Genomic DNA, 55738 nt, shown 5'->3' on the forward strand with positions numbered 1-55738 from the left:
TCGGCGGCGCACCGAACATGGGCCACGACCCGCGCGGGCGCCGGCACGGCACGCCAGCCTGGCTGGATATGCGCCACGGCGACGGGCCAGAAGCCTTGCTTGAGCGCGGCAAGAAACTTGTGGTGCAAATGGTCGAAACTTTCCAGGAGGGCGGCAAACCGACCTTCGTCAACACGCTGGATGCGGTGGAAGTAGCGCGCAAAAGCGGCATGCCCCTGGCGCCGATCATGATCTACGGCGACGACGTGACTCACCTGCTCACCGAGGAAGGCATCGCCTACCTGTATAAGGCGCGTTCCCTGGAGGAGCGCCAGGCGATGATCGCCGCTGTCGCCGGGGTGACCGCCATCGGACTGCGCCACAACCCCAAGGACACCGCGCGCATGCGCCGCGAAGGCCTGATCGCCCTGCCCGAAGACTTGGGCATCCGCCGCACCGACGCCACCCGCGAGCTGTTGGCCGCCAAGAGCGTGGCCGATCTGGTGGAGTGGTCCGGTGGCCTGTACAACCCGCCCGCCAAATTCAGGAGCTGGTAAATGCGCGCCCTTAAACTGCATGAACTCACCCTCGCTGAGCGCCTGGCCGATAGGGCCGTCGATGCGCTGATCGATGAAGCGGACCTGTCGCCCAAACCTGCGCTGGTCGACCGGCGTGGCAACGGCGCCCATGACGATTTGCACCTGGGCCTGATGCACGCCTCGGCATTGTCGCTGTGGCCGATGTTCAAGGAAATGGCCGAGGCGGCGCTGGAATTCGGCGAAGTCGGCTTGCCCCTGCGCGAAGCCCTCGGCCGTCTCGGGCGTGAAGGTGAGCAGGCCATGCTCGCCACCACCGGCGGCGTAAACACCCATCGCGGCGCCATCTGGGCCCTCGGCCTGCTCACTGCCGCCGCCGCCCTGGACTCACGCAACGTCACGCTGAACGCAGCCCGCCTGGCCCTGCTCGATGACCGTTTTGCACCACGGCCGATGAGCCATGGCGCTCAGGTTGCCCGACGCTATGGCGCACGCGGTGCCCGTGAAGAAGCTCAGCTTGGCTTCCCGTCGGTGGTGCAGCGCGGCTTGCCGCAACTGCGCAAAAGCCGCCTGCAAAATGCCGGCGAACAGAACGCGCGCCTGGATGCCCTGCTCGCGATCATGACCGAGTTGGCCGACACCTGCGTGCTTTACCGCGCAGGCCCTGAAGGCTTACGGACGATGCAGCGCGGCGCCCAGGCGGTGCTGAATGCCGGCGGCAGTGCGACCCTTGCCGGTCGCCGCCAATTGCACGCACTCGACACCCAACTACTGGCCTTGAATGCCTCCCCTGGCGGCGCCGCCGACCTGTTGGCCGCCTGCCTGTTTATCGACCGCCTCGACGGAGCGTTTTGATGGAAACCCTATCCTTTGAATTCCCCGCAGGGCAGCCGCCAAAAGGCCGGGCGCTGGTGGGTTGCGTCGGCTCGGGCGACCTGGAAGTGCTGCTGGAGCCGGGCACGCCAGGCACGCTGACGATTCAGGTGCAGACCTCGGTCAATGGCGCCGAACAACGCTGGCAGCATCTGTTTCAACGCATCTTCCAGGAACAGACGCCACCGGCCTTGAACATTGATATCCACGATTTCGGCGCCACGCCCGGCGTGGTGCGCCTGCGCCTGGAGCAGGGTTTTGAGGAGATCGGCCATGACTGACTTGCTCGCCAAACACAGCTTCGTTGAGCTCGGCGCGCGGCAACGGGCCAAGGCCTTGCTGGATGCCGGTTCCTACCGGGAACTGATCGACCCGTTCCAGCGCGTCATGTCGCCGTGGCTCAGCCGCCAAGGCGTGGTGCCGCAGGCCGATGACGGCGTGGTGATCGTCAAGGGCAGCATCGACGGAAAACCTGTCGTCGTTGCCGCCATCGAAGGCAACTTCCAGGGCGGCAGCCTTGGCGAAGTGGGCGGCGCGAAAATCGCCGGCGCTTTGGAGCTGGCCGCCGAAGATAACCGCAAGGGCATCCCGACCCGCGCCGTGCTGCTGCTGGAAACCGGCGGCGTGCGCCTGCAGGAAGCCAACCTCGGCCTGGCCGCCATCGCGGATATCCACGCAGCGATTGTCGACTTGCGCCAGTACCAGCCGGTGATCGGCGTGGTGGCCGGCAGCGTCGGCTGCTTTGGTGGCATGTCCATCGCGGCGGGGTTGTGCAGTTACCTTGTGGTCACCCGCGAAGCACGCCTGGGCCTGAATGGCCCGCAAGTGATCGAGCAGGAAGCCGGCCTGGAAGAATACGATTCGCGCGACCGGCCGTTCATCTGGAGCCTTACTGGTGGTGAGCAGCGCTTCAACAGCGGCCTGGCCGATCGTTATGTGGCGGACGATGTGGCCGAGATTCAGCAGACCGTCAGCGCGCTGTTGCAGCAAGACGTGCCCGCCGAGCAGCGCAGCCGCCGAGTTGATTATTACCTGGCGCGCCTGGCCGAACTGGACGCTGCGCCACAGATCGACCCGGCGACCGTGCGCGCGTTGTATCAAGGAGAACGTCCATGAGAGGTTTGCACTGGTTCAACGCCTTGAGCGCCGGCGCGCCGCCCGTTGCGGGTTTGCCCAACTCATTAAAAGTGGCCGATGGCGCGCTGGGCGAACACGCCGTGCGCTTTATCGCCGTGGTCACCGACACACACAACCGTTTCCCCCGGGCCCGCAACGGCGAAGTCGGCTTGCTGGAAGGCTGGGGCCTGGCCAAGGCCGTCGATGAGGCCATCGCCCGAGGCGACAAACGCCCGATCATCGCCATCGTCGACGTGCCCAGCCAAGCCTACGGCCGTCGCGAAGAAGCCCTCGGTATTCACCAGGCCCTGGCGGCCGCCGCCGACAGCTACGCCCGCGCCCGACTGGCCGGGCACCCGGTGATCGGGCTGCTGGTGGGCAAGGCGATGTCCGGGGCGTTTCTCGCCCATGGCTACCAGGCCAACCGCCTGATTGCCCTGCGCGACCCCGGCGTGATGGTGCACGCCATGGGCAAAGCGTCGGCGGCGCGGGTGACCCTGCGTAGCGTCGAAGAGCTGGAAGCGCTGGCCGCCAGCGTGCCGCCAATGGCCTATGACATCGAGAGCTATGCCAGCCTTGGCTTGTTGTGGGAAACGCTGTCGGTTAGCCAGATCGAACAGCCCACGCCGCAGGATCTGGCGCGCGTCAGCGATTGCCTGGTGGGCGCGATCAAGGACATCGACACCCCCGATTTGAGCGGCCGCCTCGGCGCAACCCATCGCGCCGCTTCCAGCCATGTGCGCCAACTGCTGCGGGAACAATGGTGAACGCCCACGACCTGCTCTGGGGCATGAGCCCGGCGCATTTGCCCGCTGATGCGCCGGGGTGGGCACAGCGTGCGATTGGCACGGTGGTGGTGCGTCGCGCCGTGGTCGCGCCGGGTTTTGTCGCGGTGGGAGTGCGCGGGCGTTTGCGTGAGCAGCGCTTTGCAGCCGTGATGCCGATTGACGCCGTGCAGCGGCGAGTCGCACCGGAAGCGTTGTGCGAGGTTGTCTCGACACGGGATCTACCGGCATTGCACGCCCTCGATCAGCTGCGACCGGTGTTGGCGCCCTTGAGCTGGGGTGTCACGGGCAGCGCGGGTTTCGAGTTGGCCACGGGCATTGAAGCGCTGCATGCCCAAAGCGATCTGGATTTGATTCTGCGGATGCCCAAGCCGCTTGATCGCAGTGATGCCCGCGACCTCCTGGCCACCCTGGACAAGGCGGTGTGCGTGGTGGATATGCAACTGCAAACACCGTTGGGCGCCGTTGCCTTGCGTGAATGGGCCGGCCCATCGCGCCAGGTGCTGTTGAAAACCGCCAGCGGTGCCCGCCTGGTCCTTGATCCTTGGCAGGCGGTGGCATGAGCAGCCTTTTGGTGTTCCCGGGGCAGGGCGCGCAACGGCCGGGCATGCTCAAGGCCTTGCCCGCCGAGGTGCTGGAGCAGGCCAGTGATGCGCTGGGTGAAGACGTTCGCGCATTGGATTCGGTTGAAGCGCTCGCGAGCACCCGTGCGGTCCAGCTCTGCCTGTTGATCGTCGGCGTGGCCCACGCGCGCCTGCTGCAACACACCCCGGATTACGTCGCGGGCCTGTCCATCGGGGCTTACCCGGCGGCGGTGATCGCCGGTGCGCTGGACTTCACTGATGCGCTCAGGCTGGTCAGCCTGCGCGGTGAGCTGATGCAGAACGCTTATCCACAGGGCTACGGCATGACCGCCCTGATCGGCCCGGCGTTATCCACCGTCGAAACGCTGCTGGCCGAAATCCACAGCCCCGAGACGCCGGTGTACCTGGCCAATATCAACGCCGATAACCAGACCGTCATCGCCGGCAGCGATGAAGCCATGCAGCGCGTCGCCAGCCGAGTGAAAGGCAACGGCGTTGCCAAGCGCCTGGCCGTCAGCGTGCCGTCCCATTGCGCGCTGCTGGAGCAACCGGCCCAGGCGCTGGCGCGGGCCTTCGTGCCGCTCAAGGCGCCACGTATCACCTACCTGAGCAGCACCCGCGCGCGGCCGATCCACAACCCCGAGCAACTGCGCGACGACCTGGCCTTCAACATGTGCCGCGTTGTCGATTGGCGCGGCACCGTGCAAAGCGCCGTTGAACGCGGCGTGCGCCTGCAAATCGAACTGCCTCCGGGCGCCGTGCTCACCGGCCTGTCACGGCGCGTCTTTGAACAAGGCACGGTGATCGCCTGCGAAGGCGCGCGCCTGGACACCTTGCAGGCCCTGCTGCAAGAGGAGGAGCGCCGCCACCGATAAAGCACCACCCAAGGCTTTCGAAGCACAAAAACAACAATTTCGATCGAGCACTTTGAGGACAACGACAATGATTATTTACGGTGTGGCGTTTCTGGCGTTCTGTACCCTGGCCGGCTTGTTTGTCGGTGAATTGCTGGGCAGGTGGATGGACATCCCGGCCAACGTCGGCGGGGTGGGCATTGCCATGTTGCTGTTGATCGGCCTGGGCAGCTACCTCAGCAAGCGCGGTTGGTTTACCAGCAAGTCCGAGCCGGGCGTGAGCTTCTGGGCGGCGATTTATATCCCGATCGTGGTGGCGATGGCGGCGCAGCAAAACGTCTACGGCGCCATCAGTGGCGGCCCCATGGCGATTCTGGCGGGCACTTTGGCGGTGGTCCTGGGCTTTGCCCTGGTACCGGTGCTGGTGCGCATCGGCAATGCTGAGCCAAGCGCTGTCGTTCCCACCAAAGAAGCCGGGTGATCTCCATGTACGAATCGATGATGAAAGTGATCACCGGCTACGGCCTGATCAGCGGCTTTGCAGTGATCGGGCTGACGATGTGGGTCTCCTATTGGATTTCCAACACCTTTACCAAAGGCCGCCTGCACGGCTCGGCCATCGCCATCTTGCTGGGGTTGGTGCTGTCTTACGTCGGCGGTGCGTTTACCGGTGGCTCCAAAGGTGTAGTGGATATTCCCTTGTTGTCGGGTATCGGCCTGCTGGGCGGGGCGATGCTGCGAGACTTTGCCATTGTGGCCACGGCGTTTGGCGTGAGTGTCGATGAGCTGAAACGGGCAGGCTACGTTGGCGTATTGGCGTTGTTTGTGGGCGTGGGTTCGTCGTTCATCGCAGGGGTGGGGGTCGCCATGGCGTTCGGCTACACCGATGCCGTGAGCCTGACCACCATCGGCGCCGGCGCGGTGACTTACATCGTCGGCCCGGTGACCGGTGCGGCCATTGGTGCTAGTTCCGAAGTGATGGCGCTGTCGATTGCCGCCGGGTTGATCAAGGCCATTCTGGTGATGGTGATGACGCCGTTCGTGGCGCCGCTGATCGGCCTGAACAACCCGCGCAGTGCGGTGATTTTCGGTGGGCTGATGGGCACATCCAGCGGTGTGGCGGGAGGGCTGGCGGCGACTGATCCGAAGCTGGTGCCTTATGGGTGCCTGACGGCGGCGTTCTATACCGCGCTGGGGTGTTTGTTGGGGCCGTCGTTGTTGTTTTTGATCATGCGCGGGTTGGTGGGCTGATCTCAAATAAGCGCCGACCGATCTGGCCTCTTCGCAGGCAAGCCAGCTCCCACACTGAATGTATTCACAAATCAAAAATGTGGGAGCTGGCTTGCCTGCGATAGCGGTCTCAAGCCTGGCGATTGGCATACATCCGACACTCCGCCAGCAACGCCAGCAAATTCGGGTCGCGCTCCTTGGCTTTCAAGAACACCACGCCAATCTGCTGCTGCAACCGGTACCTGGGTTGCAGCGGTATCAGCTTCACGCGGTTCTCATACACCGCCGCAATCCGCCCCGGCAGCAGCGCATAACCCACGCCTGAACTGACCATGCTCAGCAGCGTGAAGATGTCGTTCACCTGCATCGCCACTTTGGGTTCAAAGCCCGCCTGCTTGAATACACGGTTGCCGTCCTGATGCGTGGCGAAGCCCTGGGTGAGGGTGATGAAGGTTGCATCACGCACGTCCGCCAGGTCGATTTGCTGTTCGCGGTCAAAGGGTGAGTCGGCCGGGGTGGCGAGGAAGATGTCGTCGCTGAACAGCGCGATCTGTTCGCAGTCGGGGTCATTGGCGTGTTCATCCAGGGAGATGAGGATCGCGTCCACCTCCATGTTCTTGAGCTTGTAGAGCAGGTCGAAGTTGGAGCCCAAGATCAGGTCGATGTTGAGTTCGCTGCGGCGGATTTTCAGGCCCATGATCAATTGAGGCACGGTCTTGACCGTCAGCGAGTACAGCGATCCGAGCTTGAAACGTTCGGCGGAGAAGCCGGCGGCTTCGCGGGTGAGGCGCACGCTGTCGACCACGTCGGCCACCAGTTTCTGCGCGTGCTCTTCCAATACATAGGCGCTTTCCAGCGGCGTGAGGTTGCGCCCTTCGTGCTTGAACAGCGGGCAGCGCAGCGCGTTTTCCAGGGAGTGGATGGCGCGGTGCACGCTGACGTTGCTGGTTTGCAGCTCAGCGGCGGCGCGCGCCAGGTTGCCAGTGCGCATGAACGCCAGGAAGATTTCCAGCTTCTTGAGGGTGAATTCTTCGTCGATCAGCATGGCCGTGGGCTCTTGTTCGAATGCGTTCGATTGTGCCCGTAAAACCTGCGGGCGTCCTCGGAACGTCATAAGCCGCTTGCACTCTTATGGCGAAGGCTGGAGGCTTGCCAGCCAACCCATATTGGTCACAGGAGGTCGGTTGCAGATGTACCACGGGGAACGATTCAACGCCTGGAGCCATTTGCTCGGTGCTGTCGCGGCGTGTATTGGCGTCGTGTGGATGTTGGTGGTGGCGAGCCTGGACGGCAGCCCCTGGAAGATAGTCAGCGTGGCGATTTATGGCGTTACGTTGATGGCGTTGTACAGCGCGTCGACCGTTTACCACAGCGTGCAGGGCCGGCGTAAAGCGATCATGCAGAAGGTCGATCATTTTTCGATCTACCTGCTGATCGCCGGCAGCTACACGCCGTTCTGCCTGGTGACGCTACGCGGCCCCTGGGGCTGGACGCTGTTCGGCATTGTGTGGGGGCTGGCGGTGATCGGCATCCTGCAAGAAATCAAGCCGCGCTCCGAGGCGCGCATCCTGTCGATCGTGATCTACGCGGTGATGGGCTGGATCGTGCTGGTGGCGGTCAAGCCGCTGCTGGCCGCGCTGGGCACTGCGGGGTTTACCTGGCTGGCGGCGGGTGGGGTGTTGTACACCGTCGGCATTATCTTCTTTGCCCTGGAGGATCGCCTGCGGCATTCCCATGGGATCTGGCACTTGTTCGTGATCGGCGGCAGCCTACTGCATTTCGTGGCGATCATGCATTACGTGCTCTGACCCTGTGGGAGCAGGCTTGCCTGCGATTGCGGTGTTTCAGTCAATAACCTTGTGACTGACACTCCCTCATCGCAGCATAGGTATTTACACAACTTTGGCTCGACGCTGAAAACCCAGCGAACGGGCTGTTGTGGCGAGCGGGCTTGTCCCGCGTTGGGCTGCGAAGCAGCCCTAGATCAGGCTCTGCGGAATGCCTGATACACCGCATTCTGCTTACTGGGGCTGCTACGCAGCCCAACGCGGGACAAGCCCGCTCGCCACAGGGGAACTCGCCAGCCTTTGAAAGTTGTGTAGATACCTATGCTCATCGCAGGCAAGCCAGCTCCCACATTTGCTCATCGGTATGCTGTTAGAGGCGCTCCAGCAGTTCGCGGGCGCGGGTGCCGAAAATCTCCAGCAAATTGGCCAGCATATGCGGCGGTGGCTCGTCGGCGCGGGTCAGGGCATACAGGGTGATCGGCAGCGGCGGCGTTAGGGGACGGATGCAGGTGGTGGCGGTCGAGGCGCCGAGGGCGGTGAAGGGATCGATCACGGTCAGGCCCGCGCCGGATTCCACCATCGCGCGGGCCAGGGAATAGGTTTGCACTGAAATGGTCACGCGGGGCGCAGGGTCGACGTTTTGCAGGTAGCTGTCGAGTTTCGCCGCCAGCGGATCCGCACTGGAAAGGCCGATCAATGGCGCGCCCGCCAGGTCGGCCAGAGGCAATGGCCGGCTCATCTCGGCCTCGCTCCAGTAGCCCTTTGAGGCCAATGCCACCAGTACACCGTCCGCCAGCACTTGCGTGGTCAATCCCGGGTGGCCGGAGACGTTGAGCGTCAGCGCCACATCAATCTCGCGCATCAACAGCTTGTGCACCAGTTCACGGCTATGGTCGCTGGACAGCTCGCAGGCGATGTCCGGGTAATTGCGCGTCCATTCCAGAATCACCGGGGGCAGCAGCGAGAGCGCCAGTGCCGGGGTCGCAGCGATCCGCACGCTTTGTCCTGGCGCACGACGCAGACTCTTGGCCAGGCGCCTCACGCCCTGCAGGCTCTCGGTGACTTTCTCGACTTCGCGCTCCAGCGCCAGGGCTTCCGGCGTGGGCTGCAATTTGCCGCGTACCCGCAGGAACAGCGGGAAGCCCAGTTGCAGTTCGGCGTGCTGCAATACCTTGGTGACCGCCGGTTGCGAGACGTGCAGCAACTGCGCGGCGGCGCTGACCGAGCCGGTCTGGCGGATGGCCTGGAAGATTTCGATATGACGCAAGCGCATGGCAGGTCCATAACCTTTGTTTATAGGTGCCCCATCTTTATTCATTGTCGGCGGCCTGTCACCTGGCCCTACGCTGGGCGCCTCTTAATCAACGGCTGGGGGCTGGGATGGCCAGGCAGGTTTGCATCATCGGTGGTGGGGTTATCGGCCTGGCGAGCGCTTATGCATTGGTGCGTGCCGGCCATGAAGTGACGCTGATCGAGGCGCGCGACAGCCTGGGCACTGAAACCAGTTACGCCAATGGCGGGCAGTTGTCCTACCGCTATGTTGCGCCGTTGGCCGACGCCGGGGTGCCGCTGCAAGCGATTGGCTGGTTGCTGCGCGGTGACTCGCCGTTGAAGCTGCGCCCGCGCCTCGATCCCCAGCAATGGCGCTGGATGGCCGCCTTTATCGGCGCCTGCCGTGGTTCGGTGAACAAGCGCAATGCCGCTCACCTGTTGCGCCTGGCCTCCCTGAGCCAGGACACCTTGCAGCAATGGCGCGAGGAAGATCGCCTGGGCGACTTCGACTGGCGCCGCAATGGCAAGCTGGTGACGTTTCGCAAAGCCACTACCTTCGAGCATGCGCGCGGCAAAGTGACCGATGTCCTGCAACAGCAGGTGTTGTCCGCTACCGATTGCGCACGCCTGGAGCCGGCGCTGGCCGGTGATGATTTTGTCGGCGGGATCTACACGCCCAACGAGGAAGTAGCCGATTGTCATGCCTTTTGCCGGCAATTGGCGGCGCGGCTTGAAGCATCGGGGCGTTGCACGTTTTTGTTGGGGCGCAGGGTCACCGGGATTCATCACACCGACGGGGTGGTGCACGCCCTCCAATTGGGTGATGAGGTGATGCCGGTCGAGCAACTGGTGCTGGCGGCAGGGCATCGCAGCGCGCAATTGGGCCTGCCGGGGTTATCACTGCCGTTGTATCCGCTCAAGGGCTACAGCCTGAGCGTGCCGATTGGCGCGCAGCACCAGGCGCCGAATGTGAGCATCACCGACTATGACCGCAAGATCGTCTACGCGCGCATCGGTGAGCAACTGCGCATCGCGGCCATGGTGGATATCGTCGGTTTTGATGCCGGCCTTGAGCCCAAACGGCTGGCCCTGATGAAGCGCCAGGCCCTGGAGACTTTTCCGCTGGCCGGCGACTACGCCCACGCGGTCGAATGGGCCGGCATGCGCCCGGCCACGCCGACTGGGGTACCGCTGATTGGGGCCAGTGTTTATCGCAACCTGTGGCTGAACCTCGGTCACGGCGCCCTCGGTTTTACCTTGGCCAGCGGCAGCGCCCGACTGTTGGCTGAACTGATCGACCAACAGGTTCCTTCCATTGACATGCAGGGCCTGACGCCCCGCGCCGCTTGAGAATGCCCCATGACCATCAACCGAATCAGCAGCAACGAGCGTCTCAGTGGCGCAGTCACCTTCAAGGACCTGGTGTTCCTGTCGGGCCAGGTGCCGGGCGAAGGGCAGGACGTGATGACGCAAACCGGCGAAGTGCTGGCCAAAATCGATGCACTGTTGGCCGCGGCGGGCAGTGATAAGGATCACCTGCTGAACGCGACGATTTACCTGAAGGACATCGGCAGCGGTTTTGCGCCGATGAACGAAGTGTGGTCCGCGTGGCTGTCGCCGGGGATGGCGCCTACACGCACCGCCCTGCAAGCGGAGCTGGCGCGGCCGAATGTGCTGGTGGAAATCAGCGTGATTGCTGTACGTAAATAAACTCAAAGACCAACGGAGCATAACAATGAAAAGAATCCTGTTGACCGGCTGCACCCTGGGGCTTTTGTTCGGCGCGCAGGCTTATGCGGCGCAAACCCCTTTGGACGGCACGCTAAGCAAGATCGCCAACGCCAAGTCCATCACCCTGGGCTATCGCGATGCGTCGGTGCCGTTTTCCTACGTGGGGGATAACAGTGGCAAACCCATGGGCTATTCAGTGGACCTGGCAAGCAAGATCGTCGAGCGTATCCAGCAGAAAATCGGGGTGGCCAACCTCAGCGTCAAATACAACCTGGTGACCTCGCAAACCCGCATTCCGCTGGTGCAGAACGGCACCGTCGACCTGGAGTGCGGCTCCACCGGAGTGACGGCCGACCGGCAGAAGCAGGTGGCGTTTTCCTACGGGTTTATTTATGTGAAAGGCCAGTTGCTGACCGCCAAGGATAGCGGCATCAAGGGGTTCGCCGACCTCGAGGGCAAGAATGTGGTAACGACCGCCGGTACCACCAACGAACGTTTTTTAAAGAGCTATAACGCCGAACACAAGAGCAATATGTTTGTGATCAGCGCCAAGGACCACGGCGAGGCATTCAAGATGCTCGAGACCGGCCGTGCGGTAGCGTTCTACATGGATGATGCGTTGCTCTACGGCGAGCGTGCCAAGGCCAGGGACCCGCATAAGTGGGTTGTGGTCGGGGAGGAGCAGTCGCGGGAGATCTATAGCTGCATGGTGCGCAAGGACGACCCGCAGTTTCTCGCGGTGGTCAACGAGACGCTCGGTGACCTGTACCGCAGTGGCGAAATCAACGGGATTTACCAGCGCTGGTTCGAACAGCCAATCCCGCCGAAGGGCTTGAACCTGGAATTCCCGATGACCAGCGAGCTGAAGGCGATTATTGCCAAGCCGATTAGCGACCCGGTGGAGTAATGACTTGATAACCCGATAAAACTGTGGGAGCTGGCTTGCCTGCGATCGCGGTGGGCCAGGCAGTGAAGCTTTGACTGATTTACCGCTATCGCAGGCAAGCCAGCTCCCACATTTTTGATCGGGTTTGCAAGGCGAGGTTAGAAGTCGCCCCAGAGTTGCTGGGCCACCGCCAGCGCTACCACTGGCGCGGTTTCGGTGCGCAACACCCTCGGGCCAAGGCGGGCGGCATGGAAGCCGGCGCCTTGCGCGGTTTCAACTTCATTGTCCGTCAGCCCACCCTCAGGCCCGATCAGGAAGGCCAGGCTCGCGGGCCTGGCGTGGCTGACCATCGGCTCGGCCACCGGGTGCAGCACCAGCTTCAAATCCGCCTCGGTCTGCTTCAACCAGTCCGCCAGCAACAGCGGCGGGTGAATCACTGGCACTGTCGAACGCCCGCATTGCTCGCACGCACTGATCGCCACCTGACGCCAGTGCTGCAGGCGTTTGTCGGCGCGCTCGTCCTTGAGGCGCACTTCGCAGCGCTCGCTGAAAATCGGCGTGATTGCGTTGACCCCCAGCTCCGTGGCTTTCTGGATCGCCCAATCCATGCGCTCGCCCCGCGACAAACCCTGCCCCAAGTGGATCTGCAGCGGTGATTCGGCCTGGCCTTTGAGGCTTTCCGTGAGTTGCACGCTGACGCGTTTTTTACCGACCTCCAGTAATGCGCCACGAAACTCCTGGCCGGAGCCGTCGAACAATTGCACGGCGTCGCCTTCGGTCATGCGCAGCACGCGGCTGATGTAATGCGCCTGGGCTTCGGGCAACTCATGGTCGCCAAGGCTCAGCGGGGTGTCGGTGAAAAAGCGGGACAGTCTCATGTCTGTTCTCTGAAAATGTGCAGGGCGGACGCGGAGCGTCCAGGGCTGCATGCCCACGCAGAGCGTGGGAACGATCATATAAAACCTGTGGGAGCCGGGCTTGCCCGCGATAGCGGTGGGCCAGGCCCCCGATCAGTCGAGTGAACCTGATCAGCCCGGATCGCGAAACCCTGGGTGAAAGTCCTTCGGTACCGCAACACTGACGTTGCTGTTGGTCGCGATATCGATCCCCTCGCTGGCGACTTCGGCAAGAAAGTCGATCTGCTCCGGGGTAATCACGTACGGCGGCAGGAAGTACACCACGCTGCCCAACGGGCGCAACAGCGCGCCGCGTTCCAGGGCGTGCTCGAACACCTTCAGGCCGCGCCGCTCCTGCCACGGATAGGCGGTCTTGGTGGCTTTGTCCTGCACCATCTCGATGGCCAGCACCATGCCGGTCTGGCGCACTTCCGCGACGTGGGGGTGGTCCACCAGGTGCGCGGTGGCCGTGGCCATGCGCTGGGCCAGGGCCTTGTTGTTTTCGATCACGTTGTCTTCTTCGAAGATATCCAGGGTCGCCAGGGCCGCCGCGCACGCCAGCGGGTTGCCGGTGTAGCTGTGGGAATGCAGGAAGGCGCGCAGCGTCGGGTAGTCGTCGTAGAAGGCGTCGTACACGTCATCGGTGGTGACCACGGCCGCCAGGGGCAGGTAACCGCCGGTGAGGGCCTTGGACAAGCACAGGAAGTCCGGGCGGATGCCGGCCTGTTCACAGGCGAACATGGTTCCGGTGCGGCCGAAACCCACGGCGATTTCATCGTGGATCAGGTGCACGCCATAGCGGTCGCAGGCCTCGCGCAGCAGCTTGAGGTACACCGGGTGGTACATGCGCATGCCGCCGGCGCCCTGGATCAGCGGCTCGACAATCACCGCGGCGACGCTGTCGTGGTTGTCCGCCAGGGTCTGCTCCATGGCCAGGAACATCGTGCGCGAGTGCTCTTCCCAGCTCATGCCCTCGGGGCGCAGGTAGCAATCCGGGCTGGGCACCTTGATAGTGTCCAGCAGCAGCGCCTTGTAGGTTTCGGTAAACAGCGGCACATCGCCCACCGACATCGCGGCGATGGTTTCGCCGTGGTAGCTGTTGGTCAGGGTGACGAAGCGCTTTTTGTTCGGCAGGCCGCGGTTGAGCCAATAGTGGAAGCTCATCTTCAGCGCGACTTCAATGCACGACGAACCATTGTCGGCATAGAAGCAGCGGGTCAGGCCTGCGGGCGTCATGGCCACCAGGCGCTCCGACAGCTCGATCACCGGCTGGTGGCTGAAACCGGCGAGAATCACGTGCTCCAACTGGTCGACCTGGTCCTTGATGCGCTGGTTGATACGCGGGTTGGCGTGGCCGAACACGTTGACCCACCAGGAACTGACGGCATCGAGGTAACGCTTGCCTTCGAAGTCTTCCAGCCATACGCCTTCACCGCGCTTGATCGGGATCAGTGGCAGTTGCTGGTGGTCTTTCATCTGGGTGCAGGGATGCCATAGCACCGCAAGGTCGCGTTGCATCCACTGGTCGTTCAAGCCCATCGGTGATCTCCTCGAAGCGGTCCTGCGGCCTGCGCAGGTAAAACAATCGCGCAAGCCTATGCAATGGACGCGCGTGTCACAAGCCATTACCTGTGAATTGGCGGTAAACACAGGACGGTCTGTCACGTTTCTCCTGGATAGTCCTTAATCCGATGTTAATTTACGCTTCATACCCTCAAGATCGTATTTCTCGATATTTCAAAGCGAAATTTTTCGCTTTAATTCGATAGGTAAATCGCTAGTCTTGGGCGCAGCTCTCACGGGATTTAAGTACATGCAGTTACGCAATTCACCGGCCCGCTATGGTTGGGTCAGTATTGTCTTGCACTGGGGTGTGGCCCTGGTGGTGTTTGGCTTGTTCGCCCTGGGCTTGTGGATGGTCGGTCTTGACTACTACAGCGCCTGGCGCAAAGAGGCACCGGACCTGCACAAGAGCATCGGCATTACGCTGTTCGCCATCATGCTCGTGCGTATCGTCTGGCGCCTGCTCAGTCCGCCGCCTGCGCCGCTGGCCAGTTACAGCCGCATGACCCGCATTGGCGCTGCCTTTGGCCATGTGTTCCTGTATTTCGGGCTGTTTGCCGTGATGATCGCCGGTTACCTGATTTCCACCGCAGACGGTGTCGGTATCCCGGTGTTTGGCCTGTTTGAAATTCCTGCCCTGGTGTCCGGGCTACCGGACCAGGCAGACACCGCCGGCGTGGTGCACCTGTACCTCGCCTGGGTGTTGGTGGTCTTCGCCGGCTTGCACGGTGTGGCTGCGTTGAAACACCACTTTATCGATCGTGATGTGACCCTGACGCGAATGCTGGGGCGCAAAGCCTGATGTTCAACCTCGACTCACAAGGAATAGAAAGCATGTTGAAAAAGACCCTCGCTGCCCTGGCAATCGGTACCGCTCTGCTGTCGGCAGGCCAGGTAATGGCCGCCGACTACAAGATCGACAAAGAAGGCCAGCATGCCTTCATCGATTGGAAAATCAGCCACCTGGGCTACAGCTTCATTCACGGTACCTTCAAGGATTGGGACGGCACCTTCAGCTGGGATTCGGCCAAGCCGGAAGCCAGCAAAATCGCAGTCGACGTGAAAACCGCCAGCCTGTGGTCCAACCACGCCGAACGTGACAAGCACATCGCCAGCAAAGACTTCATCGACGTGGCCAAGTTTGCCGACGCCAAGTTCGTGTCCACCGCGGTTAAATCCACCGGCGCCAAAACCGCTGACGTGACCGGCGACCTGACGTTCCACGGCGTGACCAAGCCCGTGACCTTCAAGGCTACCTTCAACGGTGAAGGCAAAGACCCATGGGGTGGCGAACGTGCTGGCTTCAACGCCAAGACCACGATCGACCTGAACGACTTCGGCGTGAAAGGCCCAGGCCCGACGTCGCAGACGGTTGACCTGGATATTTCGCTGGAAGGCGTGAAGCAGAAGTAATTTCTGCTGGTTGCTTAAAAAAACCGGATCCCATGATCCGGTTTTTTTATGCCTTGAATGCAGTCAATGTGGGAGCTGGCTTGCCTGCGATGCGAGCACCTCGGAGCATCAGGCACGCCGTGCCGATGCAATCGCAGGCAAGCCAGCTCCCACAGAAAAGCTCATTTTATTTTGTGGAGTCAAAAAAATGCCCCGTCTCGAAAGAGGCGGGGCATTTTTTATGGCGCTTTGAAACTCAGCGGTTACGTGTCAGCAACGCTGGTTTCTCACCCCGAGGACGGCCTGGCAGTTGATCCAGCTGCTCAGGTGTCGGGAAGCGATCAGCCTTCGACTCCTTGTGGATGATCTTCGGCGCCGGGCCACCGCGCGGGTTTTGCACGGCTGGCTCGGACAGCGGCTGGTCGTCGCGCGCCGGACGGCGGTTGTTGCTGCGCGAATCTTCGCGACGCGCCTGGCCGTCACGCGGTGCGCCGTTGCGCGGGCCGCTGCGTTTGGCAGGCGGGGTACCGGTGGTGCCGCCGCTGCTGTTGCGTGGACCGTTCTGGCGAGCGCCTTGTGGCTGACCGCCACGTGGAGCGGCTGCGCCTGTGCCCTGTGCCGGGGCACCTGGGCGCCGGCCACGGCCTTGTGCCGGCTTGGCTTGTGGCACGTAGTCGACACGGTTACCGAAGTTGTCCACGTCGTCGTCAAGGAACTCGTCCGGGGCGCGGTCGGCTGAGGCGCGTGGCGGCTGGCTCGGCTGGCGCTGTTCGCGGGCCGGGGTGCCTTCACGTGGCTTTTGCTCGCGGGCCGGGCGTTCGCCACGGCTGCTGGTCGCGGTTTTTTCCTTGCCTTTGTCTTTACCCTTGTCGCGACGACCACCACCGCCACCGCCGCCGTTCGGGCCATCGCCCTTCGGACCGCGTGGGTTGCGCGGGTTACGCACGTCCGGACGCTCGCGCGCTTCAGGCTTCTCGGCCTCCACTGCGCTGGAATCGAAGCCCATCAGGTCGCCATCGGCGATTTTCTGCTTGGTCATGCGCTCGATGCTTTTGAGCAGTTTTTCTTCGTCCGGTGCAACCAGGGAGATGGCTTCACCCGAACGACCGGCGCGGCCGGTACGGCCGATACGGTGCACGTAGTCTTCATCGACGTTCGGCAGCTCGAAGTTGACCACGTGTGGCAGTTGGTCGATATCCAGGCCGCGGGCGGCGATATCGGTGGCGACCAGGATGCGTACGGAACCGGCCTTGAAGTCGGCCAGGGCCTTGGTGCGCGCGTTCTGGCTCTTGTTGCCGTGGATGGCGACGGCGGTGAGGCCGTGCTTGTCCAGGTACTCGGCCAGGCGGTTGGCGCCGTGCTTGGTACGGGTGAACACCAGCACCTGTTCCCAGGCACCGTGGGTGATCAAGTGCGCCAGCAGCGAGCGCTTGTGGCTGGCGGCCAGGCGGAACACGCGTTGCTCGATACGCTCGACCGTGGTGTTCGGCGGCGTGACTTCGATGCGTTCCGGGTTGTGCAACAGCTTGCCGGCCAGGGCGGTGATGTCCTGGGAGAACGTCGCCGAGAACAGCAGGTTCTGACGTTTGGCCGGCAGGCGGGCGAGGACCTTTTTCACGTCATGGACAAAGCCCATGTCGAGCATGCGGTCGGCTTCGTCCAGCACGAGGATTTCCACGTGGGACAAATCGACGCTGCCCTGGCCGCACAGGTCGAGCAAACGACCCGGGCACGCCACCAGCACGTCCACGCCTCGGGACATGGCCTGAACCTGTGGGTTCATGCCAACGCCGCCGAAGATGCAGGCACTGACGAACTTCAAGTCGCGGGCATACAGCTTGAAGCTGTCGTGCACTTGCGCGGCGAGTTCGCGGGTTGGGGTCAGGACCAGTACGCGCGGTTGGCGCGGGCCGTGACGCTGGGATTTGTCCGGGTGACCGTTGGGGAACAACCGCTCCAGGATCGGAAGGGCGAAACCACCGGTTTTACCAGTACCTGTCTGCGCCGCGACCATCAGGTCGCGACCTTGCAACACGGCGGGAATGGCCCGCTGTTGCACCGGAGTAGGCTCGGTATAGCCCGCTGCCTCGATGGCGCGGACTAAAGCCTCGGAGAGACCGAGGGAAGCAAAGGACATGAGTAATCCTGTTTTAGTTAGGGCTTGGCCCAAAGGGATAATCTTGCCGGGCGTGAATGGCGCTTAGGGGAGCGCAATCCCGTCCGGTCCTGCTGCGTCTGGCGGGCACTCCACCGGCTCGCGCGGGCTGAAAGCTGCGCTGTAGCGGGGTTGGGTGCCTTTTTCAAGACCTCAGCGGCCGGGCGTAAGCCTGGCGGAAAGGCCGGAGTATAACAGAGCAATCACTGCGCGCTGCTTTCCTGCTGCTCAACGGTGTGTTCGAAGCCCCTGATTACTTGGATTCCACCGTATTTGGCACTCAACGCGGTGTAGGCCGGCTCCTGTTTGAAGCGTTTAAGTTCGGCGGCGAAGCGTTGCACCAGCAAGTCCATGCCCGCGCCACGGCGCACGGCGAGGAACTGCTGCTGGCGGCTGAGCACTGCCGGCGCCTGGCTGACCTTGCCTTCCAGGCCCAATACCTTGATCACATGCTGGCCTACCCGGCGGTCGGTAATCAACAGATCGATGCGCCCGCGCATCAATTTGCCGAAGTTGGCCTCATGGCTGGGGGCCGCTTCGCGGTTGAACAGGCTGGAATCGCTGAATGCCGTGCCGTACAGGTAGCCGGGCGACGTACCGACAGTAAGACCGTGCAGATCTTCGAGGCCTTGCACGGGGTGGGGGCGCTCATTGGCGTAGAACAGCACGAACTCCACCTCCGACAACGGTTCGCTGGGGTAGAGCAGCAGGGCGTCGCGCTCATGGCTGTGGAAAATATCCAGCGCCCCGTCGGCCTGGCCTTGCTCGAGCATCGCCAGGCAGCGCTTCCAGGGCAGGAATTGCCATTGCACCTCTACCCCAAGGCGCTGGAACACGATCACGGTGGTTTCGTAGTCCAGCCCTTGCATGGCGCCCTGTTCCTCATACACGTAGGGCGCCCAGGGCTCGGTGACAATGCGCAATTTCTCGCCATGAGCGGCCAGGCTCAGGCAAGCAAAAAGGGCAGCAGTCGCAAGTTTCAGGATCACGGGCATGCCCTGAGGTTACGATGCTCCCGTGCTAAATAGAAGCTCTGGCACAGGCATTTGCGGGCAGCGCTATTTTGTTCCTGAGCTCATCAGGTGATCGTAGATGGCGGTGCGGCGTTCGCCGAGGATCAGGCGCACCACCGGGTTGGCGAACCAGTGTTCCAGTTGGTGCGCATCGACCGGGCATTTCTGGCGCTCTTCCTGGTTCTGCCGGGCTTTGTCCCACCAGACCGGGCCGCATGCCTGGTCAAACTCGTTTTCGTGTTCGTAGCAACCGTAGAGAATCTCGCGGATAAATTGCTGCTGGCGCTTGGGCAGGGCCAGGGTGATCAGCTTGTACATCAGGCGCTGCAGGCGCGGTGGACGCGGCAGGTGAGCGGACACCTTGCGGGTATCGGCCAGTGCCTGGGCACTGATAGGGTCGCCGGCGTGCTTGGCGATCCACGCCTTGACCTTGGCACGGAACAGCTGTTTTCGGCTCCAGTAGTGATGAATCAGGTCCGGACACTGGCGCACATTGACCTTGCGGTAGGCGGCGACCGACAGGCAGAACTCTTCCAGGGTGTAGGCACCGTTGGCCATCGGGAACAGTTCGTCCATCAGCTCGATCGATTGGTCCAGCAGGTACGCGTCTTGGCGGGCCAGGCCCATGACGCCGGAGTTGAGCAGCCACATGGTGTCGTCGGCCAGGCCTTTGTCGGCCAGGTGCTTGGCGAGGGTCACGTACAGCACGCTTTCGCGGTTATCGCCGTATTTGGCGTGGAAGGCGTTGCACAGCAAGCTGCCGGGGGCGACGCGTTCGAACAGCGCCATGGGCGAATCGTGGAAAAACGTGTCGGTGTCGATCAGCAGCGCTTGTTCCGCCGTTTCGAGCACTTGGCGCAACAGTACGTGTTTGGTGCGGAAATGGTAACCGTGGGGCTCGCTCCAGCGTTGGCGCGTGGCTTGGTCCAGCGTATGGACCTGCACCGGCAAACCCTGGTAGGGCGCCGGGTTGTCGCTGAACACCTGGATGTCCAGTGGCAGGTCCTGTGCGCCGCCCAGATGCGTCAGGGCGCTGGCAATGCTGAATACCGCTTCCTGATGGTAGGTCTCTGCGCCGAATACCAGGTAAACCAGCTGCGGGCGGTGAGTCGGGGGCGCTGTATTCATTTACTGCGGGCTTCCATTCCGGGAGGTTTGAATAAAAAAGCCCCCGTATGAACGAGGGCCTGGATGTTATTTGAACAACCTCAGCGCGGCAGCTTGAGATTGTTCCAGATGGCCAGGCTCGGTTCGGCCTGGTTCAGGGTATAGAAATGCAGGCCTGGCGCGCCACCTTGCAACAATTTTTCACACATCGTGCTGATGACCTGTTCGCCGAACGCCTGGATGCTCTTGACGTCGTCGCCATAGGCCTCCAGTTGTTTGCGCACCCACCGCGGGATTTCGGCACCGCAGGCGTCGGAGAAACGCGCCAGCTTGCTGTAGTTGGTAATCGGCATGATGCCCGGCACGATCGGAATGTTCACACCCATGGCCTGTACACGCTCGACGAAATAGAAGTAGCTGTCGGCGTTGAAGAAGTATTGGGTAATGGCACTGTCGGCGCCGGCGTTGGCCTTGCGCACGAAGTTGCGCAGGTCGTCTTCGAAATTGCGCGCCTGGGGATGCATCTCAGGGTAGGCCGCCACTTCGATATGGAAGTGATCGCCCGTCTCTTCGCGGATGAAGCTCACCAGGTCATTGGCGTAGCGCAGCTCACCGCTGGCCATGCCCATGCCGGACGGCAGGTCGCCACGCAGGGCAACGATGCGCTGGATACCGGCGGCCTTGTATTGGGTGAGCAGGCCGCGCAGGTCGTCCTTGCTGTCGCCCACGCACGAAAGGTGCGGAGCGGCGGGAACTTTGACTTGGCTTTCCAGCTGCAACACGGTGTTGATCGTGCGATCACGGGTCGAACCGCCAGCGCCGTAGGTGCAGGAAAAGAAGTCGGGGTTGTAGCTGGCCAACTGCGTGGCGGTCGCCATCAGTTTTTCATGCCCAGCATCGGTCTTGGTCGGGAAGAACTCGAAGCTGTAGCGACGGTCTTGGGACATGGTAATACCCTTTGAAACTCAGAGTGCCGGAAGGCGTACACCGTCAATGCAGGCACCCGCTTCATGTGGGAGCCGGGCTTGCCCGCGATGCAGGCACCTCGGTGCATGAGGCATACCGAGGCGATGCTATCGCAGGCAAGCCAGCTCCCACATGAAGCCGGCGTCTACAGGGTCGATCAGTAGCGGTAAGCGTGCGGCTTGAACGGACCTTCAACGGTCACGCCGATGTAGTCGGCCTGGGTCTTGGTCAGTTGAGTCACGACGCCGCCGAAGCCGCGGACCATTTCCAGGGCCACTTCCTCGTCGAGTTTCTTGGGCAGTACTTCCACGGTCAGGCGCTCGGCTTTCTGGGCGGGCGACAGGTCGGCGTATTTCTGGCCGAACAAGAAGATCTGCGCCAATACCTGGTTGGCGAACGAGCCGTCCATGATGCGGCTTGGGTGGCCGGTGGCGTTGCCCAGGTTAACCAGGCGGCCTTCGGCCAGCAGGATCAGGTAGTCGTCGTTCTGCGGATCAAAGGCGCCGCTACCGGTACGGTGAACCTTGTGTACCTGTGGCTTCACTTCTTCCCATGCCCAGTTCTTGCGCATGAAAGCGGTGTCGATTTCGTTGTCGAAGTGGCCGATGTTGCAGACCACCGCGCGCTTCTTCAGGGCCTTGAGCATGTTCGCGTCGCAGACGTTCACGTTGCCGGTGGTGGTCACGATCAGGTCGATCTTGCCCAGCAGGGCCTTGTCGATGCTGCCTTCGGTGCCGTCGTTGATACCGTCGATGAATGGCGAAACCACTTCGAAGCCGTCCATGCAGGCTTGCATGGCGCAGATCGGGTCAACTTCGGAGACCTTGACGATCATGCCTTCCTGGCGCAGGGACTGGGACGAGCCCTTGCCCACGTCACCGTAGCCGATCACCAGGGCTTGCTTGCCCGACAGCAGGTGGTCGGTACCACGCTTGATCGCATCGTTGAGGCTGTGACGGCAGCCGTACTTGTTGTCGTTCTTGCTCTTGGTCACCGAGTCGTTGACGTTGATGGCCGGGATTTTCAGCTCGCCCTTGGCCAGCATGTCCAGCAGGCGGTGCACGCCGGTGGTGGTTTCTTCGGTCACGCCGTGGACGCGGTCGAGAATCTGCGGGTACTTCTTGTGCAGCAACTCGGTCAGGTCACCGCCGTCGTCGAGGATCATGTTGGCGTCCCATGGCGCGCCATCCTTGAGGATGGTTTGTTCCAGGCACCACTCGTACTCTTCTTCGGTCTCGCCTTTCCAGGCGAATACCGGGATACCGGCGGCGGCGATGGCGGCAGCGGCCTGGTCTTGAGTCGAGAAAATGTTGCAGGACGACCAACGCACTTCGGCACCCAGGGCAACCAGGGTTTCGATCAGCACGGCCGTCTGGATGGTCATGTGGATGCAGCCCAGAATCTTCGCGCCCTTGAGCGGCTGTTCAGCGGCGTACTTGCGACGCAGGCCCATCAGGGCAGGCATTTCGGATTCGGCGATAAAGGTTTCGCGACGGCCCCAGGCGGCGAGGGACATGTCGGCGACTTTGTAGTCGTTGAATTCTGCAGGCGTAATTACAGCGCTCATGAAGAGCCTCCATTCGTAGTGTGCGAATGGGCGCCGTTGTGCGTTTAGTATCAGGCCAGGGCAACCAGGCCGGACAACGCCCCATCCGAGCCTGACAGGCCAAGCCTGCTGCAGCGCCCCTCGGACAGGTGGCGGGAGAACGGTATCAATTGAAGATGACCGTTTTGAAACGGGGGCGATTATAGCCGTGTGCGCCAGACTTCCCAAGCCTTTCCGTCGGCCACATGAAGATCGCTCATGGCGTTGATAGGCAAAGGCTCATAGAGCTTGGCGCCGGGCTCTGCCATGATGTTGGCCATCATTTGGCAAGACGCTTTGGAGTGACCATGAACTTTCACACCCGTAAATGGGTAAAACCCGAAGACCTCAACCCCAACGGCACGCTGTTCGGTGGCAGCCTGCTGCGCTGGATCGACGAAGAAGCGGCCATCTACGCCATCGTCCAACTGGGCAACCAGCGCGTGGTGACCAAGTACATCTCCGAAATCAACTTTGTCAGCGCTTCGCGCCAGGGCGACATCATCGAGCTGGGCATCACCGCCACGGAGTTCGGCCGCACCTCCATCACCCTGACCTGTGAAGTGCGCAACAAAATCACCCGCAAAAGCATCCTCACTGTCGAGAAAATGGTGTTCGTCAACCTCGGCGAAGACGGTTTGCCGGCGCCCCACGGGCGTACCGAAATCAAGTACGTGAAAGACCAGTTCAGGGAAGACAGTCTTCCCGAGTAGTCATACAGCGGTCCGATTTCTTTACCAAATCGTTCCGTATGGATCGTCGCGGGGTTCCCTCATCACTCAGGACCACACCCTGTAGAGAGAACCCATGGATGAAAGTGTTTAATTCGTTCGCCAAGATTCAACCCCCCTTGAGCGAAGCTGCCCATTCCAAGGCCAATCCCGTTGTGAAGACGCCGTTGGTGGAGGGCGTGGGCGAGCGCAACCTGACGCTGTTGCGCGACAAGCAGGGACGGGTGGAGGTGATCTTATCGGCCCCCCCCGTCAAGAGCCTGGTGCTCAGTGGGGGAGGGGCCAAGGGCATCGCTTTTTCGGGCGTGGTGCAGGCCCTTGAGGAGGCCGGAAAGCTGCAAGGCCTGCAATCGGCCTCGGGCTCATCTGCCGGGGCGATTTCGGCGGCGCTGATTGCCAGCGGGATGGGGGCTGCCGCGTTTGACCGGTTGTCGGACAGCATCGATCTGCCAAGCCTGCTCAATAGCAAGGACGCCGTAACGGCCTGGATACAAGATGCCAGTACGGCACTTGGCAAACTCGCCGGCCATTTGCCCGGCCCCGTTGGCAATATTTCCCAGCTATTAATGACCTTACTGCCGCGCCTGCAGACTGAGGCCGCGCCTCTTGAAGAATTAATCCGCAAGGAGTCGCGCCAGTCGATTCTGGGTCATATCGCGCGCACCCCTCGAACGTCTCGGCCGCGCGAAGTCATGCGCATTGCCGACAAGCTGAGCGCGGGTGGCGCGCCGACGTTTGGGGATCTTGAGGTGTTGAGCCGGCATATTCCCCAAATCAAGCAACTCCATATCACCGGCACCGGGATGTTTGGCGGCCGCCCGCAGTTAGTGATGTTCAATGCCAGCCTGACCCCGCAAATGGATATCGCCAGGGCAGCGCATATTTCAGGCTCGCTGCCGGTAGTGTTCAAGAGCCCGGTAGAGCAAGGTCATGGTTTCCAGGCCTCAGCTGAAACCACTGCGTTCAAGGACGGTGGCTTGCTGCTGAACACGCCAGCCCCCGGCGTGGTGGATCGGGCATTTCCCGATAGCCCCCTGAACAAATCCGAATCGTTGATCGTCAAGTTCGAGCCCCGCGCCACTGACGCGCCACCTCGCAGTGGGAGTTTTTTCAGTAGCGTGGCTGACCGGGTGACGGGTGTTGCGCACTCGGCCGCCGGGGCCTTGCAGGACAAAAAATTCGAAGCGTTCGCCGATCAGATTGTGACATTGCCCCTCAATACCGAAAAAGGCGACTTTCGTGGCCTGCTCACGGGCACGGTCAATTTCACCATGCAGGATGAACAGAAGCAGCTTTTGCAGGCGAAGGCGCGTCAAGCAGTAGAGACGCATTTGGAGCGGCGCACGACGGCACTTGAACATCACTCGTTCCGTTCACTGGATGACGCGGTTCTGGCCATGGATGATGAAATGCTCGCCAGTGTGCGCCCGACGCTGCAAAAAGACCCGACGGCGGCGGATGTCCTGGCGTTTCGCGAAAACGCGCAGCAGGCGTTGGACACACTCAATGAGGCGATTGTCGAGGCCAACCAGTCACAGGACGCGCTGGCGTTCACGCCGAGCATTTTGTCGGCACTGCGTAATCTTGATGCCCTGGCCCGACGGCCTGAGCACATCGATTGGTTAGGGCGGCGCTTGAACCTCGCAGGTGAGCGCAACTTTCAGCAATTATTGCAAGCCGCGGCCCGACAGATCGCAGGCGGTGCACTGCCGATGTCCAAAGTTCTCGACGGCGCCGTCACCGAAATGAAGCTGCGTGATGTTGCAATGAAGGCTGAAAACTTCACGCGGGAGGTGATCTACCCCTCTTTGTTCCGAGCTGGCCAACCCCAGTCCAACGTTGAGTTGTTGCACCGTGCGGCGCAGGACCTGGCCTGGGCTGCGACACCCACCGAGTTCAACCGGGTACTCGATACCATCAGCGCCAATTACCGAGCGCGCAACAAACCGTGGGGCAAGGCGTCCAACGCCACCACCGTGGAAATGGCCAAGGCCTGGAAGCTGCAGGTTTAGTTGCCTGGCCACTGAACAGCCACTGTGGCGGCGTGTCGTAGCTACAGGCACCCCTTGGACTCTGGATGATCATGGCCACCGAAGAAGCAGGCAAAACCCCCAATCTGTCGCAGGAAGAGCAGCAGGACGTCGACAAGAACCAGCCGCCGCGCGCGGCTGTATTGCACGAAATCATCCGTACCCAGGGTGACCAGGAACTGGAGCGCAGTGTCGCCGCCTTATGGTGGTCGGCATTGGCGGCCGGGCTGACCATGGGCCTGTCGCTGATGGCCATGGGGCTGCTCAACTCGCGCTTGCCGGACGCTGAAGGCTTCAAGGTGATTGCCAGCTTCGGTTACTGCGCGGGCTTTCTGGCGGTCATCCTTGCGCGCCAGCAACTGTTCACGGAAAACACCCTGACCGCGGTGCTGCCCGTGATGAGCAAGCCCACGCTGGGCAACGCCGGCCGGCTGTTGCGGTTATGGACGGTGGTGCTGGTGGGCAACCTGTGCGGTACTTTGCTGGTGGCTTATGTGATGTTGCACCTGCCGATCTTCGATACCAAGACCGACCTGGCCTTCCTCGAAATCGGGCGCAAGATCATGGAGAACGACAGCGGCCAGATGTTCGCCAAGGGCATTATTTCCGGCTGGATGATCGCCACCATGGTGTGGATGATCCCGTCCATGGAAAGCGCCAAGATGTTCATCATTATCCTGATCACCTACCTCATGGCGCTGGGAGACTTCACGCATATCGTGGTCGGCTCGGCGGAAGTGTCCTACCTGGTGTTTGCCGGCGAACTGCCGTGGGAAGACTTCTGGCTGGTGTTTGCCGGGCCAACCCTGGCGGGCAATATCATCGGCGGCAGCTTTATCTTTGCTCTGATCAGCCATGCGCAGATTCGCAGCGAAAGCAGCCTGCCCGGCAAAAAGGCTGCGGACCCGAGGCATCCGCAGCCTATCAACAAGAATCAGTGAACGTCTGGCGCGGCCTGAGGTTCGTCCCGGGTCACGCGTTTGACCAGCTTGCCGATGCTCAGCCCCTGCAACAGGATCGACGACAACACCACGATGTAGGTGATGCTCAACAGCAGGTCACGCTCCGGGCCCAATGGCAGGGCCAGCGCCAAGGCCACTGACACCCCGCCGCGCAAGCCACCCCAGGTCAGAATGCGGATGGTGCCGCGTGGCACCGTGCGCCAGCGGCGCAGCAGCAGGATGGCGGGGGCGACCGTGAGCAGGCGCGACAGCAGGATCGCCACGGCCAGCAGGCTGGCGGCGAACACGTGCAGCCAGTTGAACGGCAACAGCAGCAGCTCCATGCCGATCAGCGCGAACAGCAGGGCGTTGAGCATGTCGTCGAGCAGTTCCCAGAAACCGTCGAGGTAGCGGCGGGTCATGTCGTTCATCGCCAGCTTGCGTCCCAGGTTGCCGATGATCAGGCCGGCCACCACCATCGCAATCGGCGCGGAGACGTGCAATTCAGTGGCCATCGCCGAGCCGCCGATCACCAGGGCTAGGGTCAGCATCACCTCGATCTGATGCTGTTCGATGCTTTTGATCATCAGGTACACCAGGTAGCCGATCAGGCCGCCGAATACCACGCCGCCAATGGCTTCATGGGCGAACAGCATGGCTGTGGCGCTCACGGTGGGGGTTTCACCCAGTTGCGCGATGCCCAGCAACACGGTGAACACCACCACGGCGGTGCCGTCGTTGAACAGCGATTCGCCGACGATAGTGGTTTTCAACGGTTTAGAGGCATTGGCGGTACGCAATACACCCAGCACCGCGATCGGGTCGGTGGGGGAAATCAGCGCGCCGAACAGCAGGCAGTAGAGGAAGCTGACGTGCCAGCCAAACAGGGCAAAGATGTAATACGCCAGGCTGCCGATGACCACGGTAGCGATCAATACGCCGAAGGTCGCCAGCAGGCCGATAGGCCAGCGGTAGCTGCGCAGGTCGTTCAGGTTGACGTGCAAGGCGCCGGCGAACAGCAGGAAGGAGAGCATCCAGTTCATCAGCAAGTCGCCGAAGTCGATCTGGCCGATCAACTGCTGGATGCGTTCTTCAAGGCCTGGATAGCCGAGAAAGCTCAAGCCCTGCAGGATCAGGGAAAACACCAGGGCCGTCACCATCACGCCAATCGTGGGCGGCAGGCCGATAAAGCGGAAGTTCACATAGGTGAGCAGGGTGGTGAGGCAAATGAAGGCGGCGACAAGTTCAAGCATCCGGGGTCCTTGGGCGTTGGGTGGAGGAGTGTCGATGAGGGATGGACCGCAGGCGGCCCATGGGGTTGCCAGGCATTGGGCATTCGCGCGACAGCCCCTTTGGGCTCGGTAAGGCTCCTGGCGGGTGGGTGCGGCCTGGCATTTTTAGTGATAAAACTCAAATTGCTGTTTAAAAACCAAAAAAGGAATAAGTCATGACGGTTGCTTTCTGGTGCGTGTTGATCGCTATTTTTCTGCCTTACCTGTGCACAGGGGTCGCCAAGTTCAGCGGCGGTAAATTCCGCCCGCAACACAATCACGATCCACGGGCCTTCCTGGAGACACTCAAAGGGCTTGCCAAGCGTGCTCACAATGCCCAGCTCAACAGCTTCGAAGTGACCCCGGCATTTGCGGCGGCCGTGATTATCGCGCATTTGGCGGGCACGGCCGAATTGGTCACCATCAATGTGCTGGCGGTGCTGTTTATCACCAGCCGCCTGCTGTACATCATCTGCTACCTGGCGGACTGGGCGATGCTGCGTTCGCTGGTGTGGCTTGTGGGGATGGTGTTGATTGCGAGTTTCTTCTTCGTCTCGATCTAGAGCCTGACGCATCCCTTGTGGGAGCTGGTTTGCCTGCGATAGCCATGGGTATCTACACATCTTTGTAGTGAGCGGGCTTGTCCCGCGCTGGGTGGCGAAGCCGCCCCAATAAATACGCCGCAGAGTTCCAGATAAATCCAAGTCGCCTGGTTTGGGGCCGCTTCGCAGCCCAGCGCGGGACAAGCCCGCTCACTACAGATGCTCGCATGCCTTAAAAAAATCTGTAGATACCTATGCTGCGATAGCAGTGTGTCAGTCAGCATTGATGTTTGCTGACACTACGCGATCGCAGGCAAGCCAGCTCCCACACTGATCTATATCTTCTTCAGGTTCCTGTCGGCGCATCCGGCACCTGCGGCAACGCCGCGCCTTTGGGCCACAGCATCCAGATTTGCCCCTGCTGTTTCATGTTGCCTGCCAGCTCACCCGCCGCAGCACCGGTGCCCCAGAACAAGTCTGCGCGCACTTCGCCGGTAATTGCACCGCCGGTGTCCTGTGCCGCCACCGGTCGGGTGATCGGCGAACCGTCCGGCTTTGTGGTCGACAGCCACAACAGGCTGCCCAGCGGGATCACCTTGCGATCCACCGCCACGCTGTAGCCGGCCGTCAGTGGCACGTTCAGTGAGCCGCGCGGCCCTTCGTTGCTATCGGGCCGGGCGCTGAAGAACACATAGCTGGGGTTGCTCGCCAACAGCTCCGGAATACGCTGCGGGTGCGCCTTCGCCCATGCGCTGATGGCGCCCATGGTCACGTCTTCCTTCTTCAGTTCGCCTTGCTCCACCAGCCAGCGGCCAATCGGGCGGTAGGGGTAGCCGTTCTGGTCGCCATAACCGACGCGCAGTTGGCGCCCACCGGGCAGTTGAATGCGGCCAGAGCCTTGGATTTGCAGGAATTGCAGGTCCATCGGGTCGGTCAGCCAGGCAATCGGCTTGGCCGTGGAACCCTGGCCGTTGATGGCGCTGGCATCGTCATAGGGCTTGAGCACGCGACCTTCCAGGCGACCCCGCAGGCGCTTGCCCTTGAGCTCGGGGTAGATGCTTTCCAGATTGACGATAATCAGGTCATCCGGCACGCCATACACCGGCACATTGGCTTTGGCGGTCTTGGTCAGGCTACCGGGGTAGACGGGTTCGTAATAGCCGGTGATCAAGCCGTTGGGGGTGTTGTCGGCCGAGCGCAGGCCGAACACATCCAGGCGCTCCTTGAGAAAACCGCGTACTGACACGGCATCACCCGGCACTGCGGCGGCGGCTGCGCAAGTTGTACCCCACACCGGGTCGGCCTTCAGGCGCTGGCAGGCGCTGCGCCAGGATTCGAAACCGGCCAGCAGGTCGCTGTCCGATACCGCCGGCAGCGCTTCCCATGGCGCGCTGACATAAGTGGCGACAGCGTGAGGCTTGGCAGTTTCATCTTTGGCTGTTTCTTTACCCGCATCACAGCCGGCCAGTAGCGCGATCATCGGCAGAGCCCACGCCAGGCGGCGGCTCCAGGGTTTCAAGGTGACATTCATACAAACATTTCCTGAAGCGATTGCCCGCGCCGCAGCGCTGTTGGGCAACCCTTATTAAAAATAGGGCTATTGGCCTTTAGAGGCAGGGCGGGGATACTGGCCGCCGTTTCCCGGACCTCGAAGCCACCATGACTTTTAAACGACTGACTGTTGTACTGCTGGCCTGCCTGGCACTGTCCGCCTGCGGCGGCGTTGACCCCAATTCGCCGCTGGGCCAGCGCAAGGCCATCTTCAAGCAGATGCTCAAGACCAATGAAGACCTGGGCGGCATGCTGCGTGGGCGTATCCCGTTCGACGGCGCCAGGTTCGCCGAAGGCGCGGTCAAGCTGGACGCGCTGTCCCATGAACCGTGGAAGCATTTCCCGAGCGTACGCGAAGACGATCACACCAGCGCCAAGGACGATGTGTGGCGCAAACAGGCGCAATTCCAGCAACTGGCGGGCGACCTGGAAGCGGCCACCGGTGAATTGGTGACCGCCAGCCGGATCCAGCCCTACAAGGCCAGCAACCTGGGGCCAGCGGTGCAGAAAGTCGAAGATGCCTGCAGCGCCTGCCATAAGCAATTCCGGGACCATTGACCGGCTTTACTGATCGAGCTCTTCCACCGCTTCCTGCAGCTCCTTGCGCGACTCGGCGAGCTTGTCCTTACGTTTGTTGATTTTTTCCGCGTCGCCTTTTTTCATGGCCTTGTCCAGGTCGGCCTGGCGGCGGCTGACTTCTTGCTTGGCGTCGAGCACCTTGTTTTCCCGTTCTTTCTTCAGGGACGCATCGGTGCAATTGGCGGTGACTTCGCTCAGGGCTTTTTCAAGGCCGGCTTGTTGCCCGCTGTCACCGTGAGCCTTGGCCTGTTCGATCTGGGTGCTGATGGCTTGGCGCTTGGCGGCGCAGCCGGTGAGTTGGGGCGCTTGCTCTGCAGCCAGCAGTGGCGTGGCCATGAAGCCTGCGAAGGTCAGCAAGGCAAAGGGGGCTAGAAATTTCATGTGGAACTCCAAGGTCGCAATCTGATGGCCGGCTGGGGTTCAAAACCCGTCGATGCCGGCCACGCGTAATGTGTCTGCCAAGGCCTGTACCTGCGGGTCGCGGAAAAAGGCGCTCAATTGCGCTGCGCGGCCCGGGCCGATGCCATCGATGGCCAGCCAGGTTTGGGTGTCTCTGGCGACCAGCGTGTGCCAGTCACCTTCAAGGTTGTTACGTGCCGCAGGCGGTACACCCAAGGCTTTGAGCCATTGGGCAAAGGGCCGTTGCCGCGCGCTTTGAAGGCTCTCGAGCACTCGCGCACGGCTGCGATCACCGAAGCCTTCAATGTTAGCAAGCTCTGCCGCATCCAGGGTCAACCAATCGAGAAAGCCTGCGATTAGACCGGCCTGGATCAAGACGTTCCAAGTCTCGCGGCCTATATGGGGTAACGCGAGGCCCTGGTTGCCGCTCAGCCAGGCGAGGCGCGCCAGCAATTGCTCTTCGCAGCCAGGGTCCAGTTGCCAGCAGCTCAAGGCATGAAAGTTTCGCGGGTCAGGTACCGGCAGATCTGCCCGGTGGGTATGTCGCAGGATGACCTCGTCCAGCCTGGGGATCACCTGACCCGCCAGGCTGATCGACACCTGGTCGCCAGGGCGGATATCCAGCGCTTGCCAGCGCTTCAATGAGCCGACGCTCACCCGGCTGATCGAGCGGTCATCCAACTTCACCGGCTCCAGCTCCAGCATGGGCGTGATGCGCCCGGTGCGGCCGATTTTGAATTGCACGTTGCGCACCAGTGCCAGCGCCTTGACCACCGGGTATTTCCAGGCGACCGCCCAGTAAGGCGCACTGACCTGCCAACGTTCGGCAGGCGCGTGTTGTGCCTGGTGCAGCACCACCCCATCGCTGGCGAAGGGCAGCGGGTGGTTGTACCAATAGGTGCGCCAGTGCGCGGCTTCGGCGATGTCCCGAACGGGCTGGCTGTAGCGTTGGCTGTCAGTAAACCCCCAGCGCGCCAGGGTGGCCAGGCGCTCGGTAAACGAGCCAGGCCCTTCAGGCCACGCCCAGACGAACAGGCCAATGCCGGCGGCGTCAGTGTCGCTCAGTCGCAGGCGGTTCATCAGCCCAGCCACTTTACTGCGGGCATTGAGCCCCCCAATGGCCGATTGCACATGGTCGTCAAGGCGCCAATAGAGTTCGCCTTGCAGCACCAGGTCGATAGGTTCGGGCAACTGCTGGACAATCCCCGGAATATGGCGCGCGGAGGCCGACCAGTCGTGGCCCTTTACGCCGTCACCTCGGCTGATGACTTGGTGCAGGCGCCCCTTGCGATACACCAGGGTCACCGCAACACCGTCCACCTTGGGTTGGATCCAGACATCCTGGCGTGTACTTAGCCAAGTGCCGACAGCCTGTTCGTCCAGCAATTTTTCCAGGCCGGTATGGGCAATGGGGTGAGCCAGGGTGCCGCGTGAGCTCGCAAGCGGTCTGTCGGGCGTCGCTGTGGTTTCGGGAAAGCAATGGCGCCAGTGGGTCAAGCGCTGGCGGGCCTGGTCGTAGAGTTCATCGCCGATGGGGGACTGGCCAAGCCGGTGATAGCTGTCATCCCACTGGCGGATTTGCTCGGCGAGGGTGCCGAGTTGTGAGCGGGCTTCTTGCGGGCAATCTTCGGCCCATGCCCAGAGGGGCAACGCGCTGAGTAAAAGAGCAACCGGTAATCGCATCATGAGCATCCTTGCCCGGAAAGGGTGCCCAGCCTAAATGATTCACACGGCCACAAAAAAGCCCCGACAGCGCGGGGCTTTTTTGCCGGGTGTTTCAGCGATTACAGGCCTGCGGCAGTACGCAGGTCGTTGGCGCGGTCGGTTTTTTCCCAGGTAAACGTGGTGAAGGTGTCGTCGCCGACCGTCTTCTGTGCAGGGGTACGACCGAAGTGGCCGTAGGCTGCGGTTTCCTGATACATCGGGTGCAGCAGGTCGAGCATGGTGGTGATCGCGTAAGGACGCAGGTCGAAGATCTCACGCACCAGCTTCACGATCTTGTCATCGCTGATCTTACCGGTGCCGAAGGTGTTCAGCGAGATCGACGTAGGCTGGGCCACGCCGATAGCGTAGGAGACCTGGATCTCGCAGCGCTCGGCCAGGCCGGCGGCAACGATGTTCTTGGCCACGTAGCGACCGGCGTAGGCGGCGGAACGGTCAACCTTGGATGGGTCTTTGCCCGAGAACGCGCCACCGCCGTGACGGGCCATGCCGCCGTAGCTGTCGACGATGATCTTGCGACCGGTCAGGCCGCAGTCGCCCACCGGGCCGCCGATGATGAACTGGCCGGTCGGGTTGATATGGAACTGGGTGTCTTTGGTCAGCAGTTCGGCAGGCAGCACGTGCTTGACGATCAGCTCCATGACGCCTTCGCGCAAGTCTGCGTAGGACACGTCCGGGTTGTGCTGGGTCGACAGTACGACAGCGTCGATACCCACGACTTTGCCGCCGTCGTAACGGCAGGTCACCTGGGACTTGGCGTCCGGGCGCAGCCACGGCAACAGGCCCGATTTACGCGCTTCGGCCTGGCGTTGCACAAGCTGGTGCGAGAAGGTGATCGGCGCCGGCATCAGCACCTCGGTTTCGTTGCTGGCATAGCCGAACATCAGGCCCTGGTCGCCGGCACCCTGGTCTTCCGGCTTGGCCCGGTCGACACCCTGGTTGATGTCGGGGGACTGCTTGCCGATGATGTTCATCACGCCGCAGGTCGCGCCGTCGAAGCCGACGTCGGAGCTGTTGTAGCCGATGTCGGTGATCACGTCACGGACGATCTGCTCCAGGTCAACCCAGGCCGAAGTGGTGACTTCGCCGGCGATGATCGCTACACCGGTTTTCACCAGAGTCTCGCACGCCACGCGGGCGAACTTGTCCTGCGCAATGATGGCGTCCAGCACCGCGTCGGAAATCTGGTCGGCGATTTTGTCCGGATGCCCTTCAGACACGGACTCGGAGGTGAAAAGGGAGTATTCGCTCATCTCGATGTTTTCCTGATTTTACCGATGGTGAGTGTCGCCAGCCGGCCGCTGAAAATGGCGGACCTGGATCTGGAAACCATTACGTAAACCTACATAGAGGCTTTCCCCGGGAACGAGTCCCGCAGCGGTGGCCCAACGGGCCAGATCGTCCTGTTCAAAACCCAACCAGAGATCACCGCAGGCCTCCCTGGCCCAATTCTGGTTGTGGCTGCATAAATCCGTAACCAGCAGGCTACCGCCGGGGTGCAGCAGCCCGGCCATTTGCTTGAGGGCGTCGGCGGGTGCGGCGAAATGGTGCAAGACCATGTTCAGCACCACGCAGTCGGCCTTGATCGTGGTGCTGTCCAGCGCATCGGCCAACTGCAGGCTGACATTGCCCAGCGACTCGCGCTCACAGAGCTGGCGCGCCAGTTCGAGCATCGCCGGGCTGTTGTCCAGCGCAGTGACCTGATGGAAGCGCCGCGCCAGTTCCGGCAGGAATCCGCCATCGCCAGGGCCGACTTCCAGTGCCGTTGCCTCATCACTGAAGCTCAGCTTGTCCAGCAGCGCCAGTACGCTGTCGCGGTATTGGGCAAGCCCGGCGATCAGGTCTTGTTGGGCACGAAACTTCTCGGCAACCCGTGCGAAAAAGTCTTGGCTGGCGGCGGCTCGCTGGCCGTGAACCTGGCCGATGCGCGCCTGTACCTCGCCCGGAAGGCTCAAGGCGTCCACTTCTTCGAGCAGGGCGGCGTGCAGCTTGCCGCCGAGCAGCTCGGTGTGGGGCAGGGCGCGACGGTAGAAAATCGCATTGCCTTCGCGGCGCGTGGCCACCAGGTCGGCCTGGGCCAACACCTTCAAGTGGTGACTCATGCCGGATTGGCCGATGGCGAAGATCTGCGCCAGCTCCAGTACTCCAAAAGAATCGTTGGCCAGTGCGCGCAGTACGTTCAGACGCAATGGGTCGCCGGCGGCCTTGCACAAGGCTGCCAGTTCATCGCCGTCGTCGGGGCGCAGTGAGGACATGGGTAGATTCATAAGGCCAGCAGTCTAGTGACGGGTGGATATCCCTGCAAGGGCAATATCAAAAAGTTTTGATATTGGTCGATAAGTGGCAGTTATAAGCCGCCGCCTTACCCGATAGACGAACCGGCCAAAGGTTTCTGCAAGGGATTGGCGCCCAAACCACAGGAAAAACGCCCACAAGTGACTATCTGTCATTGCCCGCAGGCGGTGGCTGAGGGAAAATGCCGGTCCTTTTTTCCGTTTCTTTTTAGCAAACCCCAGGAGATCAGCGATGCCCAGCCGTCGTGAGCGTGCCAACGCCATTCGTGCCCTCAGCATGGATGCCGTGCAAAAAGCCAACAGCGGCCATCCCGGTGCCCCGATGGGCATGGCGGATATCGCCGAGGTACTTTGGCGTGACTACCTGAAACACAACCCGAGCAATCCATCGTTCGCCGACCGTGACCGCTTCGTGCTGTCCAACGGCCACGGCTCGATGCTGATCTACTCGCTGCTGCACCTGACTGGCTACGACGTCACCATCGATGACCTCAAGAGCTTCCGCCAGCTGCACAGCCGCACCCCGGGCCACCCGGAATTCGGCTACACCCCAGGCGTCGAGACCACCACCGGTCCCCTGGGCCAAGGCCTGGCCAACGCGGTTGGCTTCGCGCTGGCTGAAAAAGTCCTGGGCGCGCAGTTCAACCGCCCTGGCCACGATATTGTCGACCACCACACCTATGTGTTCCTGGGTGATGGCTGCATGATGGAAGGCATTTCCCATGAAGTCGCCTCCCTGGCCGGCACCCTGGGCCTGGGCAAGCTGATCGCCTTCTACGATGACAACGGCATCTCCATCGACGGCGAAGTCGAAGGCTGGTTCACCGACGACACGCCAAAGCGTTTCGAAGCCTACAACTGGCAGGTGATCCGCAACGTCGACGGCCACGATCCGGAAGAGATCAAGATCGCCATCGACACCGCGCGCAAGAGCGCGCAGCCGACCCTGATCTGCTGCAAGACCACCATCGGCTTCGGCTCGCCGAACAAACAAGGCAAGGAAGACTGCCACGGCGCCCCGCTGGGTGACGCGGAAATCGCCCTGACCCGTGAAGCACTTAAGTGGAACCACGGCCCGTTCGACATCCCGGCCGACATCTACGCCGAGTGGGATGCCAAGGAAAAAGGCCTGGCCGCCGAAGCCGAGTGGGACCAGCGTTTCGCTGCCTACTCCGCCGAATTCCCTGAATTGGCCAACGAGCTGGTGCGTCGCCTGGCCGGTGACCTGCCTGCCGACTTCTCGGAAAAAGCCTCGGCCTACATCGCTGAAGTCGCGGCCAAGGGCGAGACCATCGCCAGCCGTAAAGCCAGCCAGAACACCCTGAACGCCTTTGGCCCGCTGCTGCCTGAGTTCCTCGGCGGTTCGGCCGACCTGGCCGGGTCCAACCTGACCCTGTGGAAAGGCTGCAAAGGCGTGACCGCTGAAGACGCCAGCGGCAACTACATGTACTACGGCGTGCGCGAGTTCGGCATGAGCGCCATCATGAACGGCGTATCCCTGCACGGCGGCCTGGTGCCTTACGGCGCGACCTTCCTGATGTTCATGGAATACGCGCGCAACGCCGTGCGCATGGCCGCGCTGATGAAAAAACGCGTGATCCACGTGTACACCCACGACTCCATCGGCCTGGGCGAAGACGGCCCGACGCACCAGCCGGTCGAGCAATTGACCAGCCTGCGCACCACGCCGAACCTGGATTGCTGGCGTCCGGCCGACGCGGTGGAATCCGCCGTGGCCTGGAAGCACGCCATCGAGCGCAAGGACGGCCCTTCGGCGCTGATCTTCTCGCGTCAGAACCTGCAACACCAGGTGCGCAGCGACGCGCAGATCGCCGACATCAGCCGTGGTGGTTATGTGCTCAAGGACTGCATCGGCGAGCCGGAGCTGATCCTGATCTCCACCGGGTCCGAAGTGGGCCTGACCGTTCAGGCCTACGACAAGCTGACCGCCCAAGGCCGCAACGTACGCGTGGTGTCCATGCCATGCACCAGCGTGTTCGAAGCCCAGGACGCCGGCTACAAGCAATCGGTATTGCCGTTGCAGGTCAGCGCGCGTATCGCCATCGAAGCGGCGCACGCCGACTACTGGTACAAGTATGTGGGCCTGGAAGGTCGCGTGATCGGCATGACCACCTACGGTGAGTCGGCGCCGGCGCCAGCCTTGTTCGAAGAGTTCGGCTTTACCCTGGAGAACATCCTGGGTCAGGCTGAAGAGCTGCTGGAAGACTAAGTCAGTCTGCGTTGTCTGTACTGGCGCTATCGCGGGCAAGCCCGCTCCCACAGGTGGATTGCGGTCTACTGTGGGAGCGGGCTTGCCCGCGATGGCGATGGTGCATTCAACACCGAACTAACCTTGATCGAGAACCCCATGCCCCAACCGCGTCCCTACAAAGTTGCACTCAACGGCTACGGCCGCATTGGCCGTTGCGTCTTGCGTGCGCTGTTCGAGCGAGGGGCGGCGGCCGGGTTTGAAATTGTCGCGATCAACGACCTGGCCGACATGGCCAGCATCGAATACCTGACACGCTTTGACTCCACCCACGGCCGCTTCCCCGGCGAAGTGCGGGTCGAGGGCGATTGTCTGCACATTAATGGCAACTGCGTGCAGGTCTTGCGCAGTGCCACTCCCGAAGGCATCGACTGGAAAGCACTGGGCGTCGACCTGGTGCTGGAGTGTTCCGGTGTCTACAACACCCGCGCCGATGGCCAGCGTTTTCTCGACGCAGGCGCACCGCGTGTGCTGTTTTCCCAGCCGATGGCCAGCGAGGCGGATGTCGACGCCACCATCGTCTACGGTATCAACCAGGATTGCCTCACCGGCGCTGAGCTGTTGGTGTCCAACGCTTCGTGCACCACCAACTGCAGCGTGCCGTTGTTGCGCCTGCTGGACCAGGCGATCGGCATCGATTACGTGTCGATCACCACCATCCACTCGGCGATGAACGACCAGCCGGTGATCGACGCCTACCACCATGAAGACCTGCGCCGCACACGCTCGGCGTTCCAGTCGGTGATTCCAGTGTCCACCGGCCTGGCGCGCGGCATCGAACGACTGTTGCCGGAACTTGCCGGAAGAATCCAGGCCAAAGCCGTACGGGTACCGACGGTGAACGTGTCCTGCCTGGACATCACCTTGCAAACCGTGAGCGACACCGATGCGACCGAGGTCAACCGGATCCTGCGCGACGCCGCCACTCGCGGCCCGCTCAAAGGCTTGCTGGCCTACACCGAGTTGCCTCATGCCAGTTGCGATTTCAACCACGACCCGCATTCGGCGATTGTCGATGCCAGCCAGACCCGCGTTTCCGGCCCGAGGCTGGTGAACATCCTGGCCTGGTTCGACAACGAGTGGGGTTTTGCCAATCGAATGCTCGACGTTGCGGAACATTATCTGCATATCGCATCCAAACAACCTCAACAGTAATTCAGGAACTGCCACCCATGACCGTGTTGAAGATGACCGACCTCGATCTGCAAGGTAAGCGCGTACTGATTCGCGAAGACCTCAACGTCCCAGTCAAGGACGGTGTGGTGACCAGCGATGCGCGAATCCTGGCCTCGCTGCCGACCATCAAGCTGGCCCTGGAAAAAGGCGCGGCCGTGATGGTCTGCTCCCACCTGGGTCGACCGACCGAAGGTGAGTTCAGCGCCGAAAACAGCCTCAAGCCTGTGGCCGACTACCTGAGCAAGGCCCTGGGCCGCGACGTGCCGCTGGTGGCGGATTACCTGGGCGGCGTCGACGTTAAGCCGGGCGACATCGTGCTATTCGAAAACGTGCGCTTCAACAAGGGCGAGAAAAAGAACAGCGACGAACTGGCCCAACAATATGCCGCCCTGTGCGACGTGTTCGTGATGGACGCCTTCGGTACCGCCCACCGCGCCGAAGGTTCTACCCACGGCGTGGCCAAGTTCGCCAAGGTCGCCGCTGCTGGCCCACTGCTGGCCGCCGAGCTGGACGCACTGGGCAAGGCGCTGGGCGCACCGGCCCAACCGATGGCCGCCATCGTCGCCGGCTCCAAAGTCTCGACCAAGCTCGACGTACTCAACAGCCTGAGCCAGATCTGCAACCAACTGATCGTTGGCGGCGGCATCGCCAACACCTTCCTGGCCGCGGCCGGCCATCCGGTGGGCAAATCCCTGTACGAACCGGACCTGCTCGATACCGCCCGCGCCATTGCCGCCAAGGTCAGCGTGCCATTGCCGGTAGACGTTGTAGTCGCCAAGGAATTCGCCGAAAGCGCCGAAGCCACCGTCAAGCTGATCGCTGACGTGGCCGCCGACGACATGATCCTGGACATCGGCCCGCAAACCGCGGCCAACTTCGCCGAACTGCTGAAGTCTTCCCAGACCATCCTGTGGAACGGCCCGGTCGGCGTGTTCGAATTCGACCAGTTCGGCAACGGCACCCAAGTGCTGGCCAAGGCCATCGCCGAAAGCTCGGCCTTCTCCATCGCCGGCGGCGGCGACACCCTGGCGGCCATCGATAAATATGGCGTTGCTGACCAAATCTCCTACATTTCTACCGGTGGCGGCGCATTCCTCGAATTCGTCGAAGGCAAAGTCCTGCCGGCCGTCGAAGTGCTGGAAACACGAGCCAAGGGCTAAGGCACGTGATCCGGAAAAGGAGCATTCCCATGATCAAGTCGTTGGCACTGGTGATCGCAGCGGGCCTGTTGGCCGGCTGCGGCAGCACGCCAAGCGCGGCGCCCGCGCCCGGGAAACCGGGGCCGGCACCGGAAAAAAGCTGCTACCAGGCTGATTGGCAAGCCGAGACCATGCCGGTGATCAACAAGCGCATTGGCAACGAACGGCTGGAGAAATACGACTCCGCGCCAAACGGTCAGGAACAGGGTTGCCCTTGACGGGTCTGATCAACTAACCGACAGCAGCGGTGGCCCCTGGGTCGCCCTGTGAGGATTGGCAATGAAAGGCGTTTTCGCCCTGGCAGCCCTGGCTTTATTGACCGGCTGCAGCAGCATGAACATGTTCAACAAGGCAGAGCCTGCCGACAAGTGGACCACCTGGACCTGCGACAGCAAGGCCGAGGTCAACTGGCGCTTTGCCAACCCGGCCAAATCCGAGGTGGAGGTTCGCCTTGGCGGTTCCGACCAGGTTTATCGCCTCAAGCAAGACGTGGCGGCATCCGGCGTGCTGTACAGCAACGACCAGTTGGCGTTTCACACAAAAGGCGAGGAAGGCCTGGTTTACTGGGTGGCCACGGATGATCTGATCGGACGCGGCTGCAAGGCCCAATGAGTGGAACACGATCTCAAATCCAATGAGATCCAACTGTGGGAGCGGGCTTGTGTGGGAGCTGGCTTGCCTGCGATGCAGACACCTCGGTACAACAGATGTACCGAGTTGATGCTATCGCGGGCAAGCCCGGCTCCCACACCAGCCAGCTCCCACATCGATCCGGCTCACAGTGGCATTTGTACCAGGGCACACCAGCAATAACGATTCAGCAGGTCAGAAGCACGAACCCTGACCTGCAATAACTTGAATAGCAGCCGCCGCTACGGCAGGCTTGCACGAATTAACGACCCTCGACCGGGAGAGACAACACAATGGCACTTATCAGCATGCGTCAAATGCTGGACCACGCAGCCGAGTTCGGCTACGGCGTCCCAGCCTTTAACGTCAACAACCTTGAGCAGATGCGCGCCATCATGGAAGCCGCTGACAAGACCGACTCCCCCGTGATCGTCCAGGCTTCGGCCGGCGCACGCAAATACGCCGGCGCCCCGTTCCTGCGTCACCTGATCCTCGCCGCCATCGAAGAATTCCCGCACATCCCGGTGTGCATGCACCAGGACCACGGCACCAGCCCAGACGTGTGCCAGCGCTCGATCCAACTGGGCTTCAGCTCGGTGATGATGGACGGCTCCCTCGGCGAAGACGGCAAGACCCCGACCGACTACGACTACAACGTGCGCGTCACCCAACAAACCGTCGCCATGGCCCACGCCTGCGGCGTCTCGGTTGAAGGCGAGCTGGGTTGCCTGGGTTCCCTTGAAACCGGCATGGCCGGCGAAGAAGACGGCATCGGCGCCGAAGGCGTGCTGGATCACAGCCAGATGCTGACCGACCCCGAAGAAGCCGCCGACTTCGTCAAGAAGACCCAGGTCGACGCCCTGGCCATCGCCATCGGCACCAGCCACGGCGCCTACAAGTTCACCAAGCCCCCAACCGGCGACGTACTGGCCATCGACCGCATCAAGGAAATCCACAAACGCATTCCCAACACCCACCTGGTGATGCACGGTTCTTCCTCGGTCCCGCAAGAGTGGCTGGCGATCATCAACCAGTACGGCGGCGACATTAAAGAAACCTACGGCGTGCCGGTTGAAGAGATTGTTGAAGGCATCAAATACGGCGTGCGTAAAGTCAACATCGATACCGACCTGCGTCTGGCGTCCACCGGTGCGATGCGTCGCCTGATGGCCACCAACCCGAGTGAGTTTGACCCGCGTAAGTTTTTCGGCGCTACCGTGACTGCCATGCGTGATGTGTGTATTGCGCGGTATGAGGCGTTTGGTACGGCGGGGAATGCTTCGAAGATCAAGCCGGTTTCGTTGGAAGCGATGTATCAGCGGTATTTGAAGGGTGAGTTGAACGCTAAGGTGAACTGAGGTTTATCATTTAAAAAAACCCGTCGTTAGACGGGTTTTTTTTGGATGATAAATCGTCAAATTTTCGAGGTGACCATGTCATAGGTTTTTCCTACATTCGGCCCTCCACGAGCGACATGGGCTGTGCCTTCCAGGCTGGCGAAAGTGTTGTTGAGTGTCTTCAGGCTCAGGGTGAGTTCAATCACTTCCGGACTTATAGTCGTGGCTTGAAGATTAAAGTTTAAGGGCGCTTCAAAGGTGCCGATGATTGAAAAAATTAGGTTGAAATACGACATGGAACCTTGAGCCACTCGGGTGGAGGTGTCCCATGAAAGCGTTAGGAGGACATTATCGCTTGTTGCGTAATCATAGATACGGCCTGAATAAGTTCCGTTATGTAAGCTCATCTTTTTATCCTTTAATCAGTCCTTAGTTAAAGTACCCGTGATTAACACGCTTATGGCGCGTTCCTACAGGTTTCTGTCCGCAGTGCCATATTGAGGGCTGGGCCGGTTTTTACAACTGTCATAGTTAACAGGTTGTATCTTTTATTTTGAGATAACTAAAAGTGTTCTTATATCGTAGCGAATGAGTTTGCTTGAGCGTTATGGCACGAATTTTCAGATGGCTCTATTCCTGTATTGGAATAACGCATGTCAGGAGCTTGTCTATTATCGACGACGAACCCACGGTGTACGGTCTAATGACGACCAATCCGAGCGAGTTGATCCGCGTAAGTTCTTTGGTTCGACGGTGACGGTGATGCGTGATATGAGTTTGCGCGGTATGAGGCGTTTGGTACGTAATGCTTCAAAGAGCAAGCCGATTCGTTGGAAGCGATGTGTCAGCATTACCTGAAAGGTGAATTAAGCCTTCGGCGTTTAAAAAAGAAACCCGCAGCGATGCGGGCTTCTGGGTTTGATCAGGCCGAGTGAGGCGTATCAAAACCACGATGTTCGATCACGCGGAACACATCACTGACATCCTGCACCAGAATACGCGCCGTATTGGTCACATTGTTCAAATCGCGCTCGGCGAAGTCCGGCAGGCTGGAGCAGGCCATCAGGTTGAGGTGTTCGAGGGCGGCGTTGAGGCGTTCGCGCAGGCAGGCGTGAAGGTCGCGCAATGGGGCGGCGCTGTCGATCAAAAGCACGGGGGTGTCGGTAGCGGTTTCGGTGCAAGGGTAAAACGGCGGGGTGGAAGTTGGTTGTTCATGGCAAATCCTTAACTCGAAAGAAGAATGGCCACCGTTTGCTGCGAAACAAATGGGGTGGCAGCTGTACGCGGGTTCGCAGACCGAGGAGTTAAGACCCGGCAGACCCGAGGGTCTCCCACGCACAGCCGCCATAACAAAGACGGCCGGCGGCTGGGAGCCTGGGCTGTTTTTGACGGGTGCGGAATTAACTCTGTAGGGCTGCGAAACCCTATCGCCGATCACTGCCGGCGACGGGGCGAACTATAAGCGCCGCCCAGATTCACCGCAACGGCCCTGTAGGACGAACACCAGCCCCTCAGGCAAAGGAGATTTACTGTGGGAGCCGGGCTTGCCCGCGATGGCGGTGGGTCAGTCACCTATTGCGTCTGCTGATACACCACCATTGCGGCCTAGCTATCTACCTAATTTTCAACGGCTGAAAAATCTCGCCGTAGTGAGCGGGCTTGCCCCGCGCTGGGCTGCGAAGCGGCCCCAATAAAGACACCGTCGAACTTCAGGTAGATCTCGTTCGCCTGGGTTGGGGCTGCTTCGCAGCCCAGCGCGGGGCAAGCCCGCTCACTACAAAGATGTGTCGGTATCCATGGACATCGCGGGCAGGCCCGACTGGCGCAGTTGATCGGCGGTGGATCATCCCTGCGCGATCATGGGACGATGCCTACGGCTTATTCATCCGGGCAACACCGAGGTCACGTGGGGTTTGAAAAAAAGATCGTTATAGCCGCTATCACGAATCTGTCTATCAGCCTGTCAGGGTTCACAGTTACGCCATCGCTCTGCGTTGTTCACAGTGCAGCTGATGACGCAATCGGAGAGTGAACTCATGAGGCTTTTTGAAAAATCCTGTTATGTACTTGCAAGCCTTACGCTCGTGACATTAACCGCGTGTACCCAACAACCCCTTGTCGGACCAACCATGTGCCCCGCCCTTACCGCGATTGTGGAGCAGAAGGAAAACATGGGGTTCAGCTATATCTCTATTGCACCTGGGGGCGGCTGGAACGGAGAGAACCCCTACGCAACAACGGGCCTGCTCAAGCGTCTCAAATTTGTTTCCGCAGCGATCAGGACCGGTCAGGCCGGCTCCTTTGTCGCCTGTGATTACGAAGGCCCTGAACAATTTGATTTCCTGCGCATGTCCCGACGCTTCATCTCGCTTCCCAAGCCGGTCGGGCCAAATTGGGACAGCAATGCCTTTTGCAAGCCAGCATCCGGTTTGGTAACGGATTGTAAATTTGACAGTTTGTGAGGTCGAACAGGGCAAATCGAGACCCAGGTCGCGGTTCTGCCCTGAAGCGCCGTGGGAGCCATCGCAGATGCGAATCAGCGTCTAGTCGTGATCAATATCCAACTTCTCAAACGTCACCTTCGCCCCCTCGTTGGTATCCCCGCTGTTGTCCTGCACATACACGCCCGCCTTGAAATACAGCGGCTTTGACGCCCACGCGGCGCCGATGCGCTCGTTCCATTCCTTGTCGGCGGCGTACACGGCGAGCAGTCCGGCTTTGTTCAGGTTGATCACGTAGGTGAAGCTTTTTTGCAGCGGCACATTGGACGCGACGGTGATCACGCGGCTTTCGTCTTCGTCCGGGCGCATGCGCACTTTGGCGACGATGTTGCCGGTCTGGGTCTTTTCCTTGAACTGATATTCGAGTTTGATCAGCGGTTTCTGGCTGTCGTAGGCATGGATCTGCCCGATCACGATCTTGCCGGTGGACGGCACCTGATTGACTGTCAACGTGGCGCGCAGGAAGTTGTCCGCCTCCGGATAGGTCCAGTTGCGCAGGCGTCCATCGGCGTAGGTTTCGCGCAGTTCACTGCGTGGGTAAATGGCGTTTTCCGTACGGGTGCCGGTGACGGGTGTCCAGAATTGCACGTTGCTGCCTTCGGCCTGGAAATATTGGTCCTTGAAGCCGCTCATCAGCCTGGGGGTTTGGATGGTTGTGGGCGGGGAGCCGACGGGAATGCTGAGGTTCCAGGTGGATAGGTCGATCATGGCGTAGGCCTTTTTTACAGATGGGTGTAGGCATTGGCCCTTGGGCCAGACAGGTTCTTTATAGGTGGTGTTAACCAAATTGTTAAACGTCGGCTGGCAATTTATTGGCGTCAGGGAAGTGTCAAAAAGCCATGTTTCCCAGTATCCGTGGGCTTCAGGCACTGACCGTTAGTCGGCTTCCTGAAAATTGGCGCAATGATGGCACTGAGGTTACTTCTGATTTTTTGATGCCGGGGCTAGAGTGAGGCCTCAGTGTTTGTCCGGGTTTTACCCTAGAAGTGACCGGAGCAGCTCCTTAAGGAAGAGACGTAGCATGGAATGCGCTCCACACCACGGCGATGGCGATTCGGTTCTTTTGGTGGTCGATGATTACCCGGAAAACCTCATCAGCATGCGCGCGCTTTTACAGCGCGAAGATTGGCAGGTCATCACCGCAGGCTCCGGCCTTGAAGCGCTCGAATTATTGCTGGTGCACGAAGTCGACCTGGTGCTGCTGGATGTGATGATGCCCGGCATGGACGGCTTTGAAGTCGCGCGCTTCATGCGTGGCAGCCAGCGCACGCGGATGACGCCGATCATCTTTCTCAGCGCCGACGCCCAGTCGCCGGCCGCCGTGCTGGAAGGTTATGCCAGTGGCGCCATCGATTACCTGCTAAAGCCTTTCGACCCGCAGATTCTCAAGCCCAAGATCGAAGCGCTGCTGGAGCACCAGCGCAATCGCCGGGCTTTGCAGCGCTTGAGCCATGACCTGGAGTCGGCCCGGGCCTTCAATGCCTCGGTGCTCGACAACGCTTCCGAAGGCATCCTGGTGGTCAGCGATGCAGGCGTGATCGAGTACGCCAACCCGGCGATTTCACGGTTGCTCAATGCCACCGTGGACGAGTTGCAGCGCCAGCAATTCCTGAGTTTCCTGCAGAAGCCCCATGTGCCGGCCTGGCTGGAGTCGCAGATGTACGCCAGTTACCGCAAGGGTGAAACCTGGCGCCTGCATGATGCGATCCTGCGCACCCGCCGTGGCCAGCAGGTGCCGGTGGCGTTGTCCTGCGCGCCGCTGCCCTCCGAGCAAAGGGCCATGGTGGTGACGGTGCTGGACATGTCCGAGGTGCGCCACTTGCATCAGCAGCTGGAGTTCCAGGCGGTCACGGACCCCCTGACCGGGCTGCTGAACCGGCGCGGTTTTCACCAGGCGGTGGAGAACAGCTTGCTGCGCAGCGAACGGGCCGAGCAGTCCCTGGTGTTGCTGTACCTGGACCTGGACGGCTTCAAGCGGGTCAACGATTCCCTGGGCCATGACGCCGGCGACCGGGTACTGCGCTGGGTGTCGGAGCAATTGCAGGGGTGCCTGCGCTCCTACGACATCCTCGGGCGCATGGGCGGGGATGAATTTACCGCGCTGCTGGAGCTGGAATTTCCTGAGCAGGCGGCGAAGATTGCGGAAAAACTGATCGAACGGGTGTCGATCTGCCAACAGGTGGATGGCCTGGATGTGATGCTCGGCGTCAGCATCGGCATCGCCACTTTTCCGGATTGCGGCGCGGATCTGAATGGCCTGCTGCGCGCGGCCGACATCGCCATGTACGAAGCCAAGCGTGCGGGCCGTCAGCAATATCGCTATTACGACCAGGAAATGAACGGCCGCGCCCGTTCACGCCTGATGCTCGAAGACAGCGTGCGCACGGCGATACAGGACAAGGACTTCACCTTGGTGTTCCAGCCCCAGGTCTCGCTGGACGACGGGCGTTTGCGTGGCGTCGAGGCCTTGTTGCGCTGGCAGCATCCCAGTGTTGGCGATGTGCCGCCGGGGTTGTTTCTGCCCTTGCTGGAAGAGGCCCGCCTGATCAGCCAACTGAGCACCTGGATCTACCAGCAGGTCGCTGCCCAGCGCCAGGCCTGGCAAGCCATGTTCGATGACGAGCTGGTGTTGAGCATGAGCTTGAGCAGCAACCAGTTCTGTATGCCCAACCTGGCGAACCAACTGCAGCAGGTACTCGAACGACATGGGTTGCAAGGGCGCCAGTTGGAGGTGGAAATCAGCGAAGAAAGCTTGATGAACAACCTCGAGGAATCGACCAAGCAGCTCAAGTTGCTGCGTCAAATCGGCGTGCGTACCGCCCTCGACGACTTCGGCCTGGGCCACTGTTCCCTGGCGCATCTGCGTGACCTGGCCTTCGACACCCTCAAGCTCGACCCGCAGTTGGTCGCGCGCCTGCCAGGCTCTACGCGGGACGCGGTCATGGCGCGAAGCATTATCGAGCTGTGCGGGCATTTTGACGTGGCGGTGGTGGCTGAGGGCGTGCAAACCCAGGAGCAAGCCCAATGGCTCAAGGCTAATGGTTGCGCGTTTATGCAAGGCCCGTTGGCGGCGCAACCATTGATGGCCGGTGAAGTGGCCGACTGGTCGCGCGCCCGGCTGCGCTGAATTCGCTACACTGGCGCCCATCCGAACCTTGTTGCAGACCCCATGACCGCGCTGAAGTATCTCCAGGCCTATCCCGCAGCCCTCCAAGAGCAGGTACGCCAACTGATCGCCAAGGACCAGTTGGGTGCTTACCTGGAGCAACGTTACCCCGAACGCCACGCCGTGCAGAGTGACAAGGCCCTGTATGCCTACGCGCTGGCCTTGAAGCAGGAACACCTGCGCAATGCGCCGGCCATCGACAAAGTGCTGTTCGATAACCGCCTGGACCTGACTCATCGCGCCCTCGGCCTGCACACCACGATTTCGCGGGTGCAGGGCGGCAACCTGAAGTCCAAGAAAGAAATCCGCATCGCCGCGCTGTTCAAGGAAGCCGCGCCGCAGTTCCTGCGCATGATCGTGGTTCACGAACTGGCACACTTTAAGGAATCGGACCACAACAAGGCGTTCTACAAACTCTGTGAGCACATGATGCCGGGCTACCACCAGGTGGAATTCGACCTGCGCGTGTACCTCACTTATCGCGACCTGCAGGGCAAGCCCTGACCACACAAGGCGACCGACCATGGATGTGAGCAAGACCAAGAGCAGCTTCTACCGCCGCCTATACGTGGCGTACCTGATCGACAGCGGCCAGGCCAGCAGTGTGCCTGCACTCACCGACGCCACGGGCATGCCCCGGCGCACGGCGCAGGATACGATTGCGGCGTTGGCTGATTTGGATATTGTGTGTGAGTTCGAGCAGGAGGATGGCGCCCGCAACCATGCGGGGCATTATCGGATTCGCGATTGGGGGGCGATTGACCGGCGGTGGATCGAGGTGAACCTGGGGCAGATCAAGCAGGTGCTGGGCTATCCCTGAGGTCAGGTGGTGACTGATCCGGCGCTATCGCGGGCAAGCCCGGCTCCCACATTTTGACCGTGTGAACCCGATCCAATGTGGGAGCTGGCTTGCCTGCGAAGAGGCCCTCAAATACGCCGCATACCGATATGTGGAATGTCGTCCTCCAAGTATTCCTCACCCGCCACCACAAACCCATACCGCCCGTAATACCCCTGCAAATGCGCCTGGGCCGACAGAAATATCGGCGTATCCGGCCAGATCTCTTCAATCTGCTTGAGCGTCTCCTCCATCATCCGATGCCCCAGCCCGGTGCCGCGCGCCACCGGTGCCACGATCACCCGGCCGATCACCACATCGCCGCCCTGGGTTTCCGGATCCAGCAGGCGCAGGTAGGCCACCAGCGCGTCATCCTGCCAGGCCATCAGGTGGTGGGTATCGCCCGACAGGTCCTGCCCGTCGATGTCCTGGTAGACACATTTCTGCTCGACAACAAAGACCTGGTTGCGCAGGTGCAGGATGGCGTAAAGCTGCTCTTTGCCAAGATCAGCGTGATGTTTACAGACCCATTCAACCGTCATGGCGTGTTCCCTTGTCAATGTCTGCTGCCGATAGTAAGCGCAGCAGGCAACGCTGTCTAAATGAGCTATTTTTGTGAATGACGTCAATTTGCCATCATTGAGTGCCTGCGCGACCGGTTTCTTTGTGTAATCTGAGCTACTGTTAGCCCCTCGGGCCCCACCCGAGCCCGCCCGCCAAGGACTTGAGCATGCCGCGATTCTCTCGTGCCGTTGCTTTGATTGGAGTGTTGCTGCTGGCCCAGCCGGCCTTTGCACAGCGTCTGCGGCTGGTAGCGGATGCATGGCCGCCTTTTACCGATGCCACCTTGATCAACGGCGGGCTGGCCACCGATATCGTCAGCACTGCCCTGGCCCGGGCGGGTTACGCCAGTGACTTTGAGCAGGTGCCCTGGGCACGCGCGCTGATGGGCGTGGGTGATGGGCGCTATGACGTGCTGGTCAATGCCTGGTACGACAACGCCCGCACGCAGTTGGGCGAGTTCTCCAGTGAGTACCTGCTCAACCGCGTGCGTTTCATCAAGCGTCGCGATGATCCCCTCCAGTTCCACAACCTTGAGCAACTGCACGACTACCCGATCGCCGTGGTGCGCGGGTATGCCTATTCGGCGGCGTTTGATGGCGATGCGCAGTTGCAGAAAATTCCTGTACACAACTTCGCCATGGCCGTGCGCATGCTGGCGGCGCAGCGGGTGCGGCTGACGTTGGAGGATGAATATGTGGCGCGTTACTACCTGTCACGCGAGTCCGCGCGGGTGCGCGATGCGGTGGAATTCCTGCCCACGCCGCTGAGCGAAAACAGCCTGCATATCCTGGTCAGCCTCAAGCACCCCGAGCATGCGCGGATCGTTGCCGGGTTTGACCGAGAGATTGCCAAAATGAAGGCGGATGGCAGTTATGCGCGGTTGATGAAGCAGCATGGGATGTAGTGTCCTTGCGGACCTCATCGCAGGCAAGCCAGCTCCCACATTTGACTGAGTACACAATCAAAATTGTGGGAGCTGGCTTGCCTGCGATAGCGATTCAGGTCGCACTGGTATCTTTGATCAAATGCGCCGCCAGCGTGCGCAACGGCCCCAATTGCCGACAAATCAACGCCAACTGGGTCTGCACCAGCCGCTGCCCTTCGTCGATTTCATCCGGCATCTGCTCCAGGTCCGCCGCCAGCGCTTCCTCGGCATCGCTCTGGATCGCAATCGGCTGTTTATTGGCCAGCCCCGTGGCGATTTCATCGATGCTCGCCGCCAGGGAGTTACCCGCGCCTTCGATCAGATGCTCGCGCACTTCGGCCGGTAACTGGGTTTCGCGGTGTGCACCGAGCCCTGACAAGTAGCTGAGCAAAGTGTGCGACAACACCAGGAAGCGGAAGCCCACGTCTGCCTCCTTACGGAAGTGCCCCGGCTCCATCAGCATGTTCGCCAGGGTCGTCGACAGCGCCGCGTCGGCATTGTGCGCATTGCGCCGGGCCAGGCGATAGGCCAGGTCGTCGCGCTTGCCGGCGGCGTATTGCTGCATGATCTGGCGCAGGTAGATGCTGTTGCAGGTCAGGGTGTTGGCCAGCACTTTGTTCAGGCGCCGGCCCTGCCAGTCCGGCAGGAACAGGAACACCGCCAGGCCCGCGATCAGGCTGCCCAGCAAAGTATCGAACAGCCGTGGCAGGAACAGCCCGTAGCCATCGCCCACCTGGTTGAAGCAGAACAGCACCATCAAGGTAATGGCGGCGGTGGCCAGGGTGTAGCGGGTAGTACGGTTGATAAAGAACACCAGCCCGGCGGCGATGGCGAACATCGACTGCACTAGCGGGCTTGGAAACAGGTCGAACAGCGCCCAGGCCACGGTGAGGCCGATGGCGGTGCCGATGATCCGCTGGCCAAGCTTGCGCCGCGTGGCGCCGTAGTTGGGCTGGCACACGAACAGCGTGGTGAGGATGATCCAGTAGCCCTGGGACGCGTGGATCGCGTGCAGCATGCCGTAGCCGACGGTCAACGCCAACGACAGGCGCAAGGCGTGGCGAAACAGCAACGACGTCGGCGTCATTTGGGTGCGCAGGCGCGTCCACATTTCCTTGAGGTTACGCGGGGCGCGGTCGAGCAGGTTGCTGTCGGTGGCGTCAGCCAGGGCGTCGGGGTTACTCGCGTCACCGAGCAGGCGGTCCAGCGTGGACAGGTTGGCCGCCAGCGCGCGCAACGAACGCAGCAGGCCGCGCCAGGCCGGGTTGCTCTGGATGCGCAGGTGTTCCAGGGACGCGTTGAGGTCACCCAGGGCTTCGGCGAAGCTGTCGTCATAGATGAACGGCTGGCGCAGCTGGATCGATTCGCCCAGCGCCTGGCAAGCCTTGCCCTGCTGGCGCAGCAGGCGCTGGCAGCGGAACAGCACGTCGCTGTGGAAGAACGCATCGGCGAGGGCGTTGTAGGGGTAGTGGGACGAACTGGCACGTTCGTGAATGTCCTGGGCGAGGAAGTACAGCTTCAGGTAGCGGCTGACTTTCGAGCCCGGCCGCCCATTGCCCACGCGGTGCAGGATGATTTCCTTCGCCGCGTTGAGCGCCGCCACCACGCGGCCATTCTGCTGGGCCAGTTCCAGGCGGCGCGCTTCCACGTCCAACTGGCGGATCGGTTCAAACAGGGAAGACTTGAGCTTGAGGTAACGCCCCAACTCGCGAAACAACCGCGCCAGGCTCTGCTGCACCGGCTGGTTGGAAAACAGCGCCTGCCACAGCACCGACAGCGCCCCGTACCAGGCGGCGCCGGCCACCAGCAGCAACGGTTCATGCCAGAAGTCGGAGACGGCGCCACCCCGCTGGTCCACGCCGATCATGGTGTACACCGACAGGATCAGCGTCGCCGACGCAATCGCGCCATAGCGTTCGCCCAAGGCGCCGAGCATGGTCAGGCAAAAAGTGGCCAGGGCCAGGGAAATCGCGAAGATCCAGGGATAGGGGAACAGCAGCTCCACCGACAGCGCGGCAATGCTGAAACACACCAGCGTCACCGCCAGGGCGTTGAGGCGGCCTTGCCAGCTGTCATCGGTCTCGGCCAGGGCGCTGGCGATAATCCCCAGGAACAGCGGGATCAGCAGGGTCATTTCATCCTGATACCAGCACAGCACCATGCTGCCGGTCAGGGCGATGAACACCCGAATGCTGTAGCTGAATTTATCCAGTGCCCACAGGCGCCGCAGTGACTGCTTGAACGAGGTCGATGACATGAAGGCAGGAGTCTTCCGGAGCGATGCCGTTAAATTGAGCTATCAAGGACGCCACGGCAAGTGTGGTGATCACAATTTATTTCAAGCGCTGCAAATCAAATGTGGGAGCTGGCTTGCCTGCGATGGCGGCGGTGAATCCAACACCGCTATCGCAGGCAAGCCAGCTCCCACAGGGGATTGCATTTTCAAGTCTGAAGTCAGACGTACTGCGCGGCCGCGTAGCCCGATGCCCACGCCCACTGGAAATTGAACCCGCCCAGGTGGCCGGTCACATCCAGCACTTCACCAATAAAGTACAGGCCAGGGCTTTTCAGCGATTCCATGGTCTTGGACGACACTTCCCGCGTGTCCACCCCACCCAGCGTCACCTCGGCCGTGCGATAGCCCTCGGTGCCCGCCGGCACCAGTTGCCAGTTGCCGAGCTTGGCGGCGATATCGGCGATTTCGGCATGGGTGTATTGCTTCATCGGCTTGGACGCGAACCAGGTGTCCGCCAGCAGGTTGGCCATCTTCTTGGTGAAGATCTCCCCGAGGAGGGTCTTCAGCTCGCTGTTGGGACGTTCGGCCTGTTGCTCTTGCAACCAGACGTGGGCGTCGTGGTCGGGCAGCAGGTTGATCGCCAGCGTGTCGCCGGGCTCCCAGTACGAGGAAATCTGCAGAATCGCCGGCCCGCTCAGGCCGCGATGGGTAAACAGGATGTTTTCGCGAAAGCTCTGGCCGTTGCAGCTGACCAGGCAATCCACAGAAGTCCCCGACAGTTCGCCGCACAGGTCCTTGAGTTGATCGGTGATGGTAAACGGCACCAGCCCGGCGCGGGTCGGCAGCAGTTCATGGCCGAACTGCTTGGCCACTTGATAGCCAAAACCGGTCGCGCCCAGGGTTGGAATCGACAAGCCGCCGGTGGCGATCACCAGGGACTCGCAGCGCAGCTCACCCAGGGTGGTCTGCAACTGGTAGCCGCCGTCGAGTTTGGCAATCGCCTGGACCGAGGTGTCCAGGTGCATCTGCACGCCGGTCTGGATGCACTCGTCGAGCAACAGGCCGAGGATGTCGCTGGACTTGTTGTCGCAGAACAGCTGGCCGAGTTTCTTCTCGTGGTACGGCACGCCGTGCGTGGCCACCAGCCCGATAAAGTCCCACTGGGTATAGCGGGCCAGGGCGGATTTGCAGAAGTGCGCGTTGTGCGAGAGAAAGTTGGCAGGTTCGGTGTACATATTGGTGAAATTGCAGCGGCCACCGCCGGACATCAGGATCTTTTTGCCGGCCTTGTTCGCGTGGTCGATCAACATCACCTTGCGCCCACGCCCGGCGGCGGTCAGTGCGCACATCAAGCCCGCGGCGCCGGCGCCAATGATCACAACTTCGGTCGAGCGCACAGCAATGTCCTCACAAAATATCGATCTGAAATGCAATCAAATGTGGGAGCTGGCTTGCCTGCGATGAGGGCGGCACATTCAACATATTCAGTGAATGTGCCACCGCTATCGCAGGCAAGCCAGCTCCCACATTTTGATCTCTGTATAGCTTGAGAGCTTTACAGGATCCGCACGCGCAACGAGCGGCCCTTGATCTTGCCGTCGTTCAAACGCTGCAGCGCCTGCTTGGCGATCCCGCGTTCCACGGCCACGAAGGCCTGGAAATCAAAAATCGCGATCTTGCCCACCTGGGCACCTGGAATGCCGGCGTCACCGGTCAATGCGCCAAGAATGTCGCCGGGGCGAACCTTGTCTTTACGCCCGGCGGCGATGCACAGGGTGCTCATCTGCGGCAGCAACGGGCCACCGCTTTGCGGCTTGAGGTTGTCCAACTGGTCCCAGTTCAGCGGCGACTTCTGCAGCTGCTCGATGGCCTGGGCACGGTGCGCTTCGGACGGGGCCACCAGGCTGATGGCGATGCCGGTCTCACCGGCACGACCGGTACGGCCGACGCGGTGGATGTGAATCTCGGAATCGCGGGCCAGTTCGACGTTGATCACCATGTCCAGCGAATCAATGTCCAGGCCACGGGCGGCCACGTCGGTCGCAACCAGCACCGAGGTACTGCGGTTGGCGAACATCGCCAGCACCTGGTCACGGTCGCGCTGTTCCAGGTCGCCATGCAGGCCGACGGCGGAAATGCCTTTGGATGTCAGGTGATCGACGGTTTCCTGCACTTGCTGCTTGGTAAAGCAGAACGCCACGCATGACGCCGGGCGGAAGTGCGCCAGTACCTTGGTCACCGCGTCCATGCGCTCTTCCGGCGAGATCTCGTAGAAGCGCTGCTCGATTTGATCGTCGGAGTGGAACGCCTCGGCTTTCACCTGTTGCGGCGCGCGCATGAACTTGGAGGCCAGCTGCTTGATGCTCACCGGGTAGGTGGCCGAAAACAGCAGGGTCTGGCGGCGCGGCGGGGTCTTGCTGATGATGTCTTCGATGGCGTCGTAGAAGCCCATGTCGAGCATGCGATCGGCTTCGTCGAGGATCAGCGTGTTCAAACCGTCCAGTACCAGCGAACCCTTGCGCAGGTGCTGCTGGATACGCCCCGGCGTGCCGACGATCACATGGGCGCCGTGTTCCAGGGAGGCGATCTGCGGGCCGAGGGAGACGCCGCCGCACAGGGTCAGCACCTTGATGTTGTCTTCGGCGCGGGCCAGGCGGCGGATTTCCTTGGCGACCTGGTCGGCCAGCTCACGCGTCGGGCACATCACCAGCGCCTGGCAGCCGAAGTAGCGCGGGTTGATCGGGTTCAACAGGCCGATGCCGAACGCGGCGGTCTTGCCGCTGCCGGTCTTGGCCTGGGCAATCAGGTCCAGCCCCTTGAGGATCACCGGCAAGCTTTGCGCCTGGATCTGCGTCATCTCGACATAACCCAGCGAGTCGAGGTTAGCCAGCATGGCGGCGGACAGGGGCAAAGTATTAAAAGCGGTGGCGATGGTAGTCACGGGACTGGCTCTGCAAAACAAAATGTCGCGCAGTGTACCAGCCCCGTGGGAATTTCCCTGCAAGTTCTAGACGAGAAGCCTGTCAGTGCTCGATATGCTGCTCCGGGTTGACCACGCGTTTACCGTCTTTTGGCGACAGTTGCAGGAAGATCGCCGCCGCCAGCATCGCCATGATGCCCACGGTGAGAAAGGTCAGTTGGAACGCGCCGAGCACGCTTTCCACCCCATCGTTGCCGGTCTCGGCGGTAAACCCACCGAGCAGAGCACCGGCGCACGCCACGCCGAGGCTCAGCGACAACTGCGCCACCACCGACAGCAAGCTGTTGCCGCTGCTGGCCTGGGCGTCGTCGAGGTCGATCAGGGTGACGGTGTTCATCGCCGTAAATTGCAGCGAATTGATCGCCCCCAGCACCGCCAGCATGGCCAATAGCAGCGGGTAGGGCGTGTGTTCCGTGACCAGCCCCATGCTCGCCAGCATCAGGCCCAGCGCCAGGGTGTTGCCGGTCAGCACGACGCGGTAGCCGAGGCGTTCGATCAGCGGCCGCGCGACGGACTTGGCCACCATTGCCGCCGCCGCCAGGGGCAGCATGCTCATCCCGGCTTGGGACGGTGAATAGCCCAGCGCCACCTGCAACAGCAGCGGCACCAGGAACGGCAGGGCACCGCTGCCCAGTCGCGCAAACAGGTTGCCCAGGATGCCGACCGCAAAGGTGCGCGTCTTGAACAGCACCGGCGAGAACAACGCATGGTCGATATGCCCGGCGCGCAGCCAGTACGCCGCCAGGCACGCCAGCCCGCCGAACAGCAGCAACATCACCCGCAGGTGCGGCAGGTGCAGTTCGCCCAGGCCTTCCATGGCGATGGTGATCAGCACCATCGCCGCGCCGAACAGCAGGAAGCCGACCCCGTCAAAGCGTGTGCGCTCGCTGCCGCGCAGGTCGGGGATGAATTTCCACACGGCGTAGCAGCCGATCATGCCCACCGGCAGGTTGATCAGGAAGATCCAGTGCCAGGTCAGGTATTGCACCATCCAGCCGCCCATCGTCGGGCCAAGCAATGGGCCGAGCAGGCCGGGGATGGTGATGAAACCCATGATGCGCACCAGTTCGGAACGGGGATACGCACGTAACACCACCAGCCGCCCGACCGGCAGCATCAGCGCGCCACCCAGGCCCTGGATCACCCGTGCGCCTACCAGCATGCTCAAGCTGCTGGACAACGCGCACAGCAGCGAGCCAATGCTGAACAGCATGATTGCGCCAAAGAAGATTTTCTTGGTGCCGAAACGGTCGGCGATCCAGCCCGAGGCCGGGATCAGCAGCGCCACAGTGAGCATGTAGGCGATCACCACCCCCTGCATGCGCAGCGGGTTTTCCGCAAGGTCCCGGGCCATGGCGGGCAGTGCCGTGTTCAGGATCGTCCCGTCCAGCGACTGCATGAAGAAGGCAATCGCGACCACCCAGGGGAGCCAGCGGGCGGTCTTGGCATCGAGCGGGACGCGGTTCGGCATGGAAAAACCTATTTGTTAGCAGCCTATGTGTTGGCGATTATGCGTCATTCGTCGCGCCTTTTCCCACCAGGAAATC

General features: G+C 61.4%; 54 protein-coding genes, 1 pseudogene and 1 riboswitch (2 of these 56 running past the window's edge). Of the genes and pseudogenes, 31 read left to right on the forward strand and 24 right to left on the reverse strand.

Going from position 1 to position 55738, the window contains the following annotated elements:
* From mdcA to madM, 9 genes are all read left to right on the forward strand, one after another.
* Window positions 1-536, forward strand: the final stretch of a protein-coding gene (gene mdcA, locus BLL36_RS20635; protein WP_076953163.1) for a malonate decarboxylase subunit alpha. 1135 nt of this gene lie to the left of the window's left edge; only the last 536 of its 1671 coding nucleotides appear in the window; its start codon lies beyond the left edge, outside the window; its stop codon occupies window positions 534-536.
* Window positions 537-1370: a triphosphoribosyl-dephospho-CoA synthase gene (locus BLL36_RS20640; RefSeq protein WP_076953164.1), complete on the forward strand. Its 834-nt coding sequence runs from the start codon at window positions 537-539 to the stop codon at window positions 1368-1370. It abuts the gene before it with no gap.
* On the forward strand, window positions 1370-1669 hold the full coding sequence (locus tag BLL36_RS20645) for a malonate decarboxylase subunit delta (RefSeq protein WP_076953165.1): 300 nt from the start codon (window positions 1370-1372) through the stop codon (window positions 1667-1669). Before BLL36_RS20640 ends, BLL36_RS20645 begins: the two co-directional genes overlap by 1 nt.
* Complete coding sequence (locus BLL36_RS20650; protein ID WP_076953166.1) at window positions 1662-2504, forward strand: biotin-independent malonate decarboxylase subunit beta; 843 nt, start codon at window positions 1662-1664, stop codon at window positions 2502-2504. The genes BLL36_RS20645 and BLL36_RS20650 overlap by 8 nt, the downstream gene beginning before the upstream one ends.
* Window positions 2501-3271: a biotin-independent malonate decarboxylase subunit gamma gene (gene mdcE / locus BLL36_RS20655; RefSeq protein ID WP_076953167.1), complete on the forward strand. Its 771-nt coding sequence runs from the start codon at window positions 2501-2503 to the stop codon at window positions 3269-3271. The genes BLL36_RS20650 and mdcE overlap by 4 nt, the downstream gene beginning before the upstream one ends.
* Complete coding sequence (locus BLL36_RS20660; protein WP_076953168.1) at window positions 3265-3852, forward strand: malonate decarboxylase holo-ACP synthase; 588 nt, start codon at window positions 3265-3267, stop codon at window positions 3850-3852. The genes mdcE and BLL36_RS20660 overlap by 7 nt, the downstream gene beginning before the upstream one ends.
* Window positions 3849-4748, forward strand: a complete 900-nt coding sequence (gene mdcH / locus BLL36_RS20665) for a malonate decarboxylase subunit epsilon (RefSeq protein WP_076953169.1) — start codon at window positions 3849-3851, stop codon at window positions 4746-4748. The genes BLL36_RS20660 and mdcH overlap by 4 nt, the downstream gene beginning before the upstream one ends.
* 67 nt (window positions 4749-4815) lie before the next feature.
* Window positions 4816-5208, forward strand: coding sequence for a malonate transporter subunit MadL (madL, locus tag BLL36_RS20670; protein WP_076953170.1), 393 nt, complete (start codon window positions 4816-4818; stop codon window positions 5206-5208).
* A 5-nt stretch (window positions 5209-5213) separates the two neighbouring features.
* Window positions 5214-5978, forward strand: coding sequence for a malonate transporter subunit MadM (madM, locus tag BLL36_RS20675; RefSeq protein ID WP_076953362.1), 765 nt, complete (start codon window positions 5214-5216; stop codon window positions 5976-5978).
* 109 nt (window positions 5979-6087) lie between these two features.
* On the opposite strand, the gene BLL36_RS20680 is transcribed toward madM, so the two are convergent.
* A complete protein-coding gene (locus BLL36_RS20680; protein ID WP_076953171.1) occupies window positions 6088-7002 on the reverse strand; it encodes a LysR family transcriptional regulator in 915 nt (304 codons plus the stop codon).
* A gap of 145 nt (window positions 7003-7147) precedes the next feature.
* On the opposite strand from BLL36_RS20680, the gene trhA reads away from it, so the two are divergent.
* Window positions 7148-7765: a PAQR family membrane homeostasis protein TrhA gene (gene trhA, locus BLL36_RS20685; protein WP_076953172.1), complete on the forward strand. Its 618-nt coding sequence runs from the start codon at window positions 7148-7150 to the stop codon at window positions 7763-7765.
* Window positions 7766-8114: 349 nt separating this feature from the next.
* On the opposite strand, the gene BLL36_RS20690 is transcribed toward trhA, so the two are convergent.
* Window positions 8115-9017, reverse strand: coding sequence for a LysR family transcriptional regulator (locus BLL36_RS20690; RefSeq protein WP_076953173.1), 903 nt, complete (start codon window positions 9015-9017; stop codon window positions 8115-8117).
* A 95-nt stretch (window positions 9018-9112) separates the two neighbouring features.
* Between BLL36_RS20690 and BLL36_RS20695 the strand changes: the two genes are divergently transcribed.
* From BLL36_RS20695 to BLL36_RS20705, 3 genes are read left to right on the forward strand one after another with little or no spacing between them, the layout of a single operon-like run.
* Window positions 9113-10366 carry a D-amino acid dehydrogenase gene (locus tag BLL36_RS20695; protein WP_325052847.1) on the forward strand — a complete coding sequence of 418 codons (1254 nt, stop codon included), beginning with the start codon at window positions 9113-9115 and terminating at the stop codon, window positions 10364-10366.
* A gap of 9 nt (window positions 10367-10375) precedes the next feature.
* The gene (locus BLL36_RS20700) at window positions 10376-10726 is read left to right on the forward strand and encodes a RidA family protein (RefSeq protein ID WP_076953175.1); all 351 of its coding nucleotides are present in this window, start codon (window positions 10376-10378) and stop codon (window positions 10724-10726) included.
* Between the two features lie 25 nt (window positions 10727-10751).
* On the forward strand, window positions 10752-11654 hold the full coding sequence (locus BLL36_RS20705) for a transporter substrate-binding domain-containing protein (protein ID WP_076953176.1): 903 nt from the start codon (window positions 10752-10754) through the stop codon (window positions 11652-11654).
* 137 nt (window positions 11655-11791) lie between these two features.
* Here BLL36_RS20705 and BLL36_RS20710 read toward each other — a convergent pair whose 3' ends face one another.
* Window positions 11792-12511 (reverse strand): 16S rRNA (uracil(1498)-N(3))-methyltransferase, encoded by a 720-nt coding sequence (locus tag BLL36_RS20710; protein ID WP_076953177.1) that lies wholly within the window; start codon window positions 12509-12511, stop codon window positions 11792-11794.
* 150 nt (window positions 12512-12661) lie between these two features.
* On the reverse strand, window positions 12662-14068 hold the full coding sequence (locus tag BLL36_RS20715; RefSeq protein ID WP_076953178.1) for an adenosylmethionine--8-amino-7-oxononanoate transaminase: 1407 nt from the start codon (window positions 14066-14068) through the stop codon (window positions 12662-12664).
* 274 nt (window positions 14069-14342) lie between these two features.
* On the opposite strand from BLL36_RS20715, the gene BLL36_RS20720 reads away from it, so the two are divergent.
* Together BLL36_RS20720 and BLL36_RS20725 are read left to right on the forward strand one after the other, a co-directional pair.
* Window positions 14343-14894 carry a cytochrome b gene (locus BLL36_RS20720; protein ID WP_076953179.1) on the forward strand — a complete coding sequence of 184 codons (552 nt, stop codon included), beginning with the start codon at window positions 14343-14345 and terminating at the stop codon, window positions 14892-14894.
* A gap of 32 nt (window positions 14895-14926) precedes the next feature.
* The gene (locus BLL36_RS20725) at window positions 14927-15505 is read left to right on the forward strand and encodes a YceI family protein (RefSeq protein WP_076953180.1); all 579 of its coding nucleotides are present in this window, start codon (window positions 14927-14929) and stop codon (window positions 15503-15505) included.
* Between the two features lie 235 nt (window positions 15506-15740).
* On the opposite strand, the gene BLL36_RS20730 is transcribed toward BLL36_RS20725, so the two are convergent.
* The 5 genes from BLL36_RS20730 to ahcY all read right to left on the reverse strand — a co-directional run bounded on the left by BLL36_RS20730 (window position 15741) and on the right by ahcY (window position 22292).
* Window positions 15741-17621: a DEAD/DEAH box helicase gene (locus BLL36_RS20730; protein WP_076953181.1), complete on the reverse strand. Its 1881-nt coding sequence runs from the start codon at window positions 17619-17621 to the stop codon at window positions 15741-15743.
* 221 nt (window positions 17622-17842) lie between these two features.
* Entirely contained in the window at window positions 17843-18634 is a 792-nt protein-coding gene (locus BLL36_RS20735; protein ID WP_076953182.1) for a substrate-binding periplasmic protein, read from the reverse strand.
* 63 nt (window positions 18635-18697) lie between these two features.
* On the reverse strand, window positions 18698-19780 hold the full coding sequence (locus tag BLL36_RS20740) for a hypothetical protein (RefSeq protein WP_076953183.1): 1083 nt from the start codon (window positions 19778-19780) through the stop codon (window positions 18698-18700).
* Window positions 19781-19860: 80 nt separating this feature from the next.
* Complete coding sequence (metF, locus tag BLL36_RS20745) at window positions 19861-20706, reverse strand: methylenetetrahydrofolate reductase [NAD(P)H] (RefSeq protein WP_076953184.1); 846 nt, start codon at window positions 20704-20706, stop codon at window positions 19861-19863.
* Between the two features lie 176 nt (window positions 20707-20882).
* A complete protein-coding gene (ahcY, locus tag BLL36_RS20750) occupies window positions 20883-22292 on the reverse strand; it encodes an adenosylhomocysteinase (protein WP_076953185.1) in 1410 nt (469 codons plus the stop codon).
* Between the two features lie 21 nt (window positions 22293-22313).
* A riboswitch (S-adenosyl-L-homocysteine riboswitch) is annotated at window positions 22314-22420 on the reverse strand.
* A 198-nt stretch (window positions 22421-22618) separates the two neighbouring features.
* Here ahcY and BLL36_RS20755 point away from each other — a divergent pair.
* The 3 genes from BLL36_RS20755 (at window position 22619) to BLL36_RS20765 (ending at window position 26012) form a co-directional block, all read left to right on the forward strand.
* Window positions 22619-23023 carry an acyl-CoA thioesterase gene (locus tag BLL36_RS20755; RefSeq protein ID WP_076953186.1) on the forward strand — a complete coding sequence of 135 codons (405 nt, stop codon included), beginning with the start codon at window positions 22619-22621 and terminating at the stop codon, window positions 23021-23023.
* A gap of 98 nt (window positions 23024-23121) precedes the next feature.
* A complete protein-coding gene (locus BLL36_RS20760) occupies window positions 23122-25053 on the forward strand; it encodes a patatin-like phospholipase family protein (RefSeq protein WP_076953187.1) in 1932 nt (643 codons plus the stop codon).
* 71 nt (window positions 25054-25124) lie between these two features.
* A complete protein-coding gene (locus BLL36_RS20765) occupies window positions 25125-26012 on the forward strand; it encodes a formate/nitrite transporter family protein (protein WP_076953364.1) in 888 nt (295 codons plus the stop codon).
* Here BLL36_RS20765 and BLL36_RS20770 read toward each other — a convergent pair.
* The gene (locus BLL36_RS20770) at window positions 26006-27265 is read right to left on the reverse strand and encodes a cation:proton antiporter (protein ID WP_076953188.1); all 1260 of its coding nucleotides are present in this window, start codon (window positions 27263-27265) and stop codon (window positions 26006-26008) included. The two genes, BLL36_RS20765 and BLL36_RS20770, sit on opposite strands and share 7 nt — an antisense overlap.
* A gap of 194 nt (window positions 27266-27459) precedes the next feature.
* On the opposite strand from BLL36_RS20770, the gene BLL36_RS20775 reads away from it, so the two are divergent.
* Window positions 27460-27846 (forward strand): MAPEG family protein, encoded by a 387-nt coding sequence (locus BLL36_RS20775; protein WP_076953189.1) that lies wholly within the window; start codon window positions 27460-27462, stop codon window positions 27844-27846.
* Between the two features lie 325 nt (window positions 27847-28171).
* Here the strand turns inward: BLL36_RS20775 and mltA are convergent, their stop codons facing one another.
* Window positions 28172-29356 (reverse strand): murein transglycosylase A, encoded by a 1185-nt coding sequence (gene mltA, locus BLL36_RS20780; protein ID WP_076953190.1) that lies wholly within the window; start codon window positions 29354-29356, stop codon window positions 28172-28174.
* Window positions 29357-29484: 128 nt separating this feature from the next.
* On the opposite strand from mltA, the gene BLL36_RS20785 reads away from it, so the two are divergent.
* The gene (locus BLL36_RS20785; protein WP_076953191.1) at window positions 29485-29934 is read left to right on the forward strand and encodes a c-type cytochrome; all 450 of its coding nucleotides are present in this window, start codon (window positions 29485-29487) and stop codon (window positions 29932-29934) included.
* 6 nt (window positions 29935-29940) lie between these two features.
* On the opposite strand, the gene BLL36_RS20790 is transcribed toward BLL36_RS20785, so the two are convergent.
* From BLL36_RS20790 to BLL36_RS20805, 4 genes are all read right to left on the reverse strand, one after another.
* Window positions 29941-30336, reverse strand: coding sequence for a DUF1090 domain-containing protein (locus tag BLL36_RS20790; RefSeq protein ID WP_076953192.1), 396 nt, complete (start codon window positions 30334-30336; stop codon window positions 29941-29943).
* Between the two features lie 39 nt (window positions 30337-30375).
* Entirely contained in the window at window positions 30376-32040 is a 1665-nt protein-coding gene (gene ligB / locus BLL36_RS20795; RefSeq protein ID WP_076953193.1) for an NAD-dependent DNA ligase LigB, read from the reverse strand.
* Window positions 32041-32138: 98 nt separating this feature from the next.
* On the reverse strand, window positions 32139-33329 hold the full coding sequence (gene metK, locus BLL36_RS20800) for a methionine adenosyltransferase (protein ID WP_076953194.1): 1191 nt from the start codon (window positions 33327-33329) through the stop codon (window positions 32139-32141).
* Window positions 33330-33347: 18 nt separating this feature from the next.
* Window positions 33348-34343, reverse strand: a complete 996-nt coding sequence (locus BLL36_RS20805) for an ArsR/SmtB family transcription factor (RefSeq protein WP_076953195.1) — start codon at window positions 34341-34343, stop codon at window positions 33348-33350.
* A gap of 259 nt (window positions 34344-34602) precedes the next feature.
* Between BLL36_RS20805 and tkt the strand changes: the two genes are divergently transcribed.
* The 6 genes from tkt to fba all read left to right on the forward strand — a co-directional run bounded on the left by tkt (window position 34603) and on the right by fba (window position 41002).
* Window positions 34603-36600: a transketolase gene (tkt, locus tag BLL36_RS20810; RefSeq protein WP_076953196.1), complete on the forward strand. Its 1998-nt coding sequence runs from the start codon at window positions 34603-34605 to the stop codon at window positions 36598-36600.
* Between the two features lie 138 nt (window positions 36601-36738).
* Window positions 36739-37794 (forward strand): erythrose-4-phosphate dehydrogenase, encoded by a 1056-nt coding sequence (epd, locus tag BLL36_RS20815; protein ID WP_076953197.1) that lies wholly within the window; start codon window positions 36739-36741, stop codon window positions 37792-37794.
* A 17-nt stretch (window positions 37795-37811) separates the two neighbouring features.
* Window positions 37812-38975, forward strand: a complete 1164-nt coding sequence (locus BLL36_RS20820) for a phosphoglycerate kinase (protein WP_076953198.1) — start codon at window positions 37812-37814, stop codon at window positions 38973-38975.
* 29 nt (window positions 38976-39004) lie between these two features.
* Window positions 39005-39232, forward strand: a complete 228-nt coding sequence (locus BLL36_RS20825) for a hypothetical protein (protein WP_076953199.1) — start codon at window positions 39005-39007, stop codon at window positions 39230-39232.
* Between the two features lie 61 nt (window positions 39233-39293).
* A complete protein-coding gene (locus tag BLL36_RS20830; protein WP_076953200.1) occupies window positions 39294-39626 on the forward strand; it encodes an MliC family protein in 333 nt (110 codons plus the stop codon).
* A gap of 311 nt (window positions 39627-39937) precedes the next feature.
* Window positions 39938-41002 (forward strand): class II fructose-bisphosphate aldolase, encoded by a 1065-nt coding sequence (gene fba / locus BLL36_RS20840; protein WP_076953202.1) that lies wholly within the window; start codon window positions 39938-39940, stop codon window positions 41000-41002.
* A gap of 56 nt (window positions 41003-41058) precedes the next feature.
* On the opposite strand, the gene BLL36_RS20845 is transcribed toward fba, so the two are convergent.
* Window positions 41059-41388 (reverse strand): hypothetical protein, encoded by a 330-nt coding sequence (locus BLL36_RS20845; protein WP_076953203.1) that lies wholly within the window; start codon window positions 41386-41388, stop codon window positions 41059-41061.
* 515 nt (window positions 41389-41903) lie between these two features.
* Window positions 41904-42196: pseudogene (locus BLL36_RS20850) on the reverse strand (fructose-bisphosphate aldolase).
* Between the two features lie 821 nt (window positions 42197-43017).
* Between BLL36_RS20850 and BLL36_RS20855 the strand changes: the two are divergent.
* Window positions 43018-43443 (forward strand): DUF3757 domain-containing protein, encoded by a 426-nt coding sequence (locus tag BLL36_RS20855; RefSeq protein ID WP_076953204.1) that lies wholly within the window; start codon window positions 43018-43020, stop codon window positions 43441-43443.
* A gap of 81 nt (window positions 43444-43524) precedes the next feature.
* Here BLL36_RS20855 and BLL36_RS20860 read toward each other — a convergent pair whose 3' ends face one another.
* Window positions 43525-44190 (reverse strand): polysaccharide lyase family 7 protein, encoded by a 666-nt coding sequence (locus tag BLL36_RS20860; RefSeq protein WP_076953205.1) that lies wholly within the window; start codon window positions 44188-44190, stop codon window positions 43525-43527.
* Window positions 44191-44503: 313 nt separating this feature from the next.
* Here BLL36_RS20860 and BLL36_RS20865 point away from each other — a divergent pair, with 313 nt between their 5' ends.
* Genes BLL36_RS20865 through BLL36_RS20875 form a run of 3 tightly spaced genes read left to right on the forward strand, consistent with a single transcriptional unit; the run spans window position 44504 to window position 47468 of the window.
* Window positions 44504-46609: a putative bifunctional diguanylate cyclase/phosphodiesterase gene (locus tag BLL36_RS20865; RefSeq protein WP_076953206.1), complete on the forward strand. Its 2106-nt coding sequence runs from the start codon at window positions 44504-44506 to the stop codon at window positions 46607-46609.
* A 42-nt stretch (window positions 46610-46651) separates the two neighbouring features.
* Window positions 46652-47152, forward strand: a complete 501-nt coding sequence (locus tag BLL36_RS20870) for a M48 metallopeptidase family protein (RefSeq protein ID WP_076953207.1) — start codon at window positions 46652-46654, stop codon at window positions 47150-47152.
* A 19-nt stretch (window positions 47153-47171) separates the two neighbouring features.
* Window positions 47172-47468, forward strand: a complete 297-nt coding sequence (locus tag BLL36_RS20875; RefSeq protein WP_076953208.1) for a winged helix-turn-helix domain-containing protein — start codon at window positions 47172-47174, stop codon at window positions 47466-47468.
* Window positions 47469-47575: 107 nt separating this feature from the next.
* Here the strand turns inward: BLL36_RS20875 and BLL36_RS20880 are convergent, their stop codons facing one another.
* Window positions 47576-48028 (reverse strand): GNAT family N-acetyltransferase, encoded by a 453-nt coding sequence (locus BLL36_RS20880; protein ID WP_076953209.1) that lies wholly within the window; start codon window positions 48026-48028, stop codon window positions 47576-47578.
* Window positions 48029-48216: 188 nt separating this feature from the next.
* Here BLL36_RS20880 and BLL36_RS20885 point away from each other — a divergent pair, with 188 nt between their 5' ends.
* Window positions 48217-48954, forward strand: coding sequence for a substrate-binding periplasmic protein (locus BLL36_RS20885; protein WP_076953210.1), 738 nt, complete (start codon window positions 48217-48219; stop codon window positions 48952-48954).
* Window positions 48955-49048: 94 nt separating this feature from the next.
* Here BLL36_RS20885 and yccS read toward each other — a convergent pair whose 3' ends face one another.
* The 5 genes from yccS to BLL36_RS20910 form a co-directional block, all read right to left on the reverse strand.
* A complete protein-coding gene (gene yccS / locus BLL36_RS20890; RefSeq protein ID WP_076953211.1) occupies window positions 49049-51232 on the reverse strand; it encodes a YccS family putative transporter in 2184 nt (727 codons plus the stop codon).
* 197 nt (window positions 51233-51429) lie between these two features.
* Window positions 51430-52608, reverse strand: coding sequence for a BaiN/RdsA family NAD(P)/FAD-dependent oxidoreductase (locus BLL36_RS20895; protein WP_076953212.1), 1179 nt, complete (start codon window positions 52606-52608; stop codon window positions 51430-51432).
* Window positions 52609-52766: 158 nt separating this feature from the next.
* Window positions 52767-54104 (reverse strand): ATP-dependent RNA helicase DbpA, encoded by a 1338-nt coding sequence (gene dbpA, locus BLL36_RS20900; protein WP_231999012.1) that lies wholly within the window; start codon window positions 54102-54104, stop codon window positions 52767-52769.
* 130 nt (window positions 54105-54234) lie between these two features.
* Entirely contained in the window at window positions 54235-55662 is a 1428-nt protein-coding gene (gene mdtD, locus BLL36_RS20905; protein ID WP_076953214.1) for a multidrug transporter subunit MdtD, read from the reverse strand.
* A gap of 37 nt (window positions 55663-55699) precedes the next feature.
* Window positions 55700-55738, reverse strand: partial view of an alpha/beta fold hydrolase gene (locus BLL36_RS20910; RefSeq protein ID WP_076953215.1) — the end only. The gene runs 810 nt beyond the window's last position; only the last 39 of its 849 coding nucleotides appear in the window; its start codon lies off the right edge, out of view — the gene reads right to left on this strand; the stop codon is at window positions 55700-55702.

Source organism: Pseudomonas cedrina subsp. cedrina, assembly GCF_001983175.1.
Classification (GTDB): domain Bacteria; phylum Pseudomonadota; class Gammaproteobacteria; order Pseudomonadales; family Pseudomonadaceae; genus Aquipseudomonas; species Aquipseudomonas cedrina.

Bases quoted from the DNA above. Each gene is read 5' to 3' on its own strand.
- BLL36_RS20715 (WP_076953178.1), bottom strand. From the start codon at position 14,068: ATGGGCTTGAACGACCAGTGGATGCAACGCGACCTTGCGGTGCTATGG.
- BLL36_RS20730 (WP_076953181.1), bottom strand. From the start codon at position 17,621: ATGTCCTTTGCTTCCCTCGGTCTCTCCGAGGCTTTAGTCCGCGCCATC.
- BLL36_RS20710 (WP_076953177.1), bottom strand. From the start codon at position 12,511: ATGAGACTGTCCCGCTTTTTCACCGACACCCCGCTGAGCCTTGGCGAC.
- dbpA (WP_231999012.1), bottom strand. From the start codon at position 54,104: ATGCTGGCTAACCTCGACTCGCTGGGTTATGTCGAGATGACGCAGATC.
- BLL36_RS20700 (WP_076953175.1), top strand. From the start codon at position 10,376: ATGACCATCAACCGAATCAGCAGCAACGAGCGTCTCAGTGGCGCAGTC.
- BLL36_RS20790 (WP_076953192.1), bottom strand. From the start codon at position 30,336: ATGAAATTTCTAGCCCCCTTTGCCTTGCTGACCTTCGCAGGCTTCATG.
- BLL36_RS20785 (WP_076953191.1), top strand. From the start codon at position 29,485: ATGACTTTTAAACGACTGACTGTTGTACTGCTGGCCTGCCTGGCACTG.
- BLL36_RS20650 (WP_076953166.1), top strand. From the start codon at position 1,662: ATGACTGACTTGCTCGCCAAACACAGCTTCGTTGAGCTCGGCGCGCGG.
- BLL36_RS20775 (WP_076953189.1), top strand. From the start codon at position 27,460: ATGACGGTTGCTTTCTGGTGCGTGTTGATCGCTATTTTTCTGCCTTAC.
- BLL36_RS20870 (WP_076953207.1), top strand. From the start codon at position 46,652: ATGACCGCGCTGAAGTATCTCCAGGCCTATCCCGCAGCCCTCCAAGAG.
- ahcY (WP_076953185.1), bottom strand. From the start codon at position 22,292: ATGAGCGCTGTAATTACGCCTGCAGAATTCAACGACTACAAAGTCGCC.
- BLL36_RS20855 (WP_076953204.1), top strand. From the start codon at position 43,018: ATGAGGCTTTTTGAAAAATCCTGTTATGTACTTGCAAGCCTTACGCTC.
- BLL36_RS20645 (WP_076953165.1), top strand. From the start codon at position 1,370: ATGGAAACCCTATCCTTTGAATTCCCCGCAGGGCAGCCGCCAAAAGGC.
- BLL36_RS20830 (WP_076953200.1), top strand. From the start codon at position 39,294: ATGAAAGGCGTTTTCGCCCTGGCAGCCCTGGCTTTATTGACCGGCTGC.
- BLL36_RS20735 (WP_076953182.1), bottom strand. From the start codon at position 18,634: ATGCCCGTGATCCTGAAACTTGCGACTGCTGCCCTTTTTGCTTGCCTG.
- mdtD (WP_076953214.1), bottom strand. From the start codon at position 55,662: ATGCCGAACCGCGTCCCGCTCGATGCCAAGACCGCCCGCTGGCTCCCC.
- mltA (WP_076953190.1), bottom strand. From the start codon at position 29,356: ATGAATGTCACCTTGAAACCCTGGAGCCGCCGCCTGGCGTGGGCTCTG.
- BLL36_RS20690 (WP_076953173.1), bottom strand. From the start codon at position 9,017: ATGCGCTTGCGTCATATCGAAATCTTCCAGGCCATCCGCCAGACCGGC.
- BLL36_RS20725 (WP_076953180.1), top strand. From the start codon at position 14,927: ATGTTGAAAAAGACCCTCGCTGCCCTGGCAATCGGTACCGCTCTGCTG.
- BLL36_RS20825 (WP_076953199.1), top strand. From the start codon at position 39,005: ATGATCAAGTCGTTGGCACTGGTGATCGCAGCGGGCCTGTTGGCCGGC.
- BLL36_RS20820 (WP_076953198.1), top strand. From the start codon at position 37,812: ATGACCGTGTTGAAGATGACCGACCTCGATCTGCAAGGTAAGCGCGTA.
- BLL36_RS20885 (WP_076953210.1), top strand. From the start codon at position 48,217: ATGCCGCGATTCTCTCGTGCCGTTGCTTTGATTGGAGTGTTGCTGCTG.
- BLL36_RS20845 (WP_076953203.1), bottom strand. From the start codon at position 41,388: ATGAGCTTACATAACGGAACTTATTCAGGCCGTATCTATGATTACGCA.
- BLL36_RS20765 (WP_076953364.1), top strand. From the start codon at position 25,125: ATGGCCACCGAAGAAGCAGGCAAAACCCCCAATCTGTCGCAGGAAGAG.
- tkt (WP_076953196.1), top strand. From the start codon at position 34,603: ATGCCCAGCCGTCGTGAGCGTGCCAACGCCATTCGTGCCCTCAGCATG.
- BLL36_RS20660 (WP_076953168.1), top strand. From the start codon at position 3,265: ATGGTGAACGCCCACGACCTGCTCTGGGGCATGAGCCCGGCGCATTTG.
- BLL36_RS20680 (WP_076953171.1), bottom strand. From the start codon at position 7,002: ATGCTGATCGACGAAGAATTCACCCTCAAGAAGCTGGAAATCTTCCTG.
- BLL36_RS20880 (WP_076953209.1), bottom strand. From the start codon at position 48,028: ATGACGGTTGAATGGGTCTGTAAACATCACGCTGATCTTGGCAAAGAG.
- BLL36_RS20755 (WP_076953186.1), top strand. From the start codon at position 22,619: ATGAACTTTCACACCCGTAAATGGGTAAAACCCGAAGACCTCAACCCC.
- BLL36_RS20875 (WP_076953208.1), top strand. From the start codon at position 47,172: ATGGATGTGAGCAAGACCAAGAGCAGCTTCTACCGCCGCCTATACGTG.
- metK (WP_076953194.1), bottom strand. From the start codon at position 33,329: ATGAGCGAATACTCCCTTTTCACCTCCGAGTCCGTGTCTGAAGGGCAT.
- madM (WP_076953362.1), top strand. From the start codon at position 5,214: ATGTACGAATCGATGATGAAAGTGATCACCGGCTACGGCCTGATCAGC.
- BLL36_RS20805 (WP_076953195.1), bottom strand. From the start codon at position 34,343: ATGAATCTACCCATGTCCTCACTGCGCCCCGACGACGGCGATGAACTG.
- BLL36_RS20770 (WP_076953188.1), bottom strand. From the start codon at position 27,265: ATGCTTGAACTTGTCGCCGCCTTCATTTGCCTCACCACCCTGCTCACC.
- BLL36_RS20860 (WP_076953205.1), bottom strand. From the start codon at position 44,190: ATGATCGACCTATCCACCTGGAACCTCAGCATTCCCGTCGGCTCCCCG.
- yccS (WP_076953211.1), bottom strand. From the start codon at position 51,232: ATGTCATCGACCTCGTTCAAGCAGTCACTGCGGCGCCTGTGGGCACTG.
- metF (WP_076953184.1), bottom strand. From the start codon at position 20,706: ATGTCCCAAGACCGTCGCTACAGCTTCGAGTTCTTCCCGACCAAGACC.
- madL (WP_076953170.1), top strand. From the start codon at position 4,816: ATGATTATTTACGGTGTGGCGTTTCTGGCGTTCTGTACCCTGGCCGGC.
- BLL36_RS20865 (WP_076953206.1), top strand. From the start codon at position 44,504: ATGGAATGCGCTCCACACCACGGCGATGGCGATTCGGTTCTTTTGGTG.
- mdcH (WP_076953169.1), top strand. From the start codon at position 3,849: ATGAGCAGCCTTTTGGTGTTCCCGGGGCAGGGCGCGCAACGGCCGGGC.
- mdcE (WP_076953167.1), top strand. From the start codon at position 2,501: ATGAGAGGTTTGCACTGGTTCAACGCCTTGAGCGCCGGCGCGCCGCCC.
- BLL36_RS20640 (WP_076953164.1), top strand. From the start codon at position 537: ATGCGCGCCCTTAAACTGCATGAACTCACCCTCGCTGAGCGCCTGGCC.
- BLL36_RS20760 (WP_076953187.1), top strand. From the start codon at position 23,122: ATGAAAGTGTTTAATTCGTTCGCCAAGATTCAACCCCCCTTGAGCGAA.
- BLL36_RS20720 (WP_076953179.1), top strand. From the start codon at position 14,343: ATGCAGTTACGCAATTCACCGGCCCGCTATGGTTGGGTCAGTATTGTC.
- epd (WP_076953197.1), top strand. From the start codon at position 36,739: ATGCCCCAACCGCGTCCCTACAAAGTTGCACTCAACGGCTACGGCCGC.
- BLL36_RS20740 (WP_076953183.1), bottom strand. From the start codon at position 19,780: ATGAATACAGCGCCCCCGACTCACCGCCCGCAGCTGGTTTACCTGGTA.
- trhA (WP_076953172.1), top strand. From the start codon at position 7,148: ATGTACCACGGGGAACGATTCAACGCCTGGAGCCATTTGCTCGGTGCT.
- fba (WP_076953202.1), top strand. From the start codon at position 39,938: ATGGCACTTATCAGCATGCGTCAAATGCTGGACCACGCAGCCGAGTTC.
- ligB (WP_076953193.1), bottom strand. From the start codon at position 32,040: ATGATGCGATTACCGGTTGCTCTTTTACTCAGCGCGTTGCCCCTCTGG.
- BLL36_RS20705 (WP_076953176.1), top strand. From the start codon at position 10,752: ATGAAAAGAATCCTGTTGACCGGCTGCACCCTGGGGCTTTTGTTCGGC.